The organism is Achromobacter sp. FW305-C-13, from assembly GCF_058783475.1.
This window is the reverse complement of record NZ_JBYSYN010000002.1, coordinates 756,695-814,365: the sequence shown is the minus strand read 5'-3', so window position 1 is coordinate 814,365 and position 57,671 is coordinate 756,695. Positions and strand designations below refer to the sequence as shown.

Genomic DNA, 57,671 nt, shown 5'->3' with positions numbered 1-57,671 from the left:
GCGTCCAGAATGCGCTGCGCGCCACGGCTTCCGACCGGCGCTTGCCGCGCCGCGCGTATCGCTTATCGCGAGATTGCGCAGCCCACCCGGCAGCGCCGACCGCAGGCAGCGCCCTCCGCACCCCCCTTCCCTACAAGTGAGTATGTAAATCGCCAGCGTCGACAGCCGGAATTGTCTTGCGACCCAATTGCAACTGTTGACTACTAATTGATTTGATTTGAGGCCGGCGCGATCGCAGTAAGCGCTCAGGACAGGACCCCACAAATGCTCGTTGGAACTTATAACCCTTCGCTCGTCCTCGTATCCCTAGGGGTCGCCATCCTGGCGTCATATACGGCGTTGGGCATGGCCAATCGCGTACGGGCCTCGAACGGGCTGCCAGCCGCGCGCTACTGGCTGGCGGGCGGTGCGCTCGCCATGGGCATCGGCATCTGGTCCATGCACTTTGTCGGCATGCTGGCTTTCAACCTGCCCATTCCCATGGGCTACGACCTGCCCCTGACCGTCCTGTCGCTGGGCATCGCCATCGGCTGCTCAGCCTTCGCCCTGTGGATCGTGTGCAAGGACGAGCTGCCCTGGCGCAGGCTGATTGCGGGCGCTCTGCTGATGGGCGTGGGCATCGCCGCCATGCACTATCTGGGCATGGCCGCGATGCGCATGGCGCCCGGCATCGTCTACGACACCAAATGGTTTGCGCTATCCATCGTGATCGCCGTGGCCGCCTCCGGCGCCGCGCTGTGGATCACCTATCGGTTGCGCCACGACGGGCCGCGCGTGGCCCTGTCCCGGCCGCTGGCGTCGGTCGTCATGGGCATCGCCATCGTCGGCATGCACTATTCCGGCATGGAAGCCGCGGGGTTTCCGGCAGGCAGCATCTGCATGGCCGCCGACGGCGGCATCTCGGCCGGCTGGCTGGCCATCGCGGTGACGGCGGTCACGCTCAGCGTGCTGGCCATCGCGCTGGTGGTCGCCGTGCTGGACAACCGGCTTGAGGCGCGCACGTCCGCGCTGGCCTCATCGCTGGCCGAGGCCAACGAAGAGCTGGTGCAGCTGGCGCTGCACGACACGCTCACCAAATTGCCCAACCGCATCCTGCTGGAAGACCGGATGGAGCAGGCCATCGAAAGCGCCAGCCGCCGCAAGGGCTACTTCGCCGTGCTGTTCTTCGACCTGGACGGCTTCAAGGCGGTCAACGACGCCTACGGCCACCACACCGGCGACGCCTTGCTGATCGATCTGGCCCAGCGCATCCGGCAGACCCTGCGCACGCAGGACACGGTGGCGCGCCTGGGCGGCGACGAATTCATCGTGCTGAGCGAAGTGATCGAACCGACCGATGCCGCCAACGTGGCGGACCGGCTGATCGAAGCGATCGCCCGCCCCGTCATGGTCTACGGGCACGAGGTGCTGGTGACGTCCAGCGTGGGCATCGCGATCTACCCGAACGATGGCGAAGACACCCATAGCCTGCTGACCAACGCCGACGCCGCCATGTACCACGCCAAGCGCCTGGGGGGCACCGGCTACAGCTTCTTCGAGCCGTCCATGAACGCGGACGCGCACGAACAGATCGAACTGCTACATGACTTGCGCCTGGCGCAGGAGCGCGACCAGTTCGTGCTGCACTACCAGCCCAAGTACGAAGCCCCCGCGGGCCCCATCATGGGCGCCGAAGCACTGCTGCGCTGGAACCACCCCACGCGCGGTTTGGTCGGCCCGGACCAGTTCATTCCCATCGCCGAAAAGACCGGCCTGATCCTGTCCATCGGGGAATGGGTCATCAACGAGGCCTGCCGCCAGATGCGGGAATGGATTAACGCCGGGCAAGGCCATTGGACCATCGCCGTCAACATTTCGGCCTTGCAGTTCGCCCACGCCAGCCTGGTTGAAACCGTGCGTGCAGCGCTGGCGCGGCACGACGTGCCACCCGCGTGCCTGACACTGGAAGTGACGGAATCCACCGCCATGCGCGACGCCGAGGCCAGCCTGGCCGTGCTCAAGCGCCTGTCCGGCCTGGGCGTGACCATCTCCATCGACGACTTCGGCACGGGCTATTCCAGCCTGCTGTATCTGAAGCGCCTGCCCGCGACCGAGTTGAAGATCGACCGGGGCTTCGTGAACCAGCTGGAAAATGACAATGAAGACGCCGCCATCGTGTCGGCCATCGTCGCGCTGGCGCAGCAGCTGAACCTGCGGATCGTCGCCGAAGGCGTCGAAACGGCAGCCCAGCAGAAATTCCTGACCGGCCTGGGCTGCGATTCCTTGCAGGGCTTCCTGCTGGGCCGCCCGATGCCCGCGACGGAGTTCCTGGAACACGCGGCCGGCTAGGTGCGGCCGGCCAGGTGCGGCCGGCTGGCCCCGGCGGAATTTGCTACGCTTACGCCGTCTGATCGGCCGACTCCCGGCCGTCCCCACCATTGCCCGCCCGCATGCCCGCCAGCCTTACCCTGATCGTTGCCTATTCCGAGAACCGCGTCATCGGACGCGACAACACCTTGCCCTGGAAGCTGCCGGGCGATCTGGCGCACTTCAAGCGCAGCACGCTGGGCCACCCCATCATCATGGGTCGCAAGACCTGGGATTCGCTGGGCCGTCCGCTGCCCGGCCGCGCCAACATTGTGATCAGCCGCAATCCCGATTTCGCCGCCCCGGGGGCCACCGTCGTGCCTACGCTGGAAGCCGCTATCGCCGCCTGCGGCGAGGTGGAACAGGCTTTCGTGATCGGCGGCGCCCAGATCTACGCGCAGGCGCTGCCGCAGGCGCAACGCGTGCTGGCCACCGAAGTCCACGCCCAGGTCGACGGCGACGCCTTCTTCCCGCTGCTGCCCGCCTTCCAATGGAAAGAAACCGCGCGCGAGACCCAGCCCGCCGAAAACGGCTACGAGTACGACTTCGTTACCTACGAACGCTGAATTTTTGAAAAGCGCGACGGGCGCGTGACGGGTTGCGCGCGCCCCCGATCAGCCCGGCGCGCGCAATCCATCAAGCCGCCCCCGCATTCCTCATGAACCGCCACAACGCCGGCGCCTCTGAATACGCCACGTTGAATCGCACCCACGGCGTATCCGCCTCATCCACTTCAAAGTAAGACCCCGGCGCCAGCCAAATACCGTCTTTCAGCGCCAGTTCCGCCAACCCGTTGGCGCCCCGTTCGCGCCACTGCCCGGCCACCTTGGCCCACAGGAACAGACCGCCCTGCGGCCGCCCATGGATTTCGAACCCGTGCTGTTGCATCTGGCCGGCCACCGCGGTGTGCGCCTCGGCCAGCCGCTCGCGGGTGCGGGCGATGTGCGCGCGATAGCGTCCCTCGCGGATGACCTGGTGCACGATGCGCTCCATGATTTCCGGCGAGGTCAGGCCCACCGCCATCTTGGTGCGCGCGATATCGCGGGCCAGGTCGCGATGCGCCACCACATAGCCCACCCGCACCGACGGGCTGATGACCTTGGAGTAGCCACCCAGGTAGATTACCCGCCGCGCCCCGTCCAGCGCGGCCAGCATCGGCGTCACGCCGGGCGCCAGGTCGCGGGAGATGTCGTCCTCGATCACCCACAGGCCGTGCCGTTCGGCCACCTGCAGGATGCGGAAGGCATTGGCCATCCCGATGCTGGCGCCTGACGGATTCTGCAGCGCCGTATTGATATACAGCGCGCGCGGCTGGTGCTGGGCCACCACGCGCTCCAGCGCCTCGCAGTCCAGCCCGTCGGCCGTGCGCGGCACCGCCACCACACGCAGGCCCACCAGGCGCAGCAGTTGCAACAGGTTGGCATAGGCGGGCTGCTCCACCACGACGGTGTCGCCGGGCCGCAGCAGCGTGCGGGTCACCATGTCCAGGCCGTGCGACACGCCCTGGGTCAGCAGCACCTGGGACACTTCCACTTCCATGCCCTGGGCGCTGAGGCTGGCCGCGATCGTCTCGCGCAGCGGCGCATAGCCATAGGGGTGCCCGTAATTGGCGATGCGCATCGCCGGCACGCGCCCCATGTGGCGCAGCGCCAGATGCATGCCCTCTTCGTTCAGCCATTCCCCCGGCAGCCAGCCGCATCCCGATTTGATCGGGATGGAATGGTCCGCGAAGATGTCCGACAGTAGCCAGCCCGCGTTCAGGCGCGGCGGCTCCCAGGACAGGGGTTCGCCCCGCCGCGCAGGCGCGTCCGGCGAGGCTACCCGGTAGCCGGCCCCGGGCCGCGCGGCCAGCCAGCCCTGCGACACCAGCCGGCTGTAGGCGCTGGCCACCGTGAACGTACTGACACCGTACTGGCGGGCGAACTCGCGCACCGAGGGTAGGGACATACCCGGACGCAGTGTCTGTTCTTCAATGGCGCGCAAGATGGCCGCCACCAGCTGTTCGACCAGGGTCGGCGCAAGTCCACGGGCGCGGTTGGGCTGGAAATCGATCACGGAGAAAACTGTACAGTTAGACCACCTGCAACTATACAGTTAGCGGCATTTGCGCAGATCGTATATTTTCATTCCCCGCGGGACGTACCAGAATCATTCGAATCCCGGCTGCGCCCTTTCCTTGCAGGCCCGCCGGTTGTCCATCCCCTGGAGCCGCCATGAACGCCCCCGCCGAGTTGCCCGACCTGTCCCATCTCTGGATGCCCTTCACTGCCAACAAGCAGTTCAAGGCGCACCCGCGCATGCTGGCAACGGCCAAAGGCATGTACTACACCTCGGCTGACGGCCGCCAGATCCTGGACGGCACCGCCGGCCTGTGGTGCGTCAACGCCGGCCACGGCCGCCAGGAAATCGTCGACGCGATTTCCCGCCAAGCCGGCATCATGGATTACGCGCCCGGCTTCCAGCTGGGCCACCCGCTGGCCTTCGAAGCCGCCACGGCTGTCGCCGGCTTCATGCCCCAGGGCCTGGACCGCGTCTTCTTCACGAACTCCGGCTCCGAGTCCGTCGATACGTCCCTGAAAATTGCCCTGGCTTACCACCGGGCCCGCGGCGAAGGCCAGCGCACCCGCCTGATCGGCCGCGAACGCGGCTATCACGGCGTGGGTTTCGGCGGCATCTCGGTCGGCGGCATCTCGACCAACCGTAAGACGTTCTCCGGCGCGCTGCTGCCCGCCGTAGACCACTTGCCGCATACCCATAACCTGGAAAAGAACGCCTACTCCAAGGGCCAGCCCGCCTGGGGCGCCAACCTGGCCGACGAGCTGGAACGCATCGTCGCGCTGCATGACGCCTCCACCATCGCCGCCGTCATCGTCGAACCGATGGCCGGCTCCACGGGCGTGCTGATCCCGCCCAAGGGCTACCTGGAAAAGCTGCGCGAGATCACGTCCAAGCACGGCATCCTGCTGATTTTCGACGAAGTCATCACCGCCTACGGCCGCCTGGGCGCCGCCACGGCCTCGGAATTCTTCGGCGTGACGCCGGACATCATCGCCATGGCCAAGGGCGTGAGCAACGCCGCGGTGCCGGCCGGTGCGGTCGCGGTCAAGCGCGAAGTGCACGACGCCATCGTCAACGGCCCGGCAGGCGGCATCGAGTTCTTCCACGGCTACACCTATTCGGCGCACCCGCTGGCCGCCGCCGCCATCCTGGCGACGCTGGACATCTATCGCCGCGAAGACCTGTTCGCCCGCGCACGCAAGCTTTCCGGCGCTTTCGAGGAAGCCGTGCACAGCCTGAAGGGCGCGCCGCACGTCATCGACGTGCGCAACCTGGGTCTGGTCGCCGGCATTGAACTCTCGCCGCGCGCCGGCGCGCCGGGCGCCCGCGCCGCCGAAGTCTTCCAGAAGTGCTTCGACAGCGGCCTGATGGTGCGCTACACCGGCGACATCATCGCCGTCTCGCCTCCGCTGATCATCGAAGAGGCCCAGATCGGCCAGATCTTCGAACAGATCGGCAAGGTCCTGAAAGAGATCGCTTGAGGAACATGGCGAGCCCCCTGCCGCGGCGCCGCCGCGCAGCCTGACCCTGTCCCGCGGGCGGCCGATGGCCGCCCTCGGACGTTTTTACGAATCCCGATTTCCGGTCCCACACCATGAAGAAGATCTCCCATTTCATCAACGGCCAGCACTATGACGGCCGCAGCAGCCGCTACGCCGACGGCTTCAATCCCGCCACCGGCGAGATCTGCTCGTCGGTTCCGCTGGCCTCCACTGAAGACGTCGCGACGGCAGTGGCCGCCGCCAAGGCCGCCTTTCCCGCCTGGTCCGAGACGCCGGCGCTCAAGCGCGCCCGCATCCTGTTCAACTTCAAGGCGCTGCTGGACAAGCACCAGGACGAACTGGCCGAACTGATCACCCGCGAACATGGCAAGGTCTTCTCCGATGCCAAGGGCGAGGTCATGCGCGGCATCGAAATCGTCGAATTCGCCTGCGGCATCCCGCAACTGCTCAAGGGCCAGTATTCCGACCAGATCGGCGGCGGCATCGACAACTGGAGCATGCGCCAGCCCCTGGGCGTGGTGGCCGGCGTCACGCCGTTCAACTTCCCCATGATGGTGCCGTGCTGGATGTTCCCGGTGGCCATCGCCTGCGGCAACACCTTCGTCCTCAAGCCGTCGGAACGCGATCCGTCGGCCTCGCTGCGCCTGGCTGAATTGCTGACCGAAGCCGGCCTGCCTGGTGGCGTCTTCAACGTCGTGCATGGCGACAAGCAGGCCGTGGACGCGCTGATCGCCCATCCCGACGTCGAAGCGCTGTCCTTCGTCGGGTCGACGCCGATCGCCGAATACATCTATTCCGAAGGCACAAAGCGCGGCAAGCGCGTACAAGCCCTGGGCGGCGCCAAGAACCACCTGGTGGTCATGCCCGACGCCGACCTGGACCAGGTCACCGACGCGCTGATGGGCGCGGCCTATGGCTCGGCCGGCGAGCGCTGCATGGCGATCTCGGTAGCCGTCGTCGTTGGCGACGTGGCCGACAAGGTCGTCGAACGCCTGATCCCGCGCGTGAAGGCGCTGATCGTCAAGGACGGCATGCAGGCGGATGCAGAAATGGGCCCGCTGGTCACCGCGCAGCATCGCAACAAGGTCATCGGCTACATCGAAGACGGCATCGCGTCTGGCGCCGACATGGTCGTGGACGGACGCGGCCTGACCGTGGCCGGCAACGAGCGCGGCTTCTTCCTGGGCGGCACGCTGTTCGACAACGTCAAGCCCGCCATGAACATCTACCGCGAAGAGATCTTCGGCCCCGTGCTGTGCATCGTGCGCGTGCCCGACTTCGCCAGCGCGGTCGAACTGATCAACGCGCATGAATTCGGCAACGGCGTGGCGTGCTTCACGTCCGACGGCGGCGTGGCCCGCGCCTTCGCGCGCCAGATCAAGGTGGGCATGGTCGGCATCAACGTGCCGATCCCCGTGCCCATGGCGTGGCATTCGTTCGGCGGATGGAAGCGTTCGCTGTTCGGTGACCATCACGCTTACGGCGAAGAAGGCATCCGCTTCTATTCCCGCTACAAGAGCGTGATGCAGCGCTGGCCGGACAGCATCGCCAAGGGCGCGGAATTCACCATGCCCGTGGCGAAGTGAACCCTCCCCCGAAGCGCTGCGCGCTCCCCCTTGAGGCGGGCCCCCTCAAGGGGGCGCCATGGGAGTACTGACTTAGGCGTGGCGTCGTTCCCGCGCCTTCCGAACATCAAGACGACAAGGGGATGCCAGATGCGCATCGGGATTGGCGGTTTTCAGCACGAGACCAATACGTTCGCGCCCTCGCGCGCCACGTGGGAAGACTTTGCCGAGAAAGGCGGAGGCTGGCCACGCCTTGTCAGCGGGCCCGCGATGTTCGCCGCCGTCGCCGGCGCGAACATTCCTGTGGCGGGCTTCATCGAAGCCATGGGGCAGCACACGCTGGTGCCCACCACCTGGGCCGCCGCCAGCCCGTCGGGGCCGGTCACCCGGGACGCGTTCGAACGCATCAGCGCGATGATCCTTCAAGGCTTGTCGGTGGCGATGCCGCTGGACGGCGTATATCTGGACCTGCACGGCGCCATGGTCACCGAACACCTGGACGACGGCGAAGGCGAACTGCTCAAGCGCGTGCGGGAGCTGGTGGGGCCCCATGTGCCTGTCGTCGCCAGCCTGGACCTGCACGCCAACGTGACCCGCGCCATGGTGCGCCACGCCGACGCGCTGGTCTGCTACCGCACCTATCCCCACATCGACATGGCCGAGACCGGGCAGCGCGCGGCCACGTTGCTGTCATTGCGGCTGGCCGGCGTGCCGCGGCCCTATGCATCGCTGCGCACCCTGCCCTACCTGATTTCGCTGTGCTGGCAGTCCACCGATATCGAACCTTCGCGCAGCCTGTACGAACTGGTGGGCGAGATCGAATCGCGCGGCGCGACGAGCCTGTCGTTCGCCACGGGCTTTCCCGCCGCAGACTTCCCCGAATGCGCGCCGACGGTATGGGCCTACGGCACTACGCAGGCCGACGCCGACGCGGCAGCCGCGGAAATGGCGCGCGCCGTGCTGAACGCCGAACGCGACTTCGGCGGCAGGCTCTACACCCCCGACGAAGCCGTGCAGGAAGCCATGCGGCTGGCGCAAGACGCCCGCAAGCCCGTTGTCATCGCCGACGCGCAGGACAACCCCGGCGCGGGCGGCAGTTCCGACACCACCGGCGTGCTGCGCGCGCTGATCCGGCACGATGCGTGCGATGCTTCCATCGGTCTGATCGTGGACCCCGCCGCCGCGCTGGCCGCGCACCGCGCAGGCGTGGGCAACAAAGTCCGGATTGCACTGGGTGGACACTCGGGTATTCCCGACGACGAACCGCTGGACAGCGAATTCATTGTCGAGAAAACTTCAGACGGGCGCTTCGATACGCACGGCGCGTTCTACCGCGGATTTCACATGGACCTGGGCCCCAGCGCCTGCCTGCGTGTGGGCGGGGTGCGCATCATCGTCGCCTCAAACAAGGTGCAGATGGCGGACCAGGAGATGTTCCGGTTCGCGGGCGTCGAACCCTCGCGCGCCGCGATTCTGGTGGTGAAGAGTTCGGCGCACTTCCGTGCGGATTTCACGTCCATCGCGCAGACGATCCTGGTGTGCGCCGCCCCTGGCTCCATGCTGATGGATGCGGCAAAACAACCATGGACACGGTTGCGTCCCGGCATCAGAATGGCGCCTTGCGGACCGGTGTTTTCGGGCCGGCCCGCGACAGCCTGACCCTCGCACGCCGCCATCGCGCGGCGCGTTAACGACGTAGCGGCCGACAGTGCCGCTCACTACGCTTCAAGGGGAATCTCCATGCTCAAGTTTGTCCGAGCGGCCGCGCTGGCCGGTGCAACGCTGATGATGGCTCACGGCGCTTACGCCGAAACCGTCATCAAGTCCGTCATGCACTCGCCTTTGCGGCTGACCGATCCGCACGCCACCACCGCGTACATCACGACGTGGCACGGCTACATGATCTACGACACCTTGCTGGCCACCGACGCCGACAACAAGATCCAGCCCCAGATGCTGGAAAAGTGGGAGGTCTCGCCCGACGGAAAGACCTACACGATGACGTTGCGCGCGGGCCAGAAATGGCATGACGGCAAGCCCGTAACTTCCGAAGACTGCGTGGCGTCGATCAAGCGCTGGGCGGCGGGCGACGGCATGGGCCGCACCCTGCTGAAGTTCACCGACAAAATCGAAGTCATCGACGACAACAGCTTTCGCATCGTCATGAAGGAACCCACGGACCTGGCGCTGCGCGCTCTGTCCAAGCCCACCGGCACCGCGCCGTTCATGATGCCCAAGCGCATTGCCGAACAGGCCATCGGCCAGCCGATCACCGACATGACCGGTTCGGGCCCGTTCAAGGTCATCGAATTCAAACCGGGCGTGAAGACCGTCTACGCCAAATACGCCGACTACGTGCCGCGCAAAGAGCCCGCAAGCGGCCTGGCGGGCGGCAAGGTCGTGAACGTGGACAAGGTCGAATGGGACGTCATGCCTGACGCCCTGACCACCGCCAACGCGCTGTTGGGCGGTGAGATCGATTTCGTCGAGCAATTCCCGTACGACCTGCTGCCGATGATCGAAGGCAACAAGGACCTGAAGGAAGAGTCGCTCAGCCCGGTCGGCTACTTCACGATGTACCGCTTCAATTTCAAGTACCCGCCCTTCAATAACAAGAAGATCCGCCAGGCCGCGATGTACGCCATCGGCCAGGAAGACGTGATGAAGGCGCTGGTCGGCAATCCGAAATACTGGAAGACGTGCGCCTCGCTGTGGGGTTGCGGCACGCCGATGGAATCCGATATCGGCAAGGACGTGGTCGTCCCGTCGAACATCGAAAAGGCCAAGGCGCTGCTGAAGGAAGCGGGCTACGACAACACGCCCATCCTCGTCATGCATGCAACCGACGTGGGCACGCTGTCCGCCCAGCCGGTGGTGATGGCCCAGGCGCTGCGCAAGGCCGGCTTCAACGTCAACCTGGCCGCGATGGACTGGCAAAGCGTGGCCACCCGCCGTGCGTCCAAGGCCGCACCGGCTGAAGGCGGCTGGAACATCCACAACACCAACTGGTATGCCACCGACGTGATGGACCCGGTCCGCTCCGCGCCCGCCGCCGCCAACGGCGACAACGCGTGGTTCGGCTGGCCCGACTTCCCGCAGGTGGAAGAACTGCGCACCAAGTTCGCCCTGACGTCCGACCCTGCCGAGCAGAAGAAGATCGCCGACGAACTGCAGCGCATCGGCATCGACGAAGGCCTGTACGTGCCGCTGGGCCAGATGTCCGTGCCGACCGTCTACTCGACCAAGCTCTCCGGCCTGGTGCATGCACCGGTCTTCGCGTTCTGGAACGTTAAAAAAGCCCCTTAAAGGGCAAGTAGTTCAGGGGGAAATACATGCTGGCATTCGTCTCACGCCGGCTCCTCGCGACCATCCCCGTTCTGGTGATGGTCGCGGTGGTGGTCTTCGCGATATTGCGTTTCAGCCCGGGAGATCCGGCCATCATCATGGCGGGCGACGGCGCCACGCCTGAACGTATCGCTCAGATACAACAGACGATGGGCCTGGACCAACCGGTCATCAAGCAGTTCTTCATCTGGGGCGGCAAGCTCCTGCAAGGCGACCTGGGCACTTCGCTCATGTCCGGCGTGCCGGTCACCAAACTGATCGCGCAACGCCTCGAACCCTCGCTGAGCCTGGCGGTGCTGACCCTGCTGTTCACCCTCGTCGTCGCCATTCCGCTGGGCATCCTGGCGGCGTGGCGGCAGGGCAAGCTGCTGGACCGTGCCGTGATGGGCTTTTCGGTGCTGGGCTTCTCGGTGCCGGTGTTCGTCACGGGCTACCTGCTGATCTGGTTGTTCGCCATCAAGCTGGGCTGGTTCAACGTGCAGGGCTACGTGCCGCTGGAAAAGGGCTTCTGGCTCTATCTGCACCGGCTCATCCTGCCGTCGCTTGCCCTGTCCACGGTCTACGTGGCGCTGATCGCGCGCATCACGCGCACCAGTGTCATCGAGGTCATGGGCGAAGACTTCATCCGCACGGCCCGTTCCAAGGGCCTGGGTGAAACCGGCGTGCTGCTGGGCCACGCGTTGCGTAACGCCGCCGTGCCCATCGCCACGGTGGTGGGCCTGGGCATCGCGCTTCTGATCAGCGGCGTGGTGGTGACCGAATCGGTATTCAACATCCCCGGCCTGGGCCGGCTGGTGGTGGAAGCCGTGCTGGCACGCGACTATCCCGTCATCCAGGGGCTGACGCTGTTCTTCGCGTTCGTCTACGTGTTCATCAATCTGGTTGTCGATTGCGCCTACACGGTGTTCGACCCGCGTATCCGATACTGAGGCCGCCCCATGCAAACGCCAACCGACGCCGCCGTGCAAGCGGCCGCCGACCTTCCCGGAGGCGGCAACCCTCAAGTCACCGCCTGGCGGCAAATCCGCCAGGGCTTAAAGAGCTGGCCGGTCATGCTGGCGCTGGTGGTGCTGGTCACCATTGTCGCCATCGCATTGTTCGCCCCGCTCCTGGGCACGGTGGACCCCACCTTCATCAACCCGGGCGCCCGGCTCAAGCAGCCCTTCACCGACTATCTGCTTGGCACGGACGCCTTCGGCCGCGACGTCTGGTCGCGCGTGGCCTACGGCGCCCGCATCTCGCTGATCGCGGGCCTGGGCGCCGCCGTCGTCAGCGTCGCCATCGGACTGGTCATCGGTGTGATCGCCGGCTGGTTCCGAACGCTGGACGGGTTCATCATGCGCACGATGGACGCCATCATGGCGATTCCCGGCATCCTGCTGGCGATTGCCCTGGTCTCGGTCACCGGCGCCAGCATCACGACCGTGCTGGTCGCCATCACCATTCCCGAGATCCCGCGGGTGGTGCGGCTGGTGCGCGGCCAGATCCTGACGGTGCGCGGCGAACCCTATGTCGAAGCCGCGCTGGCGCTGGGCACGCCGCTGCCGCTGCTGCTGTGGCGCCACATGGTGCCCAGCACCATCGCACCGCTGACCGTGCAGGGCACCTACGTGTTCGCGTCCGCCATGCTGACCGAAGCCATCCTGAGCTTCCTGGGCGCGGGCATTCCGCCTGAAATCGCCTCCTGGGGCAACATCATGTCCGAAGGCCGCATGTACTTCCGCATGCTGCCCGGCCTGATTCTCTTTCCCGGACTGTTCCTGTCGCTGACGGTGCTTAGCGTGAACATCCTGGGCGACGCCCTGCGCGATGCGCTGGACCCCAAAATGGTGCGCAGGATCTGATGCCGATGACTTATTCCCCCACTCCCCCTGCGGGCGATACCTCGTCCGCCATCCTGGCCATCCGCAACCTGTCGGTGGAAGTCGGCGGCGCGGGCAACCGCGTCGTGCGCAACCTGAGCCTGGACGTACAGGCCGGCGAAACCGTGTGCGTGGTCGGCGAGTCCGGTTCGGGCAAGTCCGTCACGTCGCTGGCCGTGATGGGCCTGCTGCCGCCGGGCATCCTGTCCATCAGCGCCGGATCCATCCGCGTCGAAGGCGAAGACGTGGCCACGGCCTCGCAACGCCGGCTGCGCGAAATGCGCGCCACCCGCATGGCGATGGTGTTCCAGGAACCCATGACCGCGCTGAACCCCGTGCATACGGTGGGCAAGCAAGTCGATGAAGTGCTGCGCCTGCACCGCAAGAACATGAGCGCGGCCGAACGCCGCGCCAAGGTGCTGGACATGTTCCGCTCGGTACACCTGCCCGACGTCGAACGCATCTTCGACGCCTATCCGCACCAGTTGTCCGGCGGCCAGCGCCAACGCATCGTGATCGCAATGGCGCTGATCCTGGAACCCAAGCTGCTGATCGCCGACGAACCCACGACCGCCCTGGACGTGACGACGCAAAAGCAGATCCTGGCGCTGATCAAGGAACTGCAGGTCAAGCACCAGACCGCCGTGCTGTTCATCACGCACGACTTTGGTGTGGTCGCCGAGATCGCGGACCGCATCGTGGTGATGAACCGCGGGGACCTGATCGAAAGCGGCACCCGCAACGAGATCTTGGCCGAACCCAAGCAGTCCTATACCCGGCGCCTGGTGTCGTCCGTGCCCAGCCTGGTGCCGACACGCCGCGACGCACCCGACGGTCAACTGGTCCTGCACGTCAAGGGACTGGGCCGCACCTACGCCGGCAAGCATTCCCTGTTTTCCCGCAAGGCGGCGCAGAACGTCATCGCCGCCACCGACGTGAACCTGACGCTGCGCAAAGGCGAGATCCTGGGCATCGTCGGGGAATCCGGCTCGGGCAAGTCCACGGTGGCGCGCTGCATCGTGCGCCTGATCGAACCCACCGCCGGCCACATGATGATGGGTGGCGAAGACCTGAGCACGCTGTCGGGGTCGGCGCTGCGCCCCGTACGCCGCCGCATCCAGATCGTGTTCCAGGACCCCTACCGCTCGCTCAACCCGCGCCGCACGGTAGGCGAATCCATCATCGAAGGCCTGCTCAACTTCGGCATGCCGCGCGAACAGGCGCTCAAGCGCGCGGGTGAAACGCTGACCGTCGTGGGCCTGAGCCCGGACGCGATGCAGCGCTATCCGCACCAGTTCTCAGGTGGCCAGCGCCAGCGCATCTGCATCGCACGCGCGCTTGTCATGGACCCGGAGATCCTGGTGGCCGACGAAGCCGTATCGGCGCTGGACGTATCGGTGCAGGCGCAGGTGCTGGAACTGCTGGAGCAAGTACGCCAGCGCACCGGCGTCGGCGTGCTGTTCATCACGCACGACCTGCGCGTGGCCGCGCAGATCTGCGACACCATCATGGTCATGCAGCGCGGCAAGGTGGTCGAGACCGGCTCCGCTGAAACCGTGCTGACCGAGCCGCGCCACGAATACACCCGCGCCCTGATCGACGCGGCGCCCGGACGCGACTGGGACTTCCGCAATTTCCGGCCCGTCGCGGCCACCCTGGCGCACGCGCACGCGCCTGCGCCCTGATGCCCTGACTGCTTTCCTCCGCACACTGGAACCGAGATGCCACAACCGCATGAATTGTCTGCCCAGGAACTGCTGCACGCCTACCGCAACAAGACGCTGTCGCCCGTTGAAGCCACGCGCTCCGTGCTGGAGCACATCGAACGCTGGGAGCCGCACCTGAAGGCCACCTACGCGCTGGACCCGGAAGGCGCGCTGGCGATGGCCCGGGCATCTGAAGCCCGCTGGATGAAAGGCGAACCGCAATCTTCAGGCGGCTACACGCTGGATGGCGTGCCCGCCACCATCAAAGAAAACATCGCCACCCGCGGCACGCCCATTCCGTTGGGCACGGCAGCGACCGACCTGACCCCGGCCACCGCCGACGCGCCCCCGGCCGCCCGCATGCGCGAAGCCGGTGCGGTGCTGCTGGGCAAGACCACCATGCCCGACTACGGCATGCTGTCCTCGGGACTGTCCAGTTTCCATGAATTGACGCGCAACCCCTGGGACCTGTCCAAGAACCCCGGCGGCTCCAGCGCGGGGGCCGGCGCCGCTGCCGCCGCCGGCTATGGCCCGCTGCACATCGGCACCGACATCGGGGGCTCGGTCCGCCTGCCGGCCGCCTGGTGCGGCATCGCCACGCTCAAGCCCAGCCTGGGCCGCATCCCGATCGATCCGCCGTTCATGGGCCGCTGCGCGGGCCCCATGACCCGCACCATTACGGATACCGCGCTGATGATGGGCGTGCTGTCGCAACCTGACGCGCGCGACCACATGAGCCTGCCGTTCCAGGACTTCGACTGGCTGAACCTGGCGCAGGACGTGCGCGGCCTGCGCATCGGCCTCTTGATGGACGCAGGCTGCGGCCTGCCGTTAGACCCGGAAGTGCGCGACGCGGTGCAAGCCGCCGCGCACGCCTTCGAGGCCGCCGGCGCCATCGTCACCCCCATGCTGCCGTGGATGACGCCCGACATGCTGGACGGCGTGGACCGCTTCTGGCGCACGCGCTCGGCGATCGACCTGGCCGCGCTGCCCGAGGCGCGCCGCGCGAAGATCCTGCCGTTCATCCGAGCCTGGGCGGAAAGCGGCGGCGGCCAGTCCGGCGAAGCCGTGTTCCGCAGCTACTACGAAACGCTGAACGTGCGCGCCAAGACGGTCGCGGCCTGCGCCCCGTTCGACTACGTGCTGTCGCCCGTCGCGCCCGTGGTGGCCTACAACGCCGAATGGCCGTCGCCCACCAATGAAGTCGCCACCACCATGCACCACATCGGCTTCACGCTGCCCTTCAACATGAGCGAACAGCCCGCCGCGTCGGTCAATTGCGGCTACACGCGGGCCGGCCTGCCCATCGGGCTGCAGATCGCCGGCGCGCGATTCGACGACCTGGGCGTGCTGCGCGTGGCGCGCGCCTGGGAGCAGATGCGCCCCGCCCAGCACCCGTGGCCCCAGCCGCCCCAAGCAAACTGACTTTCCACAGCAACCCACAGGAATTCCCATGCGTTGGCTTTTGGCAATGATCAAGCACGAGACGAATACGTATTCGCCCGTGCCGACCCCGCTTGAACGCTTTTTCCGCGGCAACCCCGAGATCCTGGAGGGCGAGCGCGCCATCAAGGCCTACGAGAACACCGACAGCGGGTTGGGCGGCTATATCGAAGTGGCCCGCCGTGAAGGCGCCGAGATCGTCGTGCCCGTGGCGGCCGAGTCCTGGCCCAGCGGCCCCGCCAGCGCCGACACGCATGAACGGCTGTGCAAGCTGGTCCTGGACCAGGTCAAGCTGGGCGGTTTCGACGCAATCCTGCTGGACCTGCACGGCGCCATGGTCGCCGAAGGCGTGGAAGACGCCGAAGGCGACCTGCTGCGCCGCCTGCGCGAGATCGATCCCACGACGCCGGTGGCCGTCACGCTGGACATGCATGCCAACATCTATGACGACATCGTCGACAACGCCACCGTCATCAGCGGCTTCCACACCTATCCGCACGTGGACATCCGCGAGGCCGGCGTCCGCGCTGCCAACGTGATCGTGCGCACGCTCAAGGGCGAGATCAACCCCGTCATGAGCTGGGCCAACAAGCCGATGCTGCCGCACATCATGTGCCAGGGCACCCATGCCGCGCCCAACAAGCCCCTGCAGGAACGCTGCAAGGAACTGGAGGCCAACGGCGTGCTGGCGGCGTCCGTCTTCGTGGGGTTCCCGCATGCCGACATCCGCGAAGCCGGCCTGAGCGCCGTCGTCTGTACGGACGGCAAGCCCGACGAAGCGCGGCAGTACCGCGACGAACTGCTGGAACGCGCCTGGGCCGGCCGCGCGGACTGGGTGTTCCACCCCGAATCGCTCTCGCCCACCATCGCGCGCGCAAAATCGATTGAACAGGGCCCCGTCGTCTTGCTGGACCACTTCGACAACACCGGCTCCGGCGGCACCATGGACACCACCGCGGTGCTGGCCGAGGTGCTGCGCCAGGAACTGGACAACGTCGTCTTCTACGCCATCTGCGACCCAGAGGCCGCGCAACAGGCCGCGGCTGCCGGCGTGGGCAACACCATCACGCTGAAACTGGGCGGCAAACTGCCCATGCCCGCCATCAAGGAAGCCAGTGAACCGCTACAGGTGACCGGCCGGGTGAAACTGGTGTTCGATGGCGTCTACCTGAACCGCGGCCCCATGTACCGTGGCGTGCGCAACGACACCGGGCTGACCGTCGTCATCGACACGGGCCGCGTCGAGATCGTGGTGGTGTCGCGCCACCAGGAGCCCTTCGACATCAATTGCCTGCTGTCGGCCGGCATCGACCCGCTGCAAAAGCGCTATGTCGTGCTCAAGAGCCGCGTGCACTGGCGCGCGGGCTTCTCGGACATGGCGACGGAAGTGATCGAATGCACGGGTGTCGGCGTGACTACGTCTGATTACAGCCAGCTGGATTTCAAGCACGTGCGGCGACCGATTTATCCGTTGGACCCGCTGTAATCCCTCTCGCCCAATAGTTGTCGACAAAACGGCCGGAGCCCGAGCTCCGGCCCTTTCATTTTGAAATCTTCAGTAACTGCGCGCACGGTTACATGACGGTGCGCCTCGGTATACTCGCCGCCGGGCCCTTACAGGCCGATGAATACGTGTATGCCGGCAGCAGCCCCCTGGCCGCCAGAGCGCGATGGCCACAAGCGCCTCGCCTGCCGGATATGACTCGATAATCAACGAAAAAAGCAGAACGATGAAAAAGAGCGTAGCGATCACCCTCGGTGTGGTCATAGTGGGAGCGGGAAGCTGGGTAGGCGCCACGTGGTACACCGGCAAGCGCATCGAGGAAAGCTCGCAGCGCCATCTGGCCGAAGCGAACGAAAAGCTGGCCAAGCTGACGCCGCTGTTCGGCCTGCGCATCGACCAGCTGAAATATGAACGCGGCCTGTTCTCTACCCAGGCGCGCTATGGCCTGTCGCTCGTCAAGAACGACAAGAGCCCGGAAGCCATGCCCGCCGGCATGATCGAATTCGACGCGGTCGTGGAACACGGCCCCTTCCCCAAGAGCGCACTCGCGCGCGGCGCCATTGCGCCCAAGCTGGCGTACGTCCATGCCGAAATGGCCAAGACGGACAATATCAAGGAAGTGTTCGAACTGACCAAGGGTGTATCGCCCCTGATCAGCGACGCCACCATCAGCTATAGCGGCACCACCAGCTCCACGTCCAAGATCGCCCCGGTCAAGATCACGCACGAAGGCAACGTCGTTGACTTCAGCGGCATGACGGTCACCGGCGAGTTCGACCGCGCCCTGCAAGGCCTGACCGCGCACGGCGTGATGGACATGCTGTCCGTCGACGGCATGAAGAGCAACGACCCCGTCAAGGTCGCCATCGCCGGCCTGACCATCGACGCCAACAGCCGCGTGGGCAAGTTCGGCCTGTCTATGGGCGACTCCGACCTGAAGATCAAGCGCATCGACGCCACCCGCCCCGGCGACGACTTGAAGGTGTCCCTGGACAACTTCGGCTACGGCGTGAAGCTGTCGGAAGACGACAAGTCGATCAACGTGCAGGCCGCCTACCAGACTGGCGACATCACCGTGAACGACGTGGCGCTGGGCAACGGCCAGGCCGTGATCAAGCTGGCCAAGCTTGACGGCCAGGCCGTCAAGCAGTTGTCGGACACCTACAACCAATTGATGCGCCAGTACATGGCGAACGCCGAAGACGAAGGCCTGAAGGACGAGCAGGTCCAGGTGCTGCTGGATAACGCCGGCAAGCTGCTGGCCGGCAACCCGTCATTCAGCATCGATCCGCTTAGCTGGAAGACCGGCAAGGGCGAAAGCAAGCTGACCTTCACGCTGGATCTGGCCAACCCGCCCGACGTCAAGAACCTGACGCCGCAGGAAATCGCCGTCCAGGCCATCAAGCGCATCGACGCCACGCTGATCATCTCCAAGCCGATGGTCCAGGACCTGATGACGCAATACGCCGTCAAGAAGGACGGCATGGCCGCCGACAAGGCTGCTGAGGAAGCCGAACAGAACGTGCGCCAGATGTCCGGCATGGCCGAGATGTTCAACGTGGGCAAGAACGAAGGCGACAACATCGTCGGCAAGTTCACCTTCGCTGAAGGCATGGGCGACCTGAACGGCAAGAAGATCCCGGCCGACGAACTCTTCTCCGGCCTGCTGGGCGCAGCCGGCATGGGTTCCATGGACGACGAAGACGAAGAAGAGCAGATGCCCGGCATGAGCCAGGAAGAACCGGCCGTGTCCGACACGCCGGTGGCCGGCCTGATGCAGGACTTCAGCCTGGATACGGTCAGCAGCATGCTGGACGACATGGGCTACACGGTGAAGAAGAGCGACGGTGACGAAGGCCCCGTGCTGGTGCTGGATACCGGCACCACGGGCGCCAGCGACCTGCGCCTGGAATTCCTGTGCAACGACTTCACCGAGAAGTGCCTGGACCTGGTCGTGACGGCCACGTACAAGACCAAGAAGCCGATGTCCCTGAAAGCCATCAACACGTGGAACCAGGAATACCGCTGGACCCGTGCCTACCTGGACGACAAGAACCAGGCTGTGCTGCAGATGGACATGAACGCGGAAGGCGGCATCGGCAAGGAAAACCTGCAGATCCTGCTGAACACCTTCATCAGTATCGCCGAAGACTTCGGCACGCTGAGCAAGGGCGCGGCCACCAAGTAAGCCGCTGCCACGAAGGCCCAAAGAAAAACCCCCATCGAAAGATGGGGGTTTTTTATTGCCGGATCGGGATCAACCTGATCCCGATCCCGGCTCAAGCCATCAGGCGTACGCTTCGATCGGCAGGCACGCGCACACCAGGTTGCGGTCGCCGTAGGCGTTGTCCACACGGCCCACCGGCGGCCAGTACTTGGCCTCGCGCAGCGACGCCACCGGATAGGCAGCCTGCTGGCGCGGGTAGTCGTGCAGCCATTCTTCGGCCAGCAGCATCTGTGCGGTGTGCGGCGCGTTCTTCAGGACGTTGTCTTCGCGGTCGCGTTCGCCGCGTTCGACCTGGGCGATTTCCTCGCGGATCGAGATCATCGCGTCGATGAAGCGGTCCAGCTCGGCCACGCCTTCGGATTCCGTCGGCTCGACCATCAGCGTGCCGGCCACCGGGAAGCTCATGGTCGGCGCATGGAAACCATAGTCCATCAGGCGCTTGGCGATGTCTTCGGCGCTGATGCCGCTGACTTCCTTCAGCGGACGCACGTCCAGGATGCATTCATGCGCCACGCGGCCGTTGCGGCCCGCGTACAGGACCGGGTAGTGGTCACGCAGGCGGGTGGCGATGTAGTTGGCGTTCAGGATGGCCACTTCGGTAGCGCGGCGCAGGCCGTCGGCGCCCATCAGCGAGATGTACACGAACGGAATCGGCAGGATGCCGGCGGAACCGAACGGCGCGGCCGACACGGGGCCGACCTTCGCGTCGCCGTGCAGCTTGCCCTGCTCGTTCACCACCCCCGGCAGGTACGGCGCCAGATGGGCGCGCACCGCCACGGGACCCACGCCGGGGCCGCCGCCACCGTGCGGAATGCAGAACGTCTTGTGCAGGTTCAGGTGGGACACGTCCGAACCGAACTTGCCCGGCTGGGCCACGCCGACCATCGCGTTCATGTTGGCGCCATCCAGGTAGACCTGGCCGCCAGCCTGGTGGACCAGATCGCAGATCTCGGTCACGGCTTCTTCGAACACGCCGTGCGTGGACGGGTAGGTGATCATCAGCGCGGCCAGATTGTCGCCGACCTGTTCGATCTTGGCGCGCAGGTCGCCCAAGTCGACGTTGCCGTTGGAGTCGGAGGCCACCACCACCACGTCCATGCCGGCCAACTGCGCCGAGGCAGGGTTGGTGCCGTGCGCCGACGACGGGATCAGGCAGACGTTGCGCTGATGCTGGCCGTTGGCCTGGTGGTAGCCGCGAATCGCCAGCAGGCCGGCGTATTCGCCCTGCGCGCCCGAGTTGGGCTGCAGGCTGATGTTGTCGTAGCCGGTGATCTCGCACAGCGCGGCCGACAGGCGATCGATCAGCTCGTTGTAGCCCTGGCTTTGCGAAGCGGGTGCGAACGGGTGGATCAGCGCGAACTCGGGCCAGGTGATCGGGATCATCTCGGCGGTGGCGTTCAGCTTCATGGTGCACGAGCCCAGCGGGATCATCGTGCGATCCAGGGCCAGATCCTTGTCGGCCAGGCGGCGCAGGTAGCGCAGCATGTCGGTTTCGGACTGCACGCTGGAGAAGACCGGGTGCGTCAGGATGGCGCTTTCGCGGGCCACCGAAGCGGGGATGCCGCCCGCGGCGGCGGCGTCCAGCGCGTCGATGTCGAGCTCGACATCATCGCGCTCCAGGCCGGCGGCGAACACGTTGACCAGCGCTTGCAGGTCGGCCGTGGTGACGGTCTCGTCCAGCGACACCGCCAGGCGGGCGCCGTCGACGCGGCGCAGGTTGATGTGCTCGCACTCGGCGGCCGTCAGGATGGCCGGGGTCGCGGGGCCGGTTTCCAGCAACAGCGTGTCGAAGAACGTGTCGTTCACGACCTTCACGCCCAGCTTCACGAGTTCGGCGCGCAGGATGGCGGTGCTGCGCTGCACGCGGCAGGCGATGCGGCGGATGCCAACCGGGCCGTGCCACACAGCGTACATGCCGGCCATCACGGCCAGCAGCACCTGCGCGGTGCAGATGTTCGACGTCGCCTTTTCGCGGCGGATGTGCTGTTCGCGCGTCTGCAGCGCCAGACGCATGGCCGGATTGCCTTGCGAGTCCTTGGACACGCCGACCAGGCGGCCAGCCATGTTGCGCTTGAACGAATCCTTGCAGGCCATGAAGCCAGCGTGCGGGCCGCCGAATCCGAACGGCACGCCGAAGCGTTGCGCCGAACCGATAGCGATGTCCGCGCCCCACTCGCCCGGGGCGGCCAGCACGGCCAGCGCCAGCAGGTCGGTGGCGCACGCCACCACGGCGCCTTGCGCGTGGGCGGTTTCGGTCAGCTTGCGATAGTCGGCGACGGAGCCGGTGCTGTGCGGGTACTGCAGCAGTACGCCGAAGCACTCGGGCAGGCCTTCGGCCTCGTCGCCCACCGCGATTTCCAGTCCCAGGCCTTCGGCGCGCGTGCGCACGACTTCAATGGTCTGGGGATGCACATGGCGCGAGATGAAGAACACCGGGCTTTGCGACTTGGCGCCGCGGCGGGCCAGCGTCATGGCTTCGGCGGCAGCGGTGCTTTCATCCAGCAGCGAGGCGTTGGAAATGTCCAGCCCGGTCAGGTCCGCGACCATGGTCTGGTAGTTCAGCAGGGCTTCAAGACGGCCCTGCGAGATCTCCGGCTGGTAAGGCGTGTAGGCCGTGTACCAGGCGGGGTTCTCAAGAATATTGCGCAGCACGACGTTGGGCGTCTGCGTGCCGTAGTAACCCTGGCCGATGTAGTTGCGGTAGACCTTGTTGCGGCCCGCGATCTGCTTCAGTTCGGCCAGCACGTCGGTTTCGCTGCGCGAGGGCGGCAGCGCCAACGGGGCCTGGCTGCGGATCTTGGCGGGCACGACTTCTTCGATCAAGGCGTCCAGGCTGGGGCTGCCAATCACGCTCAGCATGGTGGCCTGGTCGGCATCGGAGGGGCCGATGTGGCGGGGAATGAAGTCGGTATGGGTGTCTAGGGCGCGCGACATGGGGGGATCTCGGGGTGGTGGTGCGTCAGGGCGGGCGCGACACAGGGGCCGTGCCCGCCTCGGGCCAGCTTTAGCCGTTGGCGACGGCTTCGTAGCCGGCAGCGTCAAGCAGCTTGTCGGCATCGGCGGCGTTGACCGGCTTGATCTTGAAGATCCAGGCGGTGAAGGCCGATTCGTTGATCAGGTTGGGGTTGTTTTCCAGCTCATCGTTGAACGCGACGATTTCGCCGGCCACGGGTGCGTAGATGTCGGAGGCGGCCTTGACCGACTCGACCACGCCGGCGGTTTCGCCCGCGTTCAGCTTGGCGCCGACCTTCACGTCGCCAACGAAAACCAGATCGCCCAATTGATCCTGGGCGGTGTCGGTGATGCCGACGACGAACACGTCGCCTTCAGCTTTGACCCATTCGTGGGACTGGGTGTACTTGCGATCGGTGGGCAGACTCATGGGAACTCCTGAGGGAATGCGGGTAGATGAATGGTGTTGCGCGCCTCGCGCGGGCGACGCTTGCCCTGGCCGGGCCGGCGCTCGCGCGAAGCTTCGAGTTTACGAGTGTTCGACGGCTTTGCCGTTACGGACAAACGGCAGTTTGCAGACCAGGGCGGGCACCCATTTGCCGCGGATGTCGACCTCGACCGTGTCGCCCGGACGCACGCCTTGCGGCAGGCGGGCAAAGCCGACCGACACGCCCAGGGTGGGCGACATGGTGCCGCTGGTGAGTTCACCCGTGCCGGCCGGCGTACGCACGGCCATGTGGGCGCGCATGACGCCGCGCTCTTGCAGCTTCAGGCCGATGAAGGTGGCGGGGGTGGCGAACTGCTCCAGCGCGTCGCGGCCGATGAAACGGCGCTCAGCGTCTTTCAGGGAGACGGTCCAGGTCAGGCCGGCCTGGTCAGGGTGCGTCAGCTCGTCCATGTCCTGGCCGTACAGGTTCATGCCGGCCTCCAGGCGCAGCGTGTCGCGCGCGCCCAGGCCCGCGGGGCGCACGCCCTGGGCGACGAGATCACGCCACAGCTGCACGACTTCGGTAGCGGGCAGGACGATTTCAAAGCCGTCTTCACCGGTGTAGCCGGTACGGGCGACAAGCGTGTCGTCGCCCACGATGGCGGCGACGAAGGGGGTCAGCGCTTCGGTTGCGGCCTGCCAGGCCGGGCGGGCAGCCCAGACCTTGGCGCGGGCGTTCGGGCCCTGCACGGCCACCATGGCCAGATCGCGGCGCGGGGTGATGGTGACGTCGAAATTGCCGGCCTGCTTCACGCGCTGCATCCAGGCCATGTCTTTGTCGGCCGTGCCGGCGTTGACCACCACGCGCCATTCGTCGGCGGCGAAAAAGTAGATGATCAGGTCGTCGATGACACCGCCTTGCGGGTTCAGCATGCAGGAGTAGAGCGCCTTGCCCGGCACCGTCAGCTTGGCCACGTCATTGGCGACCAGGCGCTGCAGGAAGGCAAAGGCGTCCGGGCCGACGACGTCGGCGTTCAGCATGTGCGACACGTCGAACATGCCGGCGTCCTGGCGCACCGCGTGGTGTTCTTCCAGCTGCGAGCCGTAGGCCAAGGGCATGTCCCATCCGCCGAAATCGACCATTCGGGCGCCGGAGGCGATATGTTCTTCGGCCAGCGGGGTGCGTTTGAGGGTTGCGGACATGCGCGGAAACTCCGGGACGGCAGGGCTCTGCCAGGGTTACGGAATGCCGGTCGCGGCAGGCGGACTACGCCCGCGCGGCTACGGCTGAATCTTCCGCCCCTCTGTCCTTTTGCCTGAGAGTTGCCCCGCGCATGGCGGGTTTGCACCTTCGGCGCCTGGGCTGCTCGTTGTGTCCCTTCTTCAGGGTCGGCGCCAGGTCTCTCCAGAGTACTGTTTTGCCGCGTCCGCACGGTAAAAAACCGGGACAGGGCAAGCATGTGCGGTATCGGTTACCTGAGCGATTCTGGGCGAATTGCGCCTTCGGCGGCGGCCCGAAATGAAAGGCCGCTCTCTCCCGCAAACATGCGTGACAGCGGCGCCAAGCATACAACGAAAAGAAGCCCTCGGGAAAGGCCCCCACGCCGCGCACGCTACGCGTGCTTGCTGCCCCCCGAGGGGGCTTTTTCCCCTTGGGGCGGCCCGGCGGGGAAAAGGCCTCCACGCCGCGCACGCTACGCGTGCTTGCTGCCCCCCAAGGGGGCTTTTTCCCCTTGGGGCGGCCCGGCGGGGAAAACCCGTCCTTCTGACGCCCAGCCGGGTCATCCCAACGCGGTGTCCAGCAACATCATCAAGACGAACCCGATCATCAACCCGCAGGTGGCATAAACCTCGTGGCCCTTGCGGTGCGACTCCGGGATGATCTCGTGGCTGATGACGAAAAGCATGGCGCCGGCCGCAAAACCCAGGCCCCACGGCAGCATCGGCGCCGAGAATCCGACGATAGCGGCGCCGATCACCGCGCCCAGCGGTTCAACGAGCCCGGACAGCATGCCCAACGCCACGGCGAAGGAGCGCTTGTAGCCGGCGGCCAGCAGCGCCACCGCCACGACCAGGCCTTCCGGGATGTCCTGGATGGCAATGCCTGTAGCCAATGCGGTGCCCCGCACGGGGTCGCTGCCCGCATAACCCACGCCGATGGCCAGGCCTTCGGGCAGGTTGTGCAAGGTGATGGCGAACACGAACAGCCAGGTGCGCCGCAGGCGGTGCGCCTCGATGCCCTCGCGGCCCTTGATGAAATGCTCATGCGGCAGGGTCCGGTCCATCACCAGCAGGACTGCCGCGCCCAGCAGGATGGCCGCGCCGACGGTCAGGCCTGCACCCCACGGCCCCATGCCCTGGGTCTTGGCAGCCTCGATGCCGGGCGCCACCAGCGAAAAGGCGCTGGCGGCCAGCATCACCCCGGCGCCAAAGCCGAACATGCTGTCCTGCACCTTCTGCGGGATGGTGCGGGCGAAGAGAATGGGAAGCGTGCCCAGCGCGGTGGCGGCGGCCGCCACCAAGCCGCCCAGCAGCGCGTCGGCCACGTGCGGCGCGCGCACGTCCAGGTAGGCCCAGAGCTGATGCAGCGCCAGGCAGGACACCATGACGGCAAGCGTCCACACGCTGATGCTGGTGGCCGCGGGCCGCACGCGATGACGGCTGAAGGTGTTCATAGGGCCGCTCCCCTCCTTGAGAGAGATGCGCTCAGCCCTTCGCGGCCGCATAGCGGCGAGCCACTTCGGGCCAGTTCACGACATTGTAGAAGGCGCCGATATATTCGGGACGGCGGTTCTGATACTTCAGATAGTAGGCGTGTTCCCAGACATCCAGACCCAGGATGGGGGTATTGCCCTGCATCAGCGGGCTGTCCTGGTTAGCGCTGCTTTCCACCACCAGCTTGCCGGCCGGCGTCACCGACAGCCAGGCCCAACCGCTGCCGAAACGGGTCAGCGCCGCCTTGGTGAAGGCCTCGCGGAAGGCGGCCAAACCGCCCAGTTCGGATTCGATGGCGGCCGCCAGCGCGCCGTCAGGTTCGCCGCCGCCTTCGGGCGACATCACCGACCAGAACAGGCTGTGGTTGGCGTGGCCGCCGCCGTGGTTGCGTACCGCGCCACGGATGGCCTCGGGCAACTGGTCCAGGCGGGCCACCAGGGCTTCGACGGGTTCATCGGTGCTGATCCCGGCGTCGTCCAGGGCCGCGTTCAGGCTGGTGACATAGGTTTGATGATGCTTGCTGTAGTGGATCTCCATCGTCATCGCGTCGATGTGAGGCTCCAGGGCGTCATAGGCGTACGGCAGGGTCGGAAGGGTGTAGGCCATGCATGTCTCCGGTGGACCCGCCTTCCCGATGGAAGGCGTAAGTCAATATCGAAAACATAAATGATATGTATTTTTATTTGATATCACAATGGTATTGTTGCAATTCGTGCCATAGCGCCCGGCTATGCGCCGGGCACCTTCCCTACAGCGCCTTGCCGCAAGCCACGCCCGACGCCCAGGCCCACTGGAAGTTGTAGCCGCCCAGCCAGCCGGTGACATCCACGGCTTCGCCGATGAAATACAGCCCCGGCGTGGTCTTGGCCTGCATGGACTTCTGGTCCAGCCCGCGCGTGTCCACACCGCCGCGCATCACTTCGGCCTTCTTGTAGCCGGCGGTGCCGCTGGGCACCAGCGACCATTGATGGATGTCCTGCGCCAGCGCCCGCAGCGTCTTGTCCGGCGCGTCGGCGAGACGCAACGCGGCCAGGCCGGGTTTGCCGCCCTGCTCGGCCAGATGCAGCCAGCGGTCGGCCAGCCGTTTGGGCCAAAGCCCCGCCAGCACGGTATGCAGCTGCTGCCGGTTGCCGGATTTGGCGGCCAGCAGTTCCTGGGCCAGATCGCGGCCCGGCGCCAGGTCAATCACGATGGGCTCGCCGGGCTTCCAATAGCTGGAGATCTGCAGGATCGCCGGGCCCGACAGGCCCCGGTGAGTGAACAGCAGGTCTTCCAGGAATTCGCCCCGCGCCTTGCCCTGCCCGGTGTGCAGGCCGACTTCCAGCGCCACGCCCGACAGCTCCGACAACGCCTGCCATTGCGCGGGGTCGAAAGTCAGCGGCACCAGCGCCGGCCGGGGCTCGACGACTTTCAGGCCGAATTGCCGCGCGATCTTCAAGCCGAATTCAGTGGCGCCCAGCTGCGGGATCGCCATGCCGCCGGTGGCCACGACCAGCTTGGCCGCGCGGATCACGCCCTGGGCGGTGCGCAGCTCAAAGCCCGCTTCACCGTGGCCGATCTCGGATACCGAACAGCCCATGCGCCATTGCACCTTGCCGGCGTCGCACTCGGCGCGCAGCATGTCGATGATGGATTCGCTGGAATCGTCGCAGAACAGCTGGCCGCGATGCTTCTCGTGCCAGGCGATATGGTGGCGCTTCATCAGCGCCAGAAAATCCTGCGGCGTGTAGGCCGACAACGCCGAGCGGCAGAAATGCGGGTTGTCGGACAGGAAGTTGGCGGGTCCGGCCCCGATGTTGGTGAAATTGCAGCGGCCGCCGCCGGAAATGCGGATCTTCTCCGCCAGGCGTTCGGCATGGTCGACCAGCACCACGCGCAAGCCGCGCTGGCCGGCCACCGCTGCACACATCATGCCAGCGGCGCCGGCGCCGAGTACGGCTACATCAAACATCAGGACTCCAGACCCGCAGGCCTCACTCTTCGATCAGGCAATCAACGTAGTAGCGCTTTTCGCCATTCGGACCCACTTCGTCGGCCAGGCCGTGGATGTAAGTTTCGAAGCCGGGGAAGCGCTCATTGAACTCGCGCGCGAATTGCAGGTACTGCACGATCGTGCGGTTGAAGCGTTCGCCCGGGATCAACAGCGGGATGCCCGGGGGGTACGGCGTCAGCAGCACGCCGGTCACGCGGCCTTCCAGCTTGTCGATGTCGACGCGTTCGACCTCGCGGTGCGCCATGCGGGCAAAGGCGTCAGACGGCTTAAGCGCCGGCACCATGTCGCTCAGGTACATCTCGGTGGTCAAGCGGGCGACGTCGCGCGCGCGGTAGGCTTCGTGGATCTCTTGGCAGAGATCGCGCAGGCCCATGCGCTCGTAGCGGCGATGGACCTTGCAGAAGTCCGGCAGGATGCGCCACAGCGGCTGGTTGCGGTCGTAGTCGTCCTTGAACTGCTGCAAGGCGGTCAGCAGCGTGTTCCAGCGGCCCTTGGTGATGCCGATGGTGAACAGGATGAAGAACGAATACAGGCCCGTCTTCTCGACCACCACGCCGTGCTCGGTCAGGTACTTGGAGACCAGGGCGGCGGGGATGCCCGTTTCGCCGAAGCTGCCCGACATGTCCAGCCCCGGGGTGATGACCGTAGCCTTGATCGGGTCCAGCATGTTGAAGCCTTCGGCCATTTCGCCGAAGCCGTGCCAATGGTCGTTGGCTTCCAGGATCCATTCGTCACGGTTGCCGATGCCTTCGGACACCAGGCGGTTCGGGCCCCAGACCTTGAACCACCAGTCGTTCTTGCCGAACTCCGACTCCACCTTGCGCATGGCACGACGGAAATCCAGCGCTTCGCGGATGCTTTCCTCGACCAGCGCGGTGCCTCCCGGCGGCTCCATCATGGCGGCCGCCACGTCGCACGACGCGATGATCGCGTACTGCGGCGAGGTCGACGTGTGCATCAGGTACGCCTCATTGAAGACGTTGCGGTCCAGCTTGCGGGTCTCGGACTCCTGCACGATGATCTGCGATGCCTGCGAGATGCCGGCCAGCAGCTTGTGCGTGGAGTGCGTAGCGAAGACCATCGCGTCATGGCTGCGCGGACGGTCCTGGCCGATGGCGTGCATGTCCTTGTAGAACTCGTGGAACGAGGCGTGCGGCAGCCAGGCTTCGTCGAAGTGCAGCGTATCGACATAGCTGCCGAGCTGCTCCTTGATCATTTCCACGTTGTAGATGACGCCGTCGTACGTGCTTTGCGTCAGGGTCAGGATGCGCGGATTCTTGTTCACCGCTTCGCGCGCGAAGGGGTTGGCTTCGATCTTCTTGCGGATATTGTCCGGGTGGAACTCTTCCAGCGGGATCGGGCCGATGATGCCCAGGTGGTTGCGCGTGGGGCGCAGGAACACCGGGATCGCGCCCGTCATCGTGATGGCGTGCAGGATCGACTTGTGGCAGTTGCGGTCCACCACCACCACGTCGCCCGCGGCGACGTTGGCATGCCACACGACCTTGTTCGAGGTCGAGGTGCCGTTGGTGACGAAGAAGCAATGGTCAGCATGGAAGATACGCGCGGCGTTCAGCTCGGACTCGGCAACGGGGCCGGTGTGGTCCAGCAGCTGGCCCAGTTCGTCCACGGCGTTGCAGACGTCGGCGCGCAACATGTTCTCGCCGAAGAACTGGTGGAACATGCGTCCGACCGGGCTCTTCAGGAACGCCACGCCGCCCGAGTGGCCGGGACAGTGCCAGGAGTACGAACCGTCCTGCGCGTATTTCACCAGCTCGCGGAAGAACGGCGGCGGCAGCGAATCCACGTAGCTGCGGGCCTCGCGGATGATGTGGCGCGCCACGAATTCGGGGGTGTCCTCGAACATGTGGATGAAGCCGTGCAGTTCGCGCAGGATGTCGTTCGGAATGTGTTCCGACGTGCGCGTCTCACCATACAGATAGATGGGAATGTCGGCGTTGCGGAAGCGCAGTTCGCCGATGAACATGCGCAGGTTCTTGATCGCGCTGGCCACGTCCTCGGGCGAATCCACGTCGAACTCTTCATCGTCGATCGACAGGATGAAGGCGCTGGCGCGGCTTTGCTGTTGCGCAAACGAACTCAGGTCGCCATAACTGGTCACCCCGATCACCTCGACGCCCTCGGCCTCGATCGCTTCAGATAAGGCACGGATACCCAAACCGGACGCGTTCTCGGAACGGTAGTCCTCGTCGATGATGAAGATGGGGAAGCGGAATTTCATGCAGGCGCTCCTGGGGCAAGGCGGGATCGGACGCTTATCGCGGCGCGAGTGTACTTCTAGTAAAAATCCGCCTGATGACAGACGGCGCGAGCACCCACCGGGGAGGCGGGAATGGCGGAATTGTAGGGCTGTTTTTCTTACAGTCCTAAGGGAAATCCCCAGAAGGCCTGCACGGCCGTTGTCATCGCGCCAAAAGCGGGCGCTTTCAGTGCAGCGACAACGGCACCGGGCTAGCGGATCGTGTGGGCTTCGCCCTTCTGCAAGGCGGCTGTGAAGAGCTCGAAGTAGGCGGGGATCGCCTCGGCGGCACCGTAGCGGATGCGCCGTTCGACCTTGGCAATGGCGCCAAAACAGACTTCGGAGCCAGGGTCACCGCAGACCAGCACGACGGGGTCTTCGTCGTCGCAGACCTCGTAGAGGCCGCCGTGGGCCCGGCGCCCGATCTCGTAGAGGTAGGCGGCGGCGCCGACGGTCTGCATGGGGGTAAGAGGCAAGATCCCGACGTGGGCGGCCTCCAGCGCGTCATCGAGCGCGTGGACGCTGGACAGGGAGTAGTCCAACACTGCGCCAGTGGAACTGGCGGCTTGTACAAAGTCTTGCGCAGCATCCGCCACACGGGCGACGAACTCTTCCTGCACTTCGTCGCGCTTGGCGTCCTGGTTTATCTTGAGGAAACCGAACATCATTGGCTCCTTTGTGAAAACCGCAAGCGGCAATGAACCCATTATAGGCAAGCGGCCCGCCTATACTGCCCAAACGTCCCCAACCGTTCCGTATTCCCAACACTTCGCAGCCATGCCCTCACCGCTTGTCAGACGTCTGACCGCCCCGGATGCCCCGTCCCTGCGTCAATTGCGCCTGGACGCCCTGGTAGAAACCCCGGAATCGTTCGGATCGAGTTACGAAGAGGAACACACGCTGACACTGGAAGACATCCGGGGATGGATCACGCCGCTGGATGACGGCGCGATGTTTGGCGTGTTTGCGGACGACGCCCTTGCCGGCATGGTGGGCGTGGGCCGCCAGCGCAAACTGAAGATGCGCCACAAGGCGCATATCTGGAGCATGTACGTCGCCCCTGCGCAGCGCGGGCGCGGCTGGGGACGGCTGCTGATGCATGCGGCGATCGCGCACGCCCAGACCATGCGCGGCATCCGGCAGGTGCAGTTGAGCGTGACCGCCAACAACACCGCCGCGGCGACTCTGTACGCCAGTCTGGGCTTTGCCGAATACGGCAGGGAACGCGAGGCGCTGTGCGTGAACGGCGAGCTCTACGACGAAACCCTGATGGCGCTGGCGCTGACCGGCAAGTAGGCCGGCGGCTCAGGCGCTTGCCCTGCGCCGGACGCCGTACGCGCACACCTGGTTGCGGCCGCCGTCCTTGGCCTTGTACAGCGCCTGATCCGCCGCCTTGATCACCGCGTCCGGCGCCCGCAAGGCCTCACCGCGCTCGGCCACGCCGATGCTGACCGTCACCCGCAACGGACGCGAACCGCGTCCGCCCCGACCGCCCCGTCTGCGCTGGCCGACCTGGTCCGTCTTGGGCCGGGCGGGCTTGTCGCGCAGGCGCATCTGATAGGCCTCGATGGCGCGCCGGACGGTTTCCAGGTGGGGCATACTTTCCGCCGCCGTCTTGCCCGGGAACACCAACGTGAACTCTTCGCCGCCGTAGCGGTAAGCCTGGCCGCCGCCGGGCACGCGCCGCAGTTGCGACGCCACCATGCGCAGCACCTGGTCACCCACGTCGTGCCCGTGCGTATCGTTGAATATCTTGAAGTGGTCCACGTCGGCCATCGCAAGCGTGTAGACGCGGCCCATGCGCTGCAGGCGTTCGTTCAACGCCCGGCGGCCCGGCAAACCGGTCAGCTCGTCGCGAAACGCCATATGGAAGCCTTCGTGCGCCAGCGAAATCGAAAGCGCCGTGAGCGCCGCCGCCGACATGAGGGCCAGTTCGATGGGATGCTGCGCGCCGCGTGGCAAGGCCCACGCCATGCAGACAAAGCCCAGCCATTGCCCCGCCTGCTGTGGACGCCCGTAGCGCAGCAACAGCAAAGTCAGCGTCAGGCCCGTCAAGAGCAGCCCCACCAGCGCCTCGACCGGCACGCCCAGGCGCGCCAGCTTGCCCTGCACCGCCAACGTCCCGAAGACATCGGCCAGACCATCCTTGCCGACCAGCGCGATCGCCGCCACGCCCACAGCCATCAACCCGATGCGCGCCACCATGTCCAGCAACATGCTTGACCGCTCTGACCACACCGCATTGATCGTATAGGCCATCGACCACCAGGCCAGCACCGGCCCTAGCGCCCACGGCGCTTCGCGGGCCAGCGTCGGCCAGACGGCGGTGGCAGCCAGCACGCACAGCATCAACGCCATGGTTTGCGAGCGCTGGTACATCAGGCAGATCGCCGCGCCGATCAGCGCCATTACCCACGGCACGAAGGGCACGATCAGCGTCAGCGCCGGCGGCCATTCGCGCCACAACATCAGGCCGACCGCGGCGGCCACTGGCAGCGCGGGATAGAACAACAGGGGCAGCCAGGGGATATGGGGGTAACGCACGGGTCGGGGCCTTGCTCAGCTTGCAGAGATGACGTCGCCAAATCGGCAAACACATATATCCTTTTTACGGCCACGCCAGCGGTTTTCTTTAGCGGGCGGCGCGCACGCTGCCGGCCGCACTCAGCGCCGGACCCGTGATATGGTTTCCAGGCCCATCCAATGGAAAAGCCCTATGCATATCCTGGTCAATATCGATGTCCCCGATCTTGAACACGCCATCGACTTCTATCGGCGCGCCTTCGGATTGACCCTGCATCGACGACTGGGACCGAAGGCGGCGGAAATGCTGGGCGCCAATGCGCCCATCTATCTGTTGGAGAAGGCGGCTGGAAGCCCCGCGGCCAGCGCGGCACGCCAGTCTCGCGACTACGCGCGGCACTGGACGCCCGTGCATCTGGACGTGGTGGTCGAAGACGTGGACCGCGCCGTCGATCAGGCGGTCGCGGCCGGCGCCCGCCTGGAAGATCCGGCCGCCTCGCACGCCTGGGGCCGCATCGCGCACCTGAGCGACCCTTACGGCCACGGCATTTGCATCCTGCAATTCCTGGGCCGCGGCTATGACGAACTGTCAGGCGGAAACGTCCAGTACCGGCCGGTGTCGGCAGCGGATTTCGACGCGCTGGCCACCCTGCGTATCGACGCCATGCGCGACAGCCTTGAGCGCTTGGGCCGCTTTGACCCGGAACGGGCGCGCAGCCGGCTGCGCAATACCTTCCAGCCGGAACACACGTGGGCGATCCAGCACAACGGGCAATGGGTGGGGTTCTACGCCCTGCGTCCGGAAGGCGCGGGCTTGCGGCTGGACCACCTGTATGTGGTGCCCGCCGCGCAGGGGCAAGGCCTGGGCAGCCAGGTGATACGCAAGATTCTGCAGGAGGCCGACAGCCGCGGGCTGCCGGTCGCCGTGGGTGCGTTGCGCGGCAGCGATTCCAACCGCTTCTACCGCCGCCATGGATTTGTCCAGACGGCGGAAAGCGAATGGGATATCGACTACCTGCGCCCCGTGCCCGGACAGGACGACTGACGGATCAGGTACGCGGCAGCGTGACGCCGCGCTGGCCCTGATACTTGCCGCCGCGGTCAGCGTACGAGGTCTCGCACACTTCGTCGCTTTCCAGGAACAGCATCTGCGCGCAGCCTTCGCCGGCGTAGATCTTGGCGGGCAACGGCGTGGTGTTCGAGAATTCCAGCGTGACGTGGCCTTCCCATTCGGGTTCCAGCGGCGTCACGTTGACGATGATGCCGCAGCGCGCGTAGGTGCTCTTGCCCAGGCAGATCGTCAGGACGCTGCGCGGGATGCGGAAGTACTCGACCGTGCGGGCCAGGGCGAACGAGTTGGGCGGGATGATGCAGACGTCGCCCTTGAAGTCCACGAAAGAGCCTTCGTCGAAATTCTTCGGATCGACGATGGTGGAATTGATGTTGGTGAAGATCTTGAATTCGTCGGCGCAGCGCACGTCGTAGCCGTAGCTGCTGGTGCCGTAACTGACGATGCGCCCGCCATTGGCCGTGCGGACCTGACCCGCTTCAAAGGGTTCGATCATGCCGGCTTCGGCCTGGCGGCGGATCCAGCGGTCGCTTTTGATGCTCATGGTGGGATTGGTGCTAAGGGTAAGGAATGGGCCTCATTTTATCCCGAGCGCGCCCAGGCTGCCTGCGGGCGGGGCGGGACGCCTTGATCCCGCCCCGCCAGCCGCCGTTCAGTTGCCCCAGAAGGTCCGATAGACCAGCGCGATGCCGTTGACCGAACCGCCCTTCAAGTCCACGGACAGGCCGCGCGCCAGCCGGTAACTGGCCCGGCCGACCGTGTCACTGCCCGCCAGCGCCTGCTCGACGCTGAGCGTGATGCCGTTGGCGAACGACTTGCTGGCCACCAGGAACTGGGTCGCCAGCTGGCTGTCGCTGTCCCGGTTAACGTCGCCGGCCACCGTGCGGTCCGGCAGGATGCTGCCGGAACTGCCGATATTCCCGGTGCGCACGCTGACGTCGTCCAGGCCGAATTGCTTGTAGAACGGCTGCCCGCCCCCCAACAGCGCCGTACCGACCGACACCAGCAAGGCCGCGTCGCTGCCGCTTTCATCCGGGCCCCGTCCCAGCAGCAGCCAGGAGAGCTTCTCCACGTCGCTGACGTCGGGATAGGACACGAGGTCGATCCGGGGACGTTGCGCCGTGCCGACGACCTTAACGCCCGCCTCGACCTGTTCGCCGGTGCGTAGCGCCTCGATGTCCAGCAAGGGATTGTCCAGCCGGCCCTGGAAGGTCAGCGTGCCGCGGCTTAGCCGCAGCTTCTGGCCATAGGCCTCGATGCCGCCGCCCCGCGTGCGCAACTGCCCCACGCCGGACAGCCGGCCATCGTTCAGCAGGATCTGGATGGAACCCAGCAAGCCCGCGTCCAGGCCCATCCCGGTAATGTAGAAGCGCGGCCCCATGTCGAACTTCAGGTTCATGCTGGTCTGCAACGGCGTCGATACCGCGGTCGGGTCCTGCCCTGCCCGGATCACTTTCACATCGTCGTCCAGGGAAGGCACGCCTTGCAGGATCTCCAGGCTGAACCAGCCTGCATCCGCCTTCAGGTCGCCCACGATCTCGATCCGAGGCATGGCCGCCTTCAGGTCAATGACGCCGGACACCATGGCGTAGCGATCCGAGCGCTGCAGCGCCGGGAACCGGTACAGGGTCAGCTTGATGTCGCCGCCGTCCATGATGTTCCACTGGCCCCGGGCCTCGGCATAACCGCCCTTGGCCTCGGGGTTGGTCGTGATCCATTCCTTGGTGCGCCATTCCGCCGGCATGACTCGCAGCGATGCCGGGAAACGCAGGCTGTCCAGCACCAGCCGGTCGCCGTCCAGGCGTGCCGACAAGGTGCCGTCGATCAGGCGCACGCCGTCGTCGATGCGCACCACGCGCAGCTTCTCGCCACGGATCGTGCCGGTGGCGGACCACTTGCCGGCCAGGGTGCCCTGGGCTTCCAGGTTGGCCTTGACCGCCCCGCCGACTTCCATCGAATCGCCGACGAACAGGCCGATCCAGGCCAGATCGGCAATATCGGCGTCCAGCTTGGCGCGCAGGGGCTGGCGCTCGTCCAGCGCCATGCCGCCCTTGGCGTCGACGACCAGCACGGCCGAACCGGTGCCGTTGACGGTGCCCATCTTGGCGGTCGCCAGGTTGATCTTGGCATCCAGGCGGCTGGCGTTCGCGGAGGTGGGGGTGGCGGTCAAGTCCAGCACCAGCGCCTTCACGCCCAGCGGAATGGGCGGGTCGCCCGGAATCAGCAGGTCGCCATCGCGGCGCGCAATGCGAGCCTTGCCACCCAGCCGTCCGTCGAATTTCAGGTCCCACAACAGGTCCAGGGCAATGCGGCGCTGGCCTTCGGGGATCATCGCATTCACGCGGCTAGGCCCTTTGCCCAGCTTGGAAGCCGCCTCGGGGTCGACGGCGCCGATCACCTGGCGGGCCATGGCGGCCGTGATGACCAGATTGTCGGCCTGGCCAGCGGTTTCCCAGCGCTTGCCGCCGCCGCGCGAGCCCTGATGCGCCAGGGTCAGGCGTTCCTTGCCGGGCAGCGTCAGGCTCAAGGCGGTCTGTCCGACCTGCCATTGCCACTGCGGCGCCACGGCGGACGGCAGATAGGCCAACGTGACCGGCCGGTCCGCCGTCACGGTAAAGCCGGCGGTGTCGGCCGTCAGCTTGGAAAACGCGCCGCGCCATCCCAGCAATGCAGCATCCGGCTGGCCCGCGGCGCCCTTGCCCCAGGCGCCGGTGAATACGATGCTGGCCTTGGCGGGCGCTTGCCCCAGCACGCCGGGACGCGGCTTGGCAGGCGTGTAGCCGGCCGTGACCTCGCCGCGATGCGCCGCCACGGTGCCCGCGAACTTGCCCTTCAATTCCGCGCCGCCCGGAATACCCGGCCAGAACGCATCCAATTGGGGCGCCTGTGCGTCCAGCGTCAGCGCACCGTCCTTGGCGTCCAGTTCACCCTTGGCCTGGACCCGGTTGCGGCCCAGTTTCAGGTCCACGTCCAGGCCGTGGATGCGCAGCCCGGCCAGCGGATCCAAAGACGGATCGGCGGGCGGTGCCGCGGTGCCCGGCGTCGCGGCGTCCGGCGCGGCAAGGTCCACCTGCGCCTTCAGCGCCCCCGTCAAGGGCTGCTTGTTCCAGCGTGTGCCGTCTTCAAATCGCAGATCGACGGCCGCATGCCGCAACTGGCTCAGGTTCTCGATATCGGCTTGCACGTCGCCGCGCACGGTCAGCACGGCGGGCGGGATGGCCTCGCCCAGCCACGGCGCCAGATCCAGACGCTGGGCGCTGACGGTGCCCACGATACGGTCCCGGCCCGCGCCTTGCACGGTGTCGGACTGCAAATCGAATTGCGCGGAAAGCGTTGATTTATCGGGCAATTGCGCATTCGCGCGGGCGCTGCGCAACACCAGCGCCGTGCGCGGCGCCAGATCGGCCACCACGTCCATCAACATCCCGGAACCCGAGCCGTCCAGCTTGGCCTGGATGCCGTCCATCGACCCCGCGGCGTCCGCGCGCAACACCACCTGGCAGGCGGGCGCCGGCGGCCCGGCCAGTTCAGCGGGCTTGGTGTCGGCCGCGGCTTTAGGCGCCGGCTTGGCTTTGGGATCAACCTTGGCCTTGGGGTCGGGCTTGGCTGCGGCGCCGTCCTTGACCGGACGCGTGTCGAACACGCCGCTCAGCTTGTCCGCCTGGCACAGCGGGGAATCCGGACCCGAGCCGCGTGCGGTCACGTCCAGCCGCGCGGCGAATGGCCAGGGGTCGGCCATGCCCTGCAATTCGGCCTGGCCCGACACGTCCGCCTGCCCCACGGCATGGCCCACGCGCAGGCTGGCGATGCGCAACTGCGCGCCCTGCTTGCCCGCCGCGAAGGTGGCGTTCAGGTCGCCCAGCGTCACGGGCAACGGCTGGCCATCCTGATCCAGCTGGAAATCGCCCAGGGCCACGCGGTCGACGGCGATGTCCACCGGCAGTGACGGCAGCGTGAACGGGGCGCCGTCGTCTTCCTTGGGCGCCGCGTCGGGCGACGAGGTCAAGGCCACGCGCACCGACCCCGCCGACACGTCGCGCACATGCAGCAGGCGGTCGCCCAAGGCGCGCCAATGCACATCCAGGTGCAAGTCGCTGATGTCGATCCGGGTGCCGCCCAGGTCCAGGTCCAGCTTGCCCACCGACACGCCGCGCAAGAGCGAACCGTTCACGTCCAGCGCCTGCCCGTTCAATTGCTGGGCAGCCGTGGTCAGCAGCAGCCGCGTGCCGTTCTGCGAACCCACGAGCCAGAACAGGAATCCGCTGGCCAGCAAGGCCAGCATCGCCAGGCCCGGCAACCACCACACCAGGATTTGGCGCAGGATTTTGCGCAACACCGTCAAAACGCAATCCCCAACGAAAAGTGCAGGCGCAGGTCGCGTTCACGCTGCCCGTAGGCCAGGTCCAGGAATAACGGGCCCGCCGGCGTGCGCACCCGGGCGCCCACGCCATAGCCCACCGCCATCGACATGTCGCCGAACGATTCGGCCGCGTCGCCCGCGTCCACGAACACGCCCATGCCCCAGCGTTCATTGAAATAGTGGTCGTATTCCACGCTGCCCACCACCAGGGTAGGCGCACCCACGACGGCGTTGTCGCGCTGCAAGCCGATGCTCTGGTACTTGTAGCCGCGGATCGACCGCGCGCCGCCCGTGCGGAAGCCGAAATCGTCCGGCACCTGCACCTTGCTGCTGGACCAGACGCGGCCGACTTCGCCGCGCACCGTCAGCACGTCGAGCTTGCCGATCGGCCACCATTTCTGGGCCCGTACCCGGGCGCGCGTGTAGGGCTCGCCGGTATCCAGCGTGACGCCGACACCGCCACCCACGGCGATAAGGTTGCCTTCGCGCGGGTCGTACTTGTTGTCCACATCGCGGCGCAGCCACTCGGCCGTCGCGGTCAGCGTCGGCAAGGTGTATTCGTCGCCGCCGTCGATCTTCACGTGATCCTGCGCCAGCAGCAGACCCCACCGGGTTTCGTATTCCACGCGGCTGTCGCCCGCGCCCTTGCGTTCCTGCAGGCGCGTCGCGCCCAACGCGTAGCGCGTCACATCCAGGCCCTGGATATCGGAATGGTCCGCCAGGACGCCGAAGGAATCCTTGTAGCCGCGCTCGGTGGGCGGGAGCAGGAAGTCGGCATAGGCGCGTTGGCGCAGCCGGTCCACGCTGAAGCCCGTCTCCATGGTGAGCGGCTGGCCGAACACCACGTTCTGCCGGTACAGCGACTCCACCCGCAGGCCGGCCTCGTCGTCCACGCCCAGCGAGGCCGTGAAACGCTTGGGCGGCGCTTCGACCACCCGGACTTGCACGGGCAGCGTCACTTCGCCATCGGAGTCATAGGCAGCCGGCGGCGGCGGCACGGCGCCAGAGACGGACGGGTCCCCCGCCGGCGTGGCCGCGGCCAGGTCGGTCGACCCGGGTGCGCGGACCCGGTCCGATTTCGCCTCTTGAGCCTGTTGCTGCTGTTGCGTGGCGCCCGGCTGCTCCAGCGAGACGAAGGCGCCCCGGAAGAACGCGGTGGACTGCAAGTCCTGCTGCCAGGTGTCCAACCGGTTCTGGTCGTAGGCCGAGCCCACCGAATAGCGCACGTAGCGCTGCACCAGCTTGTCCGGCACCCGTTTCAGGCCTTCGGTATTCAGTTCGCCCATGCGGACCTGGGGTCCGCTGTCGATGGTGACGCGCAGTACGGCCGACGCCGTGTCCGCCTCGATATCGGCCTGCGACGCCGTCATGCGCGCCAACATGAAGTCGCGCGTGGAGACTTGGTCCAGCAGGCTCGATTTCGCTTTGTTCCAGTCGCTGTTGATGAACGGCTGCCCCGCCTTCAACTGCCAGTCGTCGCGCAGCTTCTGAACCCGCTGCGCATACTCGGGGCGGGTGATGCGGCCGGTGAACTTCAAGTCCACTTCCAACACGGTCGTACGCTTGCCGGACACGATGCCGATATCCCAGGTTTCCCCGCCGATATCGGTGCCGGCTTCGAGCGTCACCGTGGGCGAGAAATAGCCCTGGGTCGCCAGGGCGGCCAACGTCGCGTCGCGCGCGCGCCGGCGCAAGCGGTTGATTTCACCGCCGTCCTGGTCTTCGGCCAAGCGCGCAATCGCGTCCACCGCCTCGGTGATCGCCTGCAGCGCGGCCGGCGGCACGCCGCCAGGATCCACGATGATCTCCGGACGTTTGGCCAGCGCCTCGCCCGATACTACGCAAAGTCCAGCCAAAAAGGCGCGGGCTGCCCACCGCATGCGTCAGGTCGGCTGCTGCACGACGATGGACGGGAATTTTCCGGCCATGTCGCGCGGTAGCGCCGCGACGCCCTCAGCCAGCTTGCGCGCAATACCCCGATACAGCGAAGCCGCTTCGCTGCCGGCGTCCGACACCACGGTCGGCGTGCCGGCATCCGTCTGTTCCCGAATCGCCAGCGTGAGCGGCAGGCTGCCCAGCCAGGGCGTCTGGTACTGCTCGGCCATGCGCTGGCCACCGCCTTCGCCGAAGATGTGTTCAGCGTGCCCGCATTGCGAGCAGATATGGATGGCCATGTTCTCGACCACGCCCAGAATCGGCACTTCCACCTTCTGGAACATGCGCAAACCCTTGCGGGCGTCCAGCAGCGCCACGTCTTGCGGCGTGGTGACGATGACGGCACCCACCACCGGCACTTTCTGCGCCAGGGTCAGCGCCACGTCGCCCGTGCCCGGAGGCATGTCGACGATCAGGTAGTCCAGGTCGCGCCAGTTGGTCTGGCGCAGCAATTGCTCCAGCGCCTGCGTCACCATGGGGCCGCGCCAGATGGCGGGCGAATCGGCGTCGATCAGGAATCCGATGGAATTGGCTTGCAGGCCGTGGCCCGTCAGCGGTTCCATGCTTTTGTTGTCCAGGCTTTCGGGACGGCCGGAAATGCCCAGCATGGTCGGCACGCTGGGGCCGTAGATATCGGCGTCTAGCAGGCCGACTTTGGCGCCTTCGGCGGACAGGGCCAGCGCCAGGTTCACGGCGGTGGTGCTTTTGCCCACGCCGCCCTTGCCCGAGGCCACTGCAATAATGTTGCGCACGTTCGGCAGGGGCTTCAGGCCCTTCTGCACCGCGTGGGCGGCAACCTTCCACGTAACGGTGACTTGCGCGTCCGGCGAGCCGGCTGCTGCCAGGGCCGCCACGGCAATATCGCGGATCTGGTCGCGGACGCCGTCGGCCGGATAACCCAGTTCCAGCGTCAGGGCGACACGCGGCCCCGTTAATTGAATGTCACGATCTTTTACAGAAACGCCTAGGTCCAATCCGGTGTTCGGGTCGTGCGCGGCGCGCAAAGCGGCGCGGATGTGTTCTATCGTTATACTCATGTCACTATGGTTCCGTAGGCAGCGCGGCTTCTGCGGGCCGCCATCCCCTAAAGGATAGCGGATACACGGGAACCTTTCGCTGCGTTTTGCATCCGACCTTCATGACCAACACACTTATCCGCTTCTTCCGTGCCGTCCTATTCGCCGCCCTGGCCTTGATCGGCATGGCGATGGCGCTGGTCTTCATGCTGTCCACGGCGATCGCCGTGGCGATCCTGTACGTGGTCGCCAAGGTGCGCGGCAAACCTTTCGGCGTTCGCGCCTATTGGAGCCAGCGCCAAGGCGCCCGCCCGGGTCCGTTCCAGTCCGCCACCGCCCCCTTCGCCACGCAACCGCGCGGCGATGTGATCGACGTCGAAGCCCGCGAAATCCGCTGACGGCGGCTTTCCCGTAAGCGCTTGCGCCGCCCTGCGGCGCAAGTCGGCCGATGCTTGGGCAGGCCATCCCGGCGCCTTCGCGTGGGTCGCCCGCATGCGGCGTCTGGCCGCCTCCCTCAACCCGCCTCGTTCGCTGCATTGCGATAGGCGGGTTGCGTCATTCCCGGGCACCGGCGCCCCCTGCGGCCGCCAAGTCTGCGCCGTTGCCCTAAAATGGCCGGCCAATCCCCTTTTTCCCCTCAACCTCTACTGACAACCATGTCTCGCACCCTATTTGTCACCACTGCGCTGCCCTACGCCAACGGATCTTTCCACATCGGCCACATCATGGAGTACATCCAGGCCGATATCTGGGTTCGTTCGATGCGAATGGCGGGCCACACGGTGCACTTCGTAGGGGCGGATGACGCGCACGGCGCGCCCATCATGTTGAAGGCTGAAAAGGAAGGCATCACGCCGCAGGCGCTGGTCGCCCGCTACGCCGCTGAGCGCCCGCAATACCTGAACGGCTTCCACATCCGTTTCGACCACTGGCATTCCACGGATTCCGCCGAGAACGTCGCGCTGTCGCACGACATCTATCGCGCGCTGAAAGCCCAGGACTTGATCGAAACGCGCTCGATCGAGCAGTTCTACGACCCCGTCAAGGGCATGTTCCTGGCCGATCGCTACATCAAGGGCGAGTGCCCCAAGTGCCACGCCAAGGACCAGTACGGCGATTCCTGCGAGGTCTGTGGCGCGGTGTATGCGCCCACCGAGCTGATCAACCCGTACTCGGCGCTGACCGGCGCCACGCCCGTGCTGAAGTCGTCGGACCACTTCTTCTTCAAGCTGTCCGACCCGCGTTGTGTGGAATTCCTGCAGCAATGGACCACGGGTTCGAACGCCAATGGCGGCAAGCACCTGCAGCCGGAAATGCTGGCCAAGACCCGCGAATGGCTGGGTGCCGAAGACGGCGAAGCCAAGCTGGGCGACTGGGACATTTCGCGCGATGCGCCCTACTTCGGCATCGAGATCCCCGATGCGCCGGGCAAGTACTTCTATGTGTGGCTGGACGCGCCGGTCGGCTATCTGGCGTCCTTGAAGTCGTACTGCGAAGTCAAGGGCCTGGATTTCGACGCCCTGCTCGATCCCAATGGCACCACCGAACAAGTCCACTTCATCGGCAAGGACATCGTGTATTTCCACGCGCTGTTCTGGCCCGCGATGCTGAAGTTCGCCGGCCGCAAGACGCCGGACGCGGTGAACGTGCACGGTTTCATCACCGTCAGCGGTGAAAAGATGTCCAAGAGCCGCGGCACCGGCATCTCGCCGCTGCGCTATCTGGAAATCGGCATGAACGCCGAGTGGATGCGCTACTACATTGCCGCCAAGCTGAACGCCCGCGTCGAAGACATGGACTTCAACCCCGAAGACTTCATCGCCCGCGTCAACAGCGACCTAGTCGGCAAGTACGTCAACATCGCCAGCCGCGCCGCCAGCTTCATTACGAAGCACTTCGACGGCGCCCTGGGCTATTCGGGCGACACCGCCGCGCTGTCGGCGGAATACGCCCAACAGGCCGAATCCATCCGCGCCGCGTTCGAAGCCCGCGAATACAACCGCGCCATCCGCGAAATCATGGCCTACGCCGACGGCATCAATCAGGCGTTCGACACGGCCCAGCCGTGGGTGCTGGCCAAGGGCATCGCCACGGCGGACGACGCGCAAAAGGCCGCGCTGCAGGACATCTGCTCGCGTTCGCTGGCAGGCTTCAAGGCCCTGTCCGTGATGCTGGCCCCCGTGCTGCCGTCGCTGGCCGAGCGCGTGGCGCTGGAACTCTTCGGCGCCCAGGCGCCGTTCACGTGGGCCGATGCCGCCGTCCTGCCGCAGCGCGTCGCGCCGTTCAAGCACCTGATGCAGCGTGTCGAACCGCAAATGCTGGAAGACCTGTTCGAACCGCCCGCCGCACCGGTCGTGGTGCCCGGTGGCGAGCCGCTGGCCGAAACGATCTCGATCGACGACTTCGCCCGCGTCGACCTGCGTATCGCGCAGATCGTCAATTGCGAACACGTCGAAGGTTCGACCAAGCTGCTGCGCCTGACGCTTGACGTGGGCGAAGGCCGCCACCGCAACGTGTTCTCGGGCATCAAGTCGGCCTACAAACCGGAAGACCTGATCGGCAAGCTGACCGTCATGGTGGCCAACCTGGCCCCGCGCAAGATGAAGTTCGGCGTATCCGAAGGCATGGTGCTGGCCGCCAGCCACGCGGACGAAGCCGTGGACGCCGGCATCTACGTGCTGGAACCGTTCCCCGGCGCGAAACCCGGCATGCGCGTGCGCTGATCGCGCAACGCCCACCAGGCCAAACGGCCAACTCGCGCAAGCTCAGCGAGTTGGCCGTTTTTGCGTTGGCGGCCAGGAAACTGCGCCCCCGCTTTGCCAGGGATTGAACACTTTGACGCCGCAAGGCAGAAAATCCGACGCGTCCCGGGTGACTACGGTCATGTCGTGAACCAGGGCCGTAGCGGCGATCAGCCCGTCGAACAATGGCTGTGCATTCGGCACATGCAGTTGCGCGCCGCGCAACGCCACCGCGTCATCGACGGGCAGCACTCTGCCATCAAAGGTCCGAACCTTGCGCAGTTCAGACACCACATTGGTGTCCAGGATGAACATCACGCAAAGTCCGCGGCAGCAGCCGGCCTTCGCCGCTGCGGAAGTTCGAGTTCGATATCGGCAGCGCCGGGCGTCGCCAGCACGTCCGCAATACTGTTGCGATGCCCCGGTACGAGGCGTGCTGCCACGGTGCGAGCCGGCATGCGCGCGCTGGGCTGGCGTTCCGCGGTAACCGGGGTCGCCTGGCGTGAAATGGGTTGAATCGTCATGGGTTTCTCCTGATCAATAGCCATCAGGGGAACGGTAGCGCGTCAACGTGCAGCGGCGATGTGGGCTACGTGCCAAAGCGGACGGATTCCCGTCAGTATCCGCCGCAGAAAACCTTACTTGCTAGGCGCAAGCTCCGGGTCCAGCGAGTGCCGTTCGTCGAAGACGAAGCACTTGCCCTCGTAGCCCGGGCCGCCGGTTTCCTCGAAGTACTTGAGGATGCCGCCGTCCAGTTGATACACGTTCTGGATGCCGGCCTCGTTCATGTAGATGGCGGCTTTCTCGCAGCGGATGCCGCCCGTGCAGAAGCTGACCACGGTCTTGCCTTCAAGTTCGGCGCGGTGCGCCTGCACGGCTGCGGGGAATTGCGTGAAGCGGTCGATGCGCCAGTCGATGGCGTTCTTGAACGTGCCTTCGTCCACCTCGAACGCGTTGCGGGTGTCCAGCATCACGACGGGCCGTCCGGCATCGTCCGCGCCCTGCGCGAGCCAGCGCGCCAGCGTCTGCGCGTCCACGCCCGGGGCGCGTCCGGCTTCGGGGCGGATGGTAGGGTGATCCATGCGGATGATCTCGCGCTTGATCTTCACCAGCAGCTTGCGGAACGGCACGCCTTCGCTATGGCTGAACTTGACTTCCAGGTCGGCAAAGCGCGCGTCCGCGCGCAAGGTCTGCAGGAAGGCGTCGATGCCCTCGGCGGAGCCGGCGAGAAACAGGTTGATGCCCTCTTCGGCCAGCAGGATGGTGCCCTTGAGCGCCGCGGCGCCGGCCCAGGCCAGCAGATGGGCGCGCAGGTCGGACAGGGCATCCAGCGAAACGAATTTGTAGGCAGCGATATTGACGACGGAAGTCATGGCAAAGCGAAGGAAAGCGGACGGCGAAGCCCGTAATAGTAATCGCTGGGCGGGTTGCCCCGCCCGCCGCCCGCCTTGATCCGGCTCAACGATTGACGATTTCCTGCTCGATCACGGCGTCCATCACCCAGCGCATGGACGAGCCGCCTGCCGGCGGATTCGGGTCGGGGACTTCGACCACACGCAGGCGGTAGCGGATGCCCGGCTGGAAGTTGAAGCCGGTGATGTCGCCATACCAGAACTGCCAGGGCTGGGAAGCGCTGTCGCGCACCTGATAGCACTGGGTGCGCCCCGCGCCGGCGTTGCAGGGCACGCGTTCGGAATTCACATAGACCAGCTTGGTCGGCCCCGCCTGGCCACCCGCCACCGGGTCGACACGGCGGCCGAAGTCCAGGGTATCCCCGGTGCTCAGTACCCACGTCATGCGCTGCGGATTGTTGGTGTTGTCCAGCGACGTCGCGGTGATGCGGGTCAGGCCCGCCAGGAAGTCCTGCTCCAGCGACATGTTCTGCGGGGCGCAGGCCATCATCGTCGCCACCGGATTCGCCTGCACGATCAGTTGCCCGTTAGCGACGGTATAGGGCGCGTTGTACTGGTTGCAGCCCGCAAAGCCGGACATGCGCGGCGCGCCGCGGTCATGGATGAAGGTGACGGTTAGCGGACGGGAATTCGTGGACGGATGCGGAATGGTGCGCAAACCGCCGCCCGGCTGGGTCCAGCGTGCGAGGTCCCAACTGGTCTGCGCCAGGATGTCCGACGCCGAGGCGGGCTGGTAGCGAGGATCCTGCCCGTCTGCGGCCCGCTGGGGAGGCGATGCGCAAGCGGCCAGGCCGACGGACAGGACGCACGGCAGAAGCCAGCGCAAGGAAGCGGTAAAGGACATGGGGGTCTCCCGGAATGCAAGGAATTCCCTGGCCCCAGGCGACACGCCAGGGTCGGGCAGCGCCATTGTAGGCGTGCCCCGACCCTGTTTTCAGCGCGAAAACATCCTGAAACGGATATCCGCTGCGCCGCGCGTTACGGCGTGGGGGGATCCTGGCGTCGTTCGAACTCCAGGACGTCGCCGCCGCGCAGATTGAACGTCAGGTGCCGCGGCGCGCCGCCGCTATCCAGCGTGAACGTGTCAATGATGGTCAGGCCGCGCAGGTAATCGGCTTCCAGCTTGGCGCGCTCGGGTGCGGCGCACGCCATGCGGGTGGAGGCAGGCGCGTTGATGAAGAGCTTGCCGCTTTCCAGCTTATAGGAGCCCATGTAGCGGTTGCAGCCCGAAAAACCGTTCACCTGGTACTGCTTGCCTTGCGCCAGGAACGTCAGGCGCACCGGTTCGCCGTTGTCGCCGTGCGGGATGTCGCGCAGCGCGCCTCCGGCTTGCGTCCATCGCACCAATTCCCAGCTGGTCTGCGCCAGCGAATCCGCGCTGCTGGCGGCGTTGGCCGCCGCTGCGCCTTCGGCGCGCGCGCCCCCCGTGGACCCCGCGCAACCCGCCAATGCCACGGTCAGAAGGCTCAGGCAAAGCAACCGGCAACGCGAAGACAAATGAGTAAGCATGGATGGGACTCCTAAGAAATTCACACCCTCGACTGTAACCGGCACTGGGGCGCAACGCCCTTTCTCTCCCCCCTACAGCCGTATCCAAAAGCAGCAAGCCGCGCCCCCGTACTCACGCCGATGAGGCAGGGGGCTGCATCGAATGCCGCATGGCGGCGCCCCCGGGCGACGCGCAGAATCATTGCAGACCATCTTGCCGGCCCACCCGTGCAGCACGGGCAGACGCCACCGGTCACAGCGGTACCGCAGACGCAGGTGTCCGGCCCGAGGGGCCAAACAATAAGACGACCGGGAGACACGGCGATGGGCTTTTTAAGAACCTTACTGGCGCTGTCAGTGGTGCTGGACCACCTGGGTGGCGGCAATGCCGATCACCTGGTCGGCGGCCGGTTGGCGGTGCAGCTGTTTTATGTGATTTCGGGCTTCCTGATTTCCTATGTGCTGACCGCGACGGACAACTACCAGGGCGCAACCGGCAAGTTCTACGCCAACCGCTTCCTGCGGCTGTTTCCCATCTATCTGGCGGTAGCGGCGTTGACGTTGATGGCGCATGTGATGAGCGGCGGCGCCTTTTTCCGCATCTACGACGCTCTGCCCTTTTCCGCGGAACTGTTCCTGGTGCTAGCTAATATTTTCATCCTGGGCCAGGACTGGCTGATGTTCTTCGGCATTGAACACTCAGCCCTGGTCTTCACGGGTAGCTTCGCGCATAGCGAGGTGCCCTTGTATCAGGGGCTGCTGGTGCCGCAGGCGTGGACGCTGGGCGTGGAGATGAGCTTCTATCTGGTGGCCCCCTTCGTGCTGCACTCCCCCCGCCGGCTGATAGCGCTGCTGGCGGCCTCGCTGGCATTGCGCGCGGTGCTTGTCGCAACCGGTATCGGCATGACAGACCCGTGGACGTACCGCTTCTTCCCCACGGAGCTCGCGCTGTTCCTGGTTGGATCGTTGTCGCACCAGGTGCTGCTGCCGCGCTGCAAGGCCTGGACACGGCGCATCCACCGCCTGCCGGAACTGGGCACCGCCGTGTTGTGCGTCTATTGCCTGCTTCATTTTTCAATCGGTCTGAACCACAACGTGCGCGACGCGCTGGCAGTCCTGCTGTTCGCGGCCCTGCTGCCCCTGGCGTTCCTGTTCCAGTCGCGGCACCGGCTGGACAAGGCGATCGGCGAATTAAGCTATCCCATCTACATCTGCCATTCGCTGGTGATCATGTTCTTCAGCTGGCTGTTGAACGAGGTCGAAGTGCATCAACCCATGCTCTTTGCGGCGCTGGTGGTCACGGGCTGTATCGGGTTCTCGGCACTGCTGAACGGTTTGATCGCCGATCCCGTGGAACGCCTGCGCAGCCGGTTGCGCAGCGAACCGCGGGGCCGCGGGCAAGCGCAGGCGGCGGATGTGCGACGGCCCGCGCAACCGGGTCAAGCGTTGGGATCTATTCGCCGCGCGCCTTGATGTAGGCGGCCAGCACAAGCTCGATCTGCCGCTTTTCCTGGGAGCTCAGCCGCGAGTAGGTCGCGTACGAGACCGATTCGAACGGCCAGGCAGGCGGCTGGGCGATCTCTCCCACACTGACGGGCGGATCGGCATAACCGGAATTCAGCATCGGCCCCTCTCCGGTGCTGAGCCACATCGGGCTGACCCGCAAGGCGCGGGTCAACTTGATGAGGGCATCGCTTGAGGGTTGCAGGCGTTGCCCGCTTTCGTAGTTGCCGATGGCGCTTTGCGACAGGTTGCTTGCGACTGCCAAGTCCTTTTGAGTCCATCCCTGAAGCATTCTTGCGTTGCGCAGACGATGGCTAAACGTGTCCAATCGATCAACCTGAGACATTAATATGAATTTATTTATTTGATTAAAACATCTCAATACTGATGCCAAATAAACGGATTGCACCCCAATTTCAGGGTTAATCCGTAAATCGCAACAATCGCCTGCTTGCCTGCCGCTTCCCACGGCTCGCCCCGCTTCAACTCATGCCGGCGAAAAATAAAAAACCCCATATCCGCCATTGACTTACCGCAAGTGCAGGGAAGTCTGTGCAAGGCATCCCTGCGCGCGCTCGGACGCTTAGCGCGCCAAAAAACCCGCACAAGTTTATGGGCATTTTTGGATAAAAAATAGAAAATAATGTATCGGTAATACTTAATAATTTGCTGTCGCAAACGCCAAAACAAACAGTGTTTCAACCCTTTCCTGGGGGTTTCACCCACTTCTGAAGTTACCAACAGAAACTACAGAAACGTATCTTCACAAAAAAACACGCCCGTGTTTAAATGAAACACGGGCGTGACTTCCATGCAGGATCGGGTCATCGGCGGCCAACGGCGACAGCGCGTCGGCCACGCGCCGAACGGGATCCCGGGCCCGGCCAAGGCTGGCCGCAAGCACATAGAACCTGGACAAAGTTGTCCAGACCTCTCGCCCACATTCAAACAACACCGCCAGACGGTCCCGTCATGGCGCGCAGCTTAGGGAGAGGGGGGGTATGCCAGGACTGCCGACGCCAACGCGCCTCCTCTTCCAGCGCCGCCTCCATGCCGCGCCACCTCATTGGAAGCATCAATGAACAACACGCTGGATGTCATTTTCCTCGGGCAGGACGATGCCAGGCACGCCAGGCTTGTGGACGCCCTGTCCCACCTGGGTTTCAGCGTCCGCCGCTGCTACGACCTGGTGGACGTCTATGACCGCTATTCCCGCAGGCCCAGCCCGCTGATCGTGCTGGAGGCGCCGCTGCCCGATATCCACAACGCCGCCGTCCGCCTGCGCGCGGTGGACCGAAGCCTGGGCATCGTGGCGATCGCCACCTTCGCGGACACCGAAAGCCGCATCCGCACCCTGCTCTGCGGGGCAGATGCCTGCTTGCCACCTGAAGTCAGCGGACTGGAGCTAGCCGCGGTGCTGCAGGCGCTGGTGCGGCGCGCGGTGGGGCTGGACGGCATGGACGCCGCGCCCGATACGCACGCGGATGAGCCCGTGCAGGAAACCTGGCGGTTGGCGAACAAAGGCTGGACCCTGATCAACCCGGCGGGCCGCATACTGGGCCTGACAACCGGGGAACGCGACTTCCTGTCGCGCCTGGTCACCGCGCCCGACCGCAAAGTCAGTCGCGACGCTTTCTACGCCGATGGCGCGGAAGATGCCGACAGCGGCATCACGCGCCGCCGCTTCGTGGATGTGATGATCAGCCGCCTGCGGCGCAAGGCGGCCGCCAATCAAATGACGCTGCCGATCCGCGCCGTGCATGGCTGGGGCTATATGTTCGCCGCGGACATCACGCTGGATCTGGACTATCGGGATGTTGGGGATGACAGCCGCGTGGACGGGCTGGAAGACTGGCGCCGGGAGACGGCGGACGCAAGCGCGTCAACGTAAGGCGACCCCGTAAGGCGAGCCGGGCAGCAAGGCCCGGCGGCCCGGCCGGTCGTGCAATGCGACAGGCGAAAAAAACGCGGCGCTGCCCCCGAGAGGTAAGACGCCGCGCTAAAACAACACGTGAACCCGGAGTCATCAGCCGGCACTGATGCCTTCTACCTGGATCACGCGATTCCAACATTCGTGCCTCATACTACTCACGCACGGTCCGACCGTGAACCTGAGCGGGGTCTCTAGTCCCCGCACAAGCTGCAACGTGATCAACGCCCGGGGTCTGGGCCCGCCCTGACTGCTGGCGGGCTTATCGCCCGTATCAGCGGTTTTCCTCTTGGATAGCCGCGTGATGGAGGAAGTTTAGGACCTCGGACGTGAATCCAGTAATTCTTTGTTGATAGCCTTCTATACCTATTAGATATAGCAAAGCGTTGTGGCCGCCATCCTAAAATGGCGGAAAAGGACACAGCTTCCCATGCCCATCACCCTCCCATCCCTGCGGCAGCGTTTCAGAAAAGTGCTGGCGTTCTTTCCGCCCAACTGGTGCCTGGCCATCCTGGTGGCGCTGGACGGATACGCCTTCATGCACCCGGTGCTGCGCGAGGTGCGCGCCCGCGAGTATTCCTTCTGGCTGGCGCTGGACAACTGGCATGAAGTGATGCGCGTCGTGGGCCTGCTGGAAATCCCCCGCCTGGTGCTTGGCGTGGGCTTGCAGGTGATTGCGCTGGGCCTGATCCTGAAGGCCCGCATCGCGTGGGCGTTCTCGCTGGTGCTGTTGATCGGCATCGGCACCTTCGGCATTTTGGGTGATGGCGGCCGCGCGGGACTGGGCATCTACACGCTGGTGCTGGTCATTGCGTTGATTGTGTACTGGCGGCGCTTTGACCGCGCCAGTGTCACCGCGGGTTCGTTATTCGCGCTGGTCAGTGTTCTGTCACTACTGATCTACGCGGTGTTCGGCACGCTGTACCTGGGCAACGAATTCAATCCGCCCGTCACCGAGGCGGGCACCGCGTTCTATTTCTCGATCGTGTCCATGTCCACGGTGGGCTATGGCGACATCACGCCGCACACCATCACTGCCAGGCTGTTCACCGCGTCGATTATCATTCTTGGCATCACCGTATTCGCCACTTCCATCAGCGCGATCGCCGGCCCGGTGATCGGCGGGAATCTGAAGCGGCTGGTCAAAGGCAGATTCTCCACCGCCATGCGTAAAAACCACATCATCATTGCAGGCGAGACCCCGCTGGCGCTGAGCGTCTACGACGGCCTGCGGCGGCGCGGCGAAGAGGTCACGGTCATCGTGCCTACCGGTTCGGCGCAGGAATATCCCGCCGCTGCAGACCTGATCGAAGGCGACTCGTCAAGCGTGGAAGTCCTGCACTCCGCGGGCGTGACCCGTGCGCGCTATGTGCTGGCGCTGCGCGCCGACGACGCCGAGAACGCGTTCATCGTGCTGGCAGCCAAGGAAGCCACCGGTGACAGCGGCGCCAAGACGGTGGCGCTGGTCAACACCAGCAAGCATCTGGAGAAGATCCGCCGCGTGCAGCCCGACATGGTGTTTTCGGTGCAACTGCTGGGCGCCGAACTGCTGACGCGCGCCATCAACGGCGAGCCCATGGACAGCCAGGCCATCACCGACCTGTTCTTCGCCAAGGCCGCGACCCCGGCCAAGCCTGCCTGAGCGTTTCAGGCGGGCTGAAAGCCGGGCGGCGAATGCCCGGCATACCAGGGCACGAATTCCGCTGAGGGCATGGGGCGCGCGAACAGGTAGCCCTGGATGAACGCCACCCCGCGCGAGGTCAGGTAGTCGAACTGCACCTGCGTTTCCACGCCCTCGGCCACGACCGCCAGGTTCAACCGATGCGACAGCGTGATGATCACGTCCAGCACCGGCGCCTCTTCGCCCGTGGGCTGGATGGCATGCACGAAGCCTTTGTCGATCTTCAGGTAATCCACGGGAAACTTCTGCAGGTACGACAGCGAACAGTGGCCCGTGCCGAAATCGTCGATGGCCACGCGCACACCTTCTGCACGCAGCGCATCGATATTGCGGCGGGCCTGCCCGTTATCCGAGATGAGGCTGCGTTCGGTGATCTCCAGCACGATCAACGGACGGCGCGCGGCGACGTTCGCCCGGAAAGCCTGAATTTCGGGCACCAGCCCGGGGCTGGACAAGTGTTCGGGCGCGATGTTCACGCCGATGTGAAAGTCCGGCGGCGTCTGCCACGTTTGCAGGTCGCGTTCGATCAACCTCAGCAGGTGCTGCGTCAGCGGAATGATCATGTCTTCGGCCTCGGCCGCAGCGATGAAAATGTCCGGCCGCACGAAGCCCACGCCCGGCCGGTTCCAGCGCATCAGCGCCTCGACGCCTTCGCATTGCCCCGTCAACTGGCCATACACCGGCTGGTAGTACACCTGGAACTCATCGGCCTGCATGGCGCGGCGCAATTGCTCTTTGAACGACAGCCGGTTCGCCTGCAGGCGGTAGGCTGCAAACGCCAGCCCGGCGCCGATCAGCATGGCCACCGGCAAATAGCTCAGCATCAGTTGTTGCCAGGCGCTCACCACGCTTTCGGATGGCGCCATGACCTTGATGGACAGCGCCACACCGCCATTGTCGCGTGTGACCTCCTCGTATACGAGTTCAGCAGGGCCCTGACGCGCATTCCAGGAGTCGCTGCGAATAGGCGCCCCTTTACCCACCGTGAGCTCGAACCGGTAATCGCCCAGCGTCGCCACGGCGTTCAGCAAGTCCAGCACGTAACGGCCGTCCACCGCCACCGCGCCGCTATAGCCCGGCACTCCTGGTTTGCCCAGCAGGATCGCGGGGCGTCCTGGCGCCAGCGGCGTGCCCGCCACCGAAAACAGCCAGCGCTCGGGTGGGATGCCCTCGAACCAATGGCGGAAATTGCCAAGGGTGAAGTCCACGTCTCCTACGACAGACGAACAGTAGATATGCTCGTTGTTCGCCAGGATCAGTGACCGGAAATACGGATTCAGCGAACTCCAGCGCTGCAACGTGGACAGCACCTCGGCGCAGGGCTTGGGCGTCAGTTCCGCCACGCGGTCCAGCAGGGTCCAGGCCTGGGAGAGCATGTTGTCGACCTGGACGCGAACGATCTTCGCCGCGGCTTCAGCCGCGCTGCGCTGCTCATTCTTGGCGTGCAGCCAGGTCCAGCCCACGCACAGCAGGACGGGAACAACCAAGGCGAACGCCACCGGCAGATAGCGCCAAGATGGCACACGAACCGTCATCCCTGATGTCGACAAAAGCGCCTCGCTGGATATTCCGTCAATGTGCAATGACTCCGTGAATGGATAGGACACCAAGCGAGACTCAGCGTCAAGAAACTTGCGGCGGGGTGCGCCACCACGCCCGCGCCGGGCGCAATTCTGCCCTAAGACCGGTTGCGCGTCAGGCCGCGACTTCCGGCTCGAGCAGCCGGCGGATCAGCGCCACGTGCCCCCGGCGCCGCGCCGCCAGGTTCACGCGTTCTTGCGGCCCCATCAGCGCCGACATCACGATCGTGTGGATGACGGGCGCCAACAGCAGCCAAGGGTGCTCAAGCGCCAGGCAATCGCCGCACAGCCCGCGCGCCCGGGCGCGCTGCAGCACCCTGCCGATGTCCGCCTGGCGCGCGCCGGCGGTCTCTCGGCGCCAGCGCGCCGCCAGATGCGGCACGCGGCCGCTTTCGGCCAGCAGCAGCCGCATCGTGCTGACCGTGGCCGGGTCGGCGAGGCTGGCATACAGATGGTTCACGATGCGCTCGGCCAGATGGCCGGGCGACGAGGCGCCGTCGACCACGGCATCCACATCCAGCGGGGCCGGGTCCAGATGGCGCGCCAGCAAGGCTTCGAACACCGCTTCCTTGCTGGAGAAGTGGGCATAGAGGCCGCCTTTGGACAAGCCGGCCTGCAGCGCGATGTCGTCCATCCTCGTGCCGGCATAGCCGGCTTGCGAGAAAGCCTGCAATGCCGCGTCCAGAATCTGCCCGACGCGCACGGCAGGAGGTAAACGGCGGCGTTGCACGCGCATGGCGGATCCCTCGAACAATTTCCGCCATTAAAAACCGACTGGTCAGTCGCTAACTTGATGCGCATCAAGGAATGTGCGCCGCGTCCTCGGCACAATGGTTGCATGACCCGGGTAGCGGGTCCGTCCAGGCGTCGGGCCACAAGCCTGTCCGCCAAGGACGCGCCCGGCCCACCCTGCGCTGGAGACCCATGCATGACCCGTTGTCCGCTTCCAGTCAAAACCGCCCTGCGCATCGCGCCCGCCATGCTGGCCCTGCTGATGGCGGCCGGATGCGTGTCCATGGCGCCGCCCTACAGCCGCCCTGCCCTGCCCGTGCCGGCCGCCTACGATGCGCCGGCGGCCCGCCCCGCCGAACTGGCCGCGTCGCACATCCCTTGGCGGACGTACTTCTCCGATCCTGCGCTACAGGCATTGATCGATACCGCTCTGGTCAACAACCGCGATCTGCGCACGGCGTTGGCGCGTGTGCAAGAAGCGCGCGCCCTGTACGGCATCCAGCGCGCCGATCAGTTTCCCACCGTGGGGGTGCAGGCCGACGGCACCCGCGCCCGCGTGCCGGGCGACCTGAACCTGACGGGCCAGCCCCAAGTCAGCAGCCAGTATCAGGTGGGTTTGGGGCTGGCCAGCTGGGAGCTGGACTTCTGGGGCCGCGTGCGCAGCCTGAAGGACGCCGCGCTACAAAACTACCTGGCTACTGACGCCGCAGCGCAGGCCGCCACGCTAAGCCTCATCACGCAAGTGGCCGACAGTTATCTGACGCTGCGCGAACTGGATGAACGGCTGGAACTGACCCGCGAGACCATCGCGTCGCGCGCCGAATCACTGCGCATCTTCCGCCGCCGGTTCGAAGTGGGCGCGATCTCCAAACTGGACCTGACCCAGGTGGAGACGTTGTGGCAGCAAGCGCGCGCACTGGGTGCGGACCTGGAGCGCATCCGTGCCGAACAGGCCCATGCGCTAGCGCTGCTGGTGGGCGCCCCGCTGAACTTGCCTGAACAGGCAGAACCCCTGGACGATACGGCCGTCATGCGTGAAATTCCGGCCGGGCTGCCTTCGGACCTGCTGGTCAACCGCCCCGACATCGTCGCGGCAGAACACCAGTTGCAAGCGGCCAACGCCAACATTGGCGCGGCCCGCGCAGCCTTCCTGCCCAGCATCACGCTGACGGGTGCGTTCGGCACGGCCAGCGCCGAGCTCGACGGCCTGTTCTCGGGCGCAAGCCGCGCCTGGAACTTCGCACCCAGCATCAGCCTGCCGATCTTCGACGCCGGCCGCCGCCAGTCCGCGCTGGACCTGGCGGAGGCACGGCGCGACCAGGCCGTAGCCGGCTACGAGAAAACCATTCAGGCCGCCTTCCGCGACGTGTCCGACGCGCTGTCGGCGCGGCACTGGCTGGCCGAGCAAGTGGAGGTATTGCGCGCTACCGTCGCCGCGCAGACAGAACGCGCCCGCCTGGCGCAGCTGCGCTATGACCACGGCGCGTCGCCCTACCTGGAGGTGCTGGATGCCCAGCGCGACCTCCTGGCCGCGCAACAAACACTGGTACAGACGCGCCGCGCCTTGCTGTCCAGCCGAGTCGGCCTGTATGCCGCGCTTGGCGGCGGCACGCAAGCGTCGGCCGCGGCCACGGCCGACGCCGCCCTCCAATAAATCCAAGGAATCGACACCATGCGCCTGCCCTCCCGAAAACTGATTCCCATCCTGATCGCCCTGGCGGTGGCCGCGGCGGGTTATGCCGGCTGGCGCCTGCTGGCCGACACCGGACCGGGCGACGGCTTCATCAGCGGCAACGGCCGCATCGAGGCCACCGAGATCGACGTGGCCACCAAGCTGGCCGGTCGCGTGCAGGACGTGCTGGCCATTGAAGGCGATTTCGTCACGGCCGGCCAACCGCTCGCCCGCATGCAGATCGACACGCTGAACGCGCAGCGCGAAGAGGCCCGCGCGCAGCATCAGCAGGCCATCAACAGCGCCGCCAGCGCCGCCGCGCAAGTGGCCCAGCGCGAAAGCGACAAGCTGGCCGCCGAGGCCGTGGTGGCGCAACGCGAAAGCGAAGCGGATGCCGCGCGCCGCCGGCTGGCGCGTTCCGAAACCCTGTCCAAGGAAGGCGCATCGTCGATCCAGGAACTGGATGACGACCGCGCACGCGTGCGCAGCGCGCAGGCTGCCGTGAACGCCGCGCGTGCGCAGGTGACCGCAGCCGCCGCCGCCATCGACGCGGCGCGCGCCGCGCAAGTGGGCGCCCAGTCGGCCGTCACCGCCGCGCTGGCCACCATCGCCCGCATCGACGCCGATATCGCGGACAGCGAACTGCGCGCCCCGCGCGACGGCCGCGTGCAATACCGCGTGGCGCAACCGGGCGAAGTGCTGGGCGCCGGCGGAAAAGTGCTGAACATGGTGGACCTGTCCGACGTGTACATGACCTTCTTCCTGCCCGAGCAGGCGGCCGGACGCGTAGCGCTTGGCCAGGACGTGCGCATCATCCTGGACGCCGCCCCGCAATACGTCATTCCGGCCAAGGTGTCGTTCGTGGCCAGCACCGCGCAGTTCACGCCTAAAACGGTAGAGACCGCCAGTGAACGCCAGAAGCTGATGTTCCGCGTCAAGGCGCAGATCAGCCCGGACTTGCTTGCGCAGCATCTGAAGCAGGTCAAGACCGGCCTGCCGGGCGTCGCCTGGCTGAAGCTGGACGCCGACGCGGCATGGCCCGCCAACCTTGAAGTCCGCGTGCCCTGATGGACACGTCCGCCCCTCCCGTTGTCACGCTGGCAGGCGTCAGCCTGCGCTACGGCAAGACCGTGGCCCTGGACGGCATCACGCTGGACATCCCGGCCGGTCGCATGGTGGGCCTGATCGGCCCCGACGGCGTGGGCAAGTCCAGCCTGCTGGCGCTGGTGGCGGGCGCCCGCGCCGTGCAGGAAGGGCGCATCGACGTGCTGGGCGGCGACATGGCCAGCAGCCGCCACCGCGACGCGGTCTGCCCGCGCATCGCCTACATGCCGCAGGGCCTGGGCAAGAACCTGTACCCCACCCTTTCGGTGGAAGAGAACCTGCAATTCTTCGGCCGCCTCTTCGGCCATGATGAGGCCGAACGGCGGCGGCGCATCGACAGCCTGACGCGCAGCACCGGCATGTCTGCATTCCTGTCGCGCCCAGCCGGCAAGCTGTCGGGGGGCATGAAGCAGAAACTGGGCCTGTGCTGCGCGCTGATCCATGACCCCGACCTGCTGATCCTGGACGAACCGACGACCGGCGTGGATCCGCTGGCGCGTGCGCAATTCTGGGACCTGATCAACGAGATACGGGGCGAACGCCCGGGCATGAGCGTGATCGTCGCCACCGCCTACATGGACGAGGCGCAGCGCTTCGACTGGCTGATCGCCATGGACGAGGGCCGGGTACTGGCCACCGGCACCCCGGTAGCGCTGACAGAGCGCACCGGCGCAGACGGCTTGGAAGCCGCCTTCATCGCGCTGCTGCCCGAGGCCAAGCGCCGCGGCCACAAGCCGGTGGAAATCGTGCCGCTGGCCATCGACGACCAGGCTGAAATCGCCATCGAAGCCCGCGACCTGACCATGCGCTTCGGCGACTTCGTGGCCGTGGACCACGTGAACTTTCGCATCCGTCGCGGCGAAATCTTCGGCTTCCTGGGGTCCAACGGCTGCGGCAAATCCACGACGATGAAAATGCTGACGGGCCTGTTGCCCGCCAGCGAAGGCCAGGCGTGGCTGTTCGGCCAGGAAGTCGACCCGCAGAACATCGACACGCGCCGTCGCGTCGGCTATATGTCGC

44 protein-coding genes and 2 riboswitches (1 of these 46 cut by a window edge) are annotated in these 57,671 nt (G+C 65.8%); of the genes, 22 read left to right on the top strand and 22 right to left on the bottom strand.

The features are described from left to right. The first annotated feature begins 264 nt into the window (after positions 1–264). Both AC3WMU_RS15180 and AC3WMU_RS15175 read left to right on the top strand, forming a co-directional pair. Positions 265–2,328 (top strand): putative bifunctional diguanylate cyclase/phosphodiesterase, encoded by a 2,064-nt coding sequence (locus AC3WMU_RS15180; protein WP_315845753.1) that lies wholly within the window; start codon positions 265–267, stop codon positions 2,326–2,328. 101 nt (positions 2,329–2,429) lie between these two features. Next, complete coding sequence (locus AC3WMU_RS15175; RefSeq protein WP_006226209.1) at positions 2,430–2,912, top strand: dihydrofolate reductase; 483 nt, start codon at positions 2,430–2,432, stop codon at positions 2,910–2,912. Between the two features lie 70 nt (positions 2,913–2,982). Here AC3WMU_RS15175 and AC3WMU_RS15170 read toward each other — a convergent pair whose 3' ends face one another. Further along, entirely contained in the window at positions 2,983–4,401 is a 1,419-nt protein-coding gene (locus AC3WMU_RS15170; RefSeq protein ID WP_006226208.1) for an aminotransferase-like domain-containing protein, read from the bottom strand. Between the two features lie 158 nt (positions 4,402–4,559). Here AC3WMU_RS15170 and aptA point away from each other — a divergent pair, with 158 nt between their 5' ends. From aptA to AC3WMU_RS15120, 10 genes are all read left to right on the top strand, one after another. Further along, a complete protein-coding gene (gene aptA / locus AC3WMU_RS15165; protein ID WP_006226207.1) occupies positions 4,560–5,885 on the top strand; it encodes an omega-aminotransferase AptA in 1,326 nt (441 codons plus the stop codon). A gap of 113 nt (positions 5,886–5,998) precedes the next feature. Continuing rightward, on the top strand, positions 5,999–7,492 hold the full coding sequence (locus tag AC3WMU_RS15160) for a CoA-acylating methylmalonate-semialdehyde dehydrogenase (RefSeq protein ID WP_006226206.1): 1,494 nt from the start codon (positions 5,999–6,001) through the stop codon (positions 7,490–7,492). 129 nt (positions 7,493–7,621) lie between these two features. Continuing rightward, positions 7,622–9,130: a M81 family metallopeptidase gene (locus AC3WMU_RS15155; protein ID WP_006226205.1), complete on the top strand. Its 1,509-nt coding sequence runs from the start codon at positions 7,622–7,624 to the stop codon at positions 9,128–9,130. An 81-nt stretch (positions 9,131–9,211) separates the two neighbouring features. After that, positions 9,212–10,777 (top strand): ABC transporter substrate-binding protein, encoded by a 1,566-nt coding sequence (locus AC3WMU_RS15150; protein ID WP_006226204.1) that lies wholly within the window; start codon positions 9,212–9,214, stop codon positions 10,775–10,777. 26 nt (positions 10,778–10,803) lie between these two features. Further along, positions 10,804–11,745, top strand: coding sequence for an ABC transporter permease (locus AC3WMU_RS15145; protein WP_006226203.1), 942 nt, complete (start codon positions 10,804–10,806; stop codon positions 11,743–11,745). Between the two features lie 9 nt (positions 11,746–11,754). Then, positions 11,755–12,660: an ABC transporter permease gene (locus tag AC3WMU_RS15140; protein WP_006226202.1), complete on the top strand. Its 906-nt coding sequence runs from the start codon at positions 11,755–11,757 to the stop codon at positions 12,658–12,660. Between the two features lie 5 nt (positions 12,661–12,665). Continuing rightward, the gene (locus AC3WMU_RS15135; RefSeq protein WP_492282599.1) at positions 12,666–14,363 is read left to right on the top strand and encodes an ABC transporter ATP-binding protein; all 1,698 of its coding nucleotides are present in this window, start codon (positions 12,666–12,668) and stop codon (positions 14,361–14,363) included. Between the two features lie 36 nt (positions 14,364–14,399). Next, a complete protein-coding gene (locus AC3WMU_RS15130; RefSeq protein ID WP_280029766.1) occupies positions 14,400–15,809 on the top strand; it encodes an amidase in 1,410 nt (469 codons plus the stop codon). Positions 15,810–15,837: 28 nt separating this feature from the next. Continuing rightward, complete coding sequence (locus AC3WMU_RS15125; RefSeq protein ID WP_492282598.1) at positions 15,838–17,313, top strand: M81 family metallopeptidase; 1,476 nt, start codon at positions 15,838–15,840, stop codon at positions 17,311–17,313. 244 nt (positions 17,314–17,557) lie between these two features. Beyond that, positions 17,558–19,519 carry a DUF945 family protein gene (locus tag AC3WMU_RS15120; protein WP_006226198.1) on the top strand — a complete coding sequence of 654 codons (1,962 nt, stop codon included), beginning with the start codon at positions 17,558–17,560 and terminating at the stop codon, positions 19,517–19,519. Positions 19,520–19,618: 99 nt separating this feature from the next. Here AC3WMU_RS15120 and gcvP read toward each other — a convergent pair whose 3' ends face one another. The 8 genes from gcvP to AC3WMU_RS15080 all read right to left on the bottom strand — a co-directional run bounded on the left by gcvP (position 19,619) and on the right by AC3WMU_RS15080 (position 30,570). Next, positions 19,619–22,492, bottom strand: coding sequence for an aminomethyl-transferring glycine dehydrogenase (gcvP, locus tag AC3WMU_RS15115; protein WP_492282597.1), 2,874 nt, complete (start codon positions 22,490–22,492; stop codon positions 19,619–19,621). 70 nt (positions 22,493–22,562) lie between these two features. After that, positions 22,563–22,940, bottom strand: coding sequence for a glycine cleavage system protein GcvH (gene gcvH, locus AC3WMU_RS15110; RefSeq protein WP_006226196.1), 378 nt, complete (start codon positions 22,938–22,940; stop codon positions 22,563–22,565). Positions 22,941–23,039: 99 nt separating this feature from the next. Then, positions 23,040–24,140, bottom strand: coding sequence for a glycine cleavage system aminomethyltransferase GcvT (gene gcvT / locus AC3WMU_RS15105; protein ID WP_454677850.1), 1,101 nt, complete (start codon positions 24,138–24,140; stop codon positions 23,040–23,042). Positions 24,141–24,231: 91 nt separating this feature from the next. Continuing rightward, positions 24,232–24,356, bottom strand: a riboswitch (glycine riboswitch). Between the two features lie 34 nt (positions 24,357–24,390). After that, a riboswitch (glycine riboswitch) is annotated at positions 24,391–24,487 on the bottom strand. A 231-nt stretch (positions 24,488–24,718) separates the two neighbouring features. Then, entirely contained in the window at positions 24,719–25,612 is an 894-nt protein-coding gene (locus AC3WMU_RS15100) for a ZIP family metal transporter (protein WP_488704041.1), read from the bottom strand. 31 nt (positions 25,613–25,643) lie between these two features. Continuing rightward, complete coding sequence (locus tag AC3WMU_RS15095) at positions 25,644–26,258, bottom strand: superoxide dismutase (RefSeq protein WP_492282596.1); 615 nt, start codon at positions 26,256–26,258, stop codon at positions 25,644–25,646. Positions 26,259–26,400: 142 nt separating this feature from the next. Next, positions 26,401–27,603 carry a BaiN/RdsA family NAD(P)/FAD-dependent oxidoreductase gene (locus AC3WMU_RS15090; protein WP_492282595.1) on the bottom strand — a complete coding sequence of 401 codons (1,203 nt, stop codon included), beginning with the start codon at positions 27,601–27,603 and terminating at the stop codon, positions 26,401–26,403. A 22-nt stretch (positions 27,604–27,625) separates the two neighbouring features. Next, positions 27,626–29,887: an arginine/lysine/ornithine decarboxylase gene (locus tag AC3WMU_RS15085; protein WP_006226191.1), complete on the bottom strand. Its 2,262-nt coding sequence runs from the start codon at positions 29,885–29,887 to the stop codon at positions 27,626–27,628. Positions 29,888–30,117: 230 nt separating this feature from the next. Beyond that, positions 30,118–30,570 (bottom strand): hypothetical protein, encoded by a 453-nt coding sequence (locus AC3WMU_RS15080; protein WP_035213748.1) that lies wholly within the window; start codon positions 30,568–30,570, stop codon positions 30,118–30,120. Positions 30,571–30,682: 112 nt separating this feature from the next. On the opposite strand from AC3WMU_RS15080, the gene AC3WMU_RS15075 reads away from it, so the two are divergent. After that, on the top strand, positions 30,683–31,201 hold the full coding sequence (locus AC3WMU_RS15075; RefSeq protein WP_035213733.1) for a GNAT family N-acetyltransferase: 519 nt from the start codon (positions 30,683–30,685) through the stop codon (positions 31,199–31,201). Positions 31,202–31,210: 9 nt separating this feature from the next. Here AC3WMU_RS15075 and AC3WMU_RS15070 read toward each other — a convergent pair whose 3' ends face one another. Further along, on the bottom strand, positions 31,211–32,449 hold the full coding sequence (locus AC3WMU_RS15070) for a GGDEF domain-containing protein (protein ID WP_006226188.1): 1,239 nt from the start codon (positions 32,447–32,449) through the stop codon (positions 31,211–31,213). A 172-nt stretch (positions 32,450–32,621) separates the two neighbouring features. Here AC3WMU_RS15070 and AC3WMU_RS15065 point away from each other — a divergent pair, with 172 nt between their 5' ends. Further along, entirely contained in the window at positions 32,622–33,473 is an 852-nt protein-coding gene (locus AC3WMU_RS15065) for a GNAT family N-acetyltransferase (protein ID WP_492282594.1), read from the top strand. A gap of 4 nt (positions 33,474–33,477) precedes the next feature. Here AC3WMU_RS15065 and dcd read toward each other — a convergent pair whose 3' ends face one another. From dcd to apbC, 4 genes are all read right to left on the bottom strand, one after another. After that, the gene (dcd, locus tag AC3WMU_RS15060) at positions 33,478–34,041 is read right to left on the bottom strand and encodes a dCTP deaminase (protein ID WP_006226186.1); all 564 of its coding nucleotides are present in this window, start codon (positions 34,039–34,041) and stop codon (positions 33,478–33,480) included. Positions 34,042–34,149: 108 nt separating this feature from the next. Then, the gene (locus tag AC3WMU_RS15055; RefSeq protein WP_492282593.1) at positions 34,150–37,839 is read right to left on the bottom strand and encodes a translocation/assembly module TamB domain-containing protein; all 3,690 of its coding nucleotides are present in this window, start codon (positions 37,837–37,839) and stop codon (positions 34,150–34,152) included. Beyond that, complete coding sequence (locus AC3WMU_RS15050) at positions 37,836–39,737, bottom strand: autotransporter assembly complex protein TamA (protein WP_492282592.1); 1,902 nt, start codon at positions 39,735–39,737, stop codon at positions 37,836–37,838. The genes AC3WMU_RS15055 and AC3WMU_RS15050 overlap by 4 nt, the downstream gene beginning before the upstream one ends. 3 nt (positions 39,738–39,740) lie before the next feature. Continuing rightward, the gene (apbC, locus tag AC3WMU_RS15045) at positions 39,741–40,829 is read right to left on the bottom strand and encodes an iron-sulfur cluster carrier protein ApbC (protein ID WP_492282591.1); all 1,089 of its coding nucleotides are present in this window, start codon (positions 40,827–40,829) and stop codon (positions 39,741–39,743) included. Between the two features lie 101 nt (positions 40,830–40,930). Between apbC and AC3WMU_RS15040 the strand changes: the two genes are divergently transcribed. Both AC3WMU_RS15040 and metG read left to right on the top strand, forming a co-directional pair. Then, on the top strand, positions 40,931–41,206 hold the full coding sequence (locus AC3WMU_RS15040; protein ID WP_006226181.1) for a hypothetical protein: 276 nt from the start codon (positions 40,931–40,933) through the stop codon (positions 41,204–41,206). A gap of 258 nt (positions 41,207–41,464) precedes the next feature. Beyond that, positions 41,465–43,531 carry a methionine--tRNA ligase gene (gene metG / locus AC3WMU_RS15035; RefSeq protein WP_006226180.1) on the top strand — a complete coding sequence of 689 codons (2,067 nt, stop codon included), beginning with the start codon at positions 41,465–41,467 and terminating at the stop codon, positions 43,529–43,531. Positions 43,532–43,573: 42 nt separating this feature from the next. Here metG and AC3WMU_RS15030 read toward each other — a convergent pair whose 3' ends face one another. The 5 genes from AC3WMU_RS15030 to AC3WMU_RS15010 form a co-directional block, all read right to left on the bottom strand. Further along, complete coding sequence (locus tag AC3WMU_RS15030) at positions 43,574–43,864, bottom strand: PIN domain-containing protein (protein WP_424922747.1); 291 nt, start codon at positions 43,862–43,864, stop codon at positions 43,574–43,576. Continuing rightward, the gene (locus AC3WMU_RS15025; protein WP_006226178.1) at positions 43,864–44,073 is read right to left on the bottom strand and encodes a hypothetical protein; all 210 of its coding nucleotides are present in this window, start codon (positions 44,071–44,073) and stop codon (positions 43,864–43,866) included. Before AC3WMU_RS15025 ends, AC3WMU_RS15030 begins: the two co-directional genes overlap by 1 nt. A gap of 114 nt (positions 44,074–44,187) precedes the next feature. After that, on the bottom strand, positions 44,188–44,922 hold the full coding sequence (locus AC3WMU_RS15020; protein WP_492282590.1) for a sulfurtransferase: 735 nt from the start codon (positions 44,920–44,922) through the stop codon (positions 44,188–44,190). Positions 44,923–45,007: 85 nt separating this feature from the next. Continuing rightward, on the bottom strand, positions 45,008–45,805 hold the full coding sequence (locus AC3WMU_RS15015; protein ID WP_492282589.1) for an META and DUF4377 domain-containing protein: 798 nt from the start codon (positions 45,803–45,805) through the stop codon (positions 45,008–45,010). A 134-nt stretch (positions 45,806–45,939) separates the two neighbouring features. Continuing rightward, a complete protein-coding gene (locus AC3WMU_RS15010; RefSeq protein WP_035213732.1) occupies positions 45,940–46,470 on the bottom strand; it encodes an META domain-containing protein in 531 nt (176 codons plus the stop codon). A 303-nt stretch (positions 46,471–46,773) separates the two neighbouring features. Between AC3WMU_RS15010 and AC3WMU_RS15005 the strand changes: the two genes are divergently transcribed. Continuing rightward, complete coding sequence (locus AC3WMU_RS15005) at positions 46,774–47,922, top strand: acyltransferase family protein (protein ID WP_492282588.1); 1,149 nt, start codon at positions 46,774–46,776, stop codon at positions 47,920–47,922. On the opposite strand, the gene AC3WMU_RS15000 is transcribed toward AC3WMU_RS15005, so the two are convergent. Next, on the bottom strand, positions 47,903–48,298 hold the full coding sequence (locus tag AC3WMU_RS15000) for a helix-turn-helix domain-containing protein (protein WP_081534315.1): 396 nt from the start codon (positions 48,296–48,298) through the stop codon (positions 47,903–47,905). The two genes, AC3WMU_RS15005 and AC3WMU_RS15000, sit on opposite strands and share 20 nt — an antisense overlap. Before the next feature lie 732 nt (positions 48,299–49,030). Here AC3WMU_RS15000 and AC3WMU_RS14995 point away from each other — a divergent pair. Together AC3WMU_RS14995 and kch are read left to right on the top strand one after the other, a co-directional pair. Further along, on the top strand, positions 49,031–49,843 hold the full coding sequence (locus AC3WMU_RS14995; protein ID WP_006226172.1) for a response regulator transcription factor: 813 nt from the start codon (positions 49,031–49,033) through the stop codon (positions 49,841–49,843). Between the two features lie 469 nt (positions 49,844–50,312). Continuing rightward, a complete protein-coding gene (gene kch / locus AC3WMU_RS14990; RefSeq protein WP_280029826.1) occupies positions 50,313–51,524 on the top strand; it encodes a voltage-gated potassium channel protein in 1,212 nt (403 codons plus the stop codon). A gap of 5 nt (positions 51,525–51,529) precedes the next feature. On the opposite strand, the gene AC3WMU_RS14985 is transcribed toward kch, so the two are convergent. Further along, positions 51,530–53,050, bottom strand: a complete 1,521-nt coding sequence (locus AC3WMU_RS14985) for an EAL domain-containing protein (protein ID WP_234704824.1) — start codon at positions 53,048–53,050, stop codon at positions 51,530–51,532. Between the two features lie 208 nt (positions 53,051–53,258). Beyond that, positions 53,259–53,879, bottom strand: coding sequence for a TetR/AcrR family transcriptional regulator (locus AC3WMU_RS14980; protein ID WP_280029827.1), 621 nt, complete (start codon positions 53,877–53,879; stop codon positions 53,259–53,261). 192 nt (positions 53,880–54,071) lie between these two features. Here AC3WMU_RS14980 and AC3WMU_RS14975 point away from each other — a divergent pair, with 192 nt between their 5' ends. The 3 genes in view from AC3WMU_RS14975 to rbbA are tightly spaced (at most 18 nt apart) and all read left to right on the top strand, a layout consistent with a single transcriptional unit that may run on beyond the window. Then, positions 54,072–55,529, top strand: coding sequence for an efflux transporter outer membrane subunit (locus AC3WMU_RS14975; RefSeq protein ID WP_492282587.1), 1,458 nt, complete (start codon positions 54,072–54,074; stop codon positions 55,527–55,529). Positions 55,530–55,547: 18 nt separating this feature from the next. After that, positions 55,548–56,615, top strand: coding sequence for an HlyD family secretion protein (locus tag AC3WMU_RS14970; RefSeq protein ID WP_006226167.1), 1,068 nt, complete (start codon positions 55,548–55,550; stop codon positions 56,613–56,615). Further along, on the top strand, positions 56,615–57,671 hold the beginning of the coding sequence (rbbA, locus tag AC3WMU_RS14965) for a ribosome-associated ATPase/putative transporter RbbA (protein ID WP_006226166.1). The gene runs 1,682 nt beyond the window's last position; only the first 1,057 of its 2,739 coding nucleotides appear in the window; its start codon is at positions 56,615–56,617; the stop codon falls past the right edge of the window. The genes AC3WMU_RS14970 and rbbA overlap by 1 nt, the downstream gene beginning before the upstream one ends.

What these genes read in the sequence shown, in the direction of transcription:
- AC3WMU_RS15010 (WP_035213732.1), bottom strand. Translation starts at nt 46,470, where the DNA reads ATGCTTACTCATTTGTCTTCGCGTTGCCGGTTGCTTTGCCTGAGCCTT.
- AC3WMU_RS14975 (WP_492282587.1), top strand. Translation starts at nt 54,072, where the DNA reads ATGACCCGTTGTCCGCTTCCAGTCAAAACCGCCCTGCGCATCGCGCCC.
- AC3WMU_RS15095 (WP_492282596.1), bottom strand. Translation starts at nt 26,258, where the DNA reads ATGGCCTACACCCTTCCGACCCTGCCGTACGCCTATGACGCCCTGGAG.
- dcd (WP_006226186.1), bottom strand. Translation starts at nt 34,041, where the DNA reads ATGAGCATCAAAAGCGACCGCTGGATCCGCCGCCAGGCCGAAGCCGGC.
- AC3WMU_RS15100 (WP_488704041.1), bottom strand. Translation starts at nt 25,612, where the DNA reads ATGAACACCTTCAGCCGTCATCGCGTGCGGCCCGCGGCCACCAGCATC.
- AC3WMU_RS15000 (WP_081534315.1), bottom strand. Translation starts at nt 48,298, where the DNA reads ATGTCTCAGGTTGATCGATTGGACACGTTTAGCCATCGTCTGCGCAAC.
- gcvP (WP_492282597.1), bottom strand. Translation starts at nt 22,492, where the DNA reads ATGTCGCGCGCCCTAGACACCCATACCGACTTCATTCCCCGCCACATC.
- AC3WMU_RS15020 (WP_492282590.1), bottom strand. Translation starts at nt 44,922, where the DNA reads ATGACTTCCGTCGTCAATATCGCTGCCTACAAATTCGTTTCGCTGGAT.
- AC3WMU_RS15050 (WP_492282592.1), bottom strand. Translation starts at nt 39,737, where the DNA reads ATGCGGTGGGCAGCCCGCGCCTTTTTGGCTGGACTTTGCGTAGTATCG.
- AC3WMU_RS15135 (WP_492282599.1), top strand. Translation starts at nt 12,666, where the DNA reads ATGACTTATTCCCCCACTCCCCCTGCGGGCGATACCTCGTCCGCCATC.
- gcvH (WP_006226196.1), bottom strand. Translation starts at nt 22,940, where the DNA reads ATGAGTCTGCCCACCGATCGCAAGTACACCCAGTCCCACGAATGGGTC.
- AC3WMU_RS15090 (WP_492282595.1), bottom strand. Translation starts at nt 27,603, where the DNA reads ATGTTTGATGTAGCCGTACTCGGCGCCGGCGCCGCTGGCATGATGTGT.
- AC3WMU_RS15040 (WP_006226181.1), top strand. Translation starts at nt 40,931, where the DNA reads ATGACCAACACACTTATCCGCTTCTTCCGTGCCGTCCTATTCGCCGCC.
- AC3WMU_RS15015 (WP_492282589.1), bottom strand. Translation starts at nt 45,805, where the DNA reads ATGTCCTTTACCGCTTCCTTGCGCTGGCTTCTGCCGTGCGTCCTGTCC.
- aptA (WP_006226207.1), top strand. Translation starts at nt 4,560, where the DNA reads ATGAACGCCCCCGCCGAGTTGCCCGACCTGTCCCATCTCTGGATGCCC.
- metG (WP_006226180.1), top strand. Translation starts at nt 41,465, where the DNA reads ATGTCTCGCACCCTATTTGTCACCACTGCGCTGCCCTACGCCAACGGA.
- AC3WMU_RS14970 (WP_006226167.1), top strand. Translation starts at nt 55,548, where the DNA reads ATGCGCCTGCCCTCCCGAAAACTGATTCCCATCCTGATCGCCCTGGCG.
- AC3WMU_RS14980 (WP_280029827.1), bottom strand. Translation starts at nt 53,879, where the DNA reads ATGCGCGTGCAACGCCGCCGTTTACCTCCTGCCGTGCGCGTCGGGCAG.
- AC3WMU_RS15160 (WP_006226206.1), top strand. Translation starts at nt 5,999, where the DNA reads ATGAAGAAGATCTCCCATTTCATCAACGGCCAGCACTATGACGGCCGC.
- AC3WMU_RS15145 (WP_006226203.1), top strand. Translation starts at nt 10,804, where the DNA reads ATGCTGGCATTCGTCTCACGCCGGCTCCTCGCGACCATCCCCGTTCTG.
- AC3WMU_RS15085 (WP_006226191.1), bottom strand. Translation starts at nt 29,887, where the DNA reads ATGAAATTCCGCTTCCCCATCTTCATCATCGACGAGGACTACCGTTCC.
- gcvT (WP_454677850.1), bottom strand. Translation starts at nt 24,140, where the DNA reads ATGTCCGCAACCCTCAAACGCACCCCGCTGGCCGAAGAACATATCGCC.
- AC3WMU_RS15155 (WP_006226205.1), top strand. Translation starts at nt 7,622, where the DNA reads ATGCGCATCGGGATTGGCGGTTTTCAGCACGAGACCAATACGTTCGCG.
- AC3WMU_RS15065 (WP_492282594.1), top strand. Translation starts at nt 32,622, where the DNA reads ATGCATATCCTGGTCAATATCGATGTCCCCGATCTTGAACACGCCATC.
- AC3WMU_RS15025 (WP_006226178.1), bottom strand. Translation starts at nt 44,073, where the DNA reads ATGACGATTCAACCCATTTCACGCCAGGCGACCCCGGTTACCGCGGAA.
- AC3WMU_RS15130 (WP_280029766.1), top strand. Translation starts at nt 14,400, where the DNA reads ATGCCACAACCGCATGAATTGTCTGCCCAGGAACTGCTGCACGCCTAC.
- AC3WMU_RS15005 (WP_492282588.1), top strand. Translation starts at nt 46,774, where the DNA reads ATGGGCTTTTTAAGAACCTTACTGGCGCTGTCAGTGGTGCTGGACCAC.
- apbC (WP_492282591.1), bottom strand. Translation starts at nt 40,829, where the DNA reads ATGAGTATAACGATAGAACACATCCGCGCCGCTTTGCGCGCCGCGCAC.
- AC3WMU_RS14995 (WP_006226172.1), top strand. Translation starts at nt 49,031, where the DNA reads ATGAACAACACGCTGGATGTCATTTTCCTCGGGCAGGACGATGCCAGG.
- AC3WMU_RS15075 (WP_035213733.1), top strand. Translation starts at nt 30,683, where the DNA reads ATGCCCTCACCGCTTGTCAGACGTCTGACCGCCCCGGATGCCCCGTCC.
- AC3WMU_RS15120 (WP_006226198.1), top strand. Translation starts at nt 17,558, where the DNA reads ATGAAAAAGAGCGTAGCGATCACCCTCGGTGTGGTCATAGTGGGAGCG.
- AC3WMU_RS15180 (WP_315845753.1), top strand. Translation starts at nt 265, where the DNA reads ATGCTCGTTGGAACTTATAACCCTTCGCTCGTCCTCGTATCCCTAGGG.
- AC3WMU_RS15125 (WP_492282598.1), top strand. Translation starts at nt 15,838, where the DNA reads ATGCGTTGGCTTTTGGCAATGATCAAGCACGAGACGAATACGTATTCG.
- AC3WMU_RS15030 (WP_424922747.1), bottom strand. Translation starts at nt 43,864, where the DNA reads ATGTTCATCCTGGACACCAATGTGGTGTCTGAACTGCGCAAGGTTCGG.
- AC3WMU_RS15150 (WP_006226204.1), top strand. Translation starts at nt 9,212, where the DNA reads ATGCTCAAGTTTGTCCGAGCGGCCGCGCTGGCCGGTGCAACGCTGATG.
- kch (WP_280029826.1), top strand. Translation starts at nt 50,313, where the DNA reads ATGCCCATCACCCTCCCATCCCTGCGGCAGCGTTTCAGAAAAGTGCTG.
- AC3WMU_RS15140 (WP_006226202.1), top strand. Translation starts at nt 11,755, where the DNA reads ATGCAAACGCCAACCGACGCCGCCGTGCAAGCGGCCGCCGACCTTCCC.
- AC3WMU_RS15175 (WP_006226209.1), top strand. Translation starts at nt 2,430, where the DNA reads ATGCCCGCCAGCCTTACCCTGATCGTTGCCTATTCCGAGAACCGCGTC.
- AC3WMU_RS15080 (WP_035213748.1), bottom strand. Translation starts at nt 30,570, where the DNA reads ATGTTCGGTTTCCTCAAGATAAACCAGGACGCCAAGCGCGACGAAGTG.